At 45.3% G+C, this 57,671-nt stretch carries 55 protein-coding genes, 1 tRNA gene and 1 pseudogene (2 of these 57 cut by a window edge); 25 read left to right on the top strand and 32 right to left on the bottom strand.

Translation table 11 applies throughout. The features are described from left to right. On the bottom strand, nt 1-2,071 hold the 5' portion of the coding sequence (gene glyS, locus KFK88_RS01100; RefSeq protein WP_223576809.1) for a glycine--tRNA ligase subunit beta. 5 nt of this gene lie to the left of the window's left edge; the window shows 2,071 of its 2,076 coding nt (coding positions 1-2,071); the start codon lies at nt 2,069-2,071; the stop codon falls past the left edge of the window. Continuing rightward, nucleotides 2,071-2,997, bottom strand: a complete 927-nt coding sequence (glyQ, locus tag KFK88_RS01095; protein WP_223576808.1) for a glycine--tRNA ligase subunit alpha — start codon at nt 2,995-2,997, stop codon at nt 2,071-2,073. Before glyQ ends, glyS begins: the two co-directional genes overlap by 1 nt. Nucleotides 2,998-3,122: 125 nt before the next feature. On the opposite strand from glyQ, the gene KFK88_RS01090 reads away from it, so the two are divergent. The 3 genes from KFK88_RS01090 (at nt 3,123) to KFK88_RS01080 (ending at nt 5,118) form a co-directional block, all read left to right on the top strand. Next, nucleotides 3,123-3,914 carry a tryptophan-rich sensory protein gene (locus KFK88_RS01090; protein ID WP_223576807.1) on the top strand — a complete coding sequence of 264 codons (792 nt, stop codon included), beginning with the start codon at nt 3,123-3,125 and terminating at the stop codon, nt 3,912-3,914. A gap of 32 nt (nt 3,915-3,946) precedes the next feature. After that, nucleotides 3,947-4,504, top strand: a complete 558-nt coding sequence (locus KFK88_RS01085; RefSeq protein ID WP_223576806.1) for a DNA-3-methyladenine glycosylase I — start codon at nt 3,947-3,949, stop codon at nt 4,502-4,504. 221 nt (nt 4,505-4,725) lie between these two features. Then, nucleotides 4,726-5,118: a hypothetical protein gene (locus tag KFK88_RS01080; RefSeq protein ID WP_223576805.1), complete on the top strand. Its 393-nt coding sequence runs from the start codon at nt 4,726-4,728 to the stop codon at nt 5,116-5,118. Between the two features lie 158 nt (nt 5,119-5,276). On the opposite strand, the gene KFK88_RS01075 is transcribed toward KFK88_RS01080, so the two are convergent. The 4 genes from KFK88_RS01075 to tusA form a co-directional block, all read right to left on the bottom strand. Then, a complete protein-coding gene (locus KFK88_RS01075) occupies nt 5,277-5,954 on the bottom strand; it encodes a type 1 glutamine amidotransferase domain-containing protein (protein WP_223576804.1) in 678 nt (225 codons plus the stop codon). Between the two features lie 76 nt (nt 5,955-6,030). Then, nucleotides 6,031-6,249, bottom strand: coding sequence for a hypothetical protein (locus KFK88_RS01070; protein WP_223576803.1), 219 nt, complete (start codon nt 6,247-6,249; stop codon nt 6,031-6,033). 38 nt (nt 6,250-6,287) lie between these two features. Continuing rightward, nucleotides 6,288-6,866 (bottom strand): DUF1285 domain-containing protein, encoded by a 579-nt coding sequence (locus KFK88_RS01065; protein WP_223576802.1) that lies wholly within the window; start codon nt 6,864-6,866, stop codon nt 6,288-6,290. Between the two features lie 26 nt (nt 6,867-6,892). After that, nucleotides 6,893-7,144 (bottom strand): sulfurtransferase TusA, encoded by a 252-nt coding sequence (gene tusA, locus KFK88_RS01060; RefSeq protein WP_223576801.1) that lies wholly within the window; start codon nt 7,142-7,144, stop codon nt 6,893-6,895. Nucleotides 7,145-7,328: 184 nt separating this feature from the next. Here tusA and KFK88_RS01055 point away from each other — a divergent pair, with 184 nt between their 5' ends. Next, nucleotides 7,329-7,805: a Dps family protein gene (locus tag KFK88_RS01055; RefSeq protein ID WP_223576800.1), complete on the top strand. Its 477-nt coding sequence runs from the start codon at nt 7,329-7,331 to the stop codon at nt 7,803-7,805. A 25-nt stretch (nt 7,806-7,830) separates the two neighbouring features. On the opposite strand, the gene KFK88_RS01050 is transcribed toward KFK88_RS01055, so the two are convergent. Both KFK88_RS01050 and KFK88_RS01045 read right to left on the bottom strand, forming a co-directional pair. Beyond that, nucleotides 7,831-9,753, bottom strand: a complete 1,923-nt coding sequence (locus tag KFK88_RS01050; RefSeq protein ID WP_223576799.1) for a tetratricopeptide repeat-containing diguanylate cyclase — start codon at nt 9,751-9,753, stop codon at nt 7,831-7,833. Between the two features lie 196 nt (nt 9,754-9,949). Next, complete coding sequence (locus KFK88_RS01045) at nt 9,950-13,144, bottom strand: amidohydrolase family protein (RefSeq protein ID WP_223576798.1); 3,195 nt, start codon at nt 13,142-13,144, stop codon at nt 9,950-9,952. 305 nt (nt 13,145-13,449) lie between these two features. Here KFK88_RS01045 and KFK88_RS01040 point away from each other — a divergent pair, with 305 nt between their 5' ends. From KFK88_RS01040 to KFK88_RS01025, 4 genes are all read left to right on the top strand, one after another. Further along, nucleotides 13,450-15,273, top strand: coding sequence for a hypothetical protein (locus KFK88_RS01040; RefSeq protein ID WP_223576797.1), 1,824 nt, complete (start codon nt 13,450-13,452; stop codon nt 15,271-15,273). Between the two features lie 137 nt (nt 15,274-15,410). Further along, a complete protein-coding gene (locus tag KFK88_RS01035) occupies nt 15,411-16,796 on the top strand; it encodes a DEAD/DEAH box helicase (protein ID WP_223576796.1) in 1,386 nt (461 codons plus the stop codon). 629 nt (nt 16,797-17,425) lie between these two features. Continuing rightward, nucleotides 17,426-18,109, top strand: coding sequence for a hypothetical protein (locus KFK88_RS01030; RefSeq protein ID WP_223576795.1), 684 nt, complete (start codon nt 17,426-17,428; stop codon nt 18,107-18,109). A 330-nt stretch (nt 18,110-18,439) separates the two neighbouring features. Then, nucleotides 18,440-20,626 carry a PKD domain-containing protein gene (locus KFK88_RS01025; RefSeq protein WP_223576794.1) on the top strand — a complete coding sequence of 729 codons (2,187 nt, stop codon included), beginning with the start codon at nt 18,440-18,442 and terminating at the stop codon, nt 20,624-20,626. A gap of 78 nt (nt 20,627-20,704) precedes the next feature. Here KFK88_RS01025 and KFK88_RS01020 read toward each other — a convergent pair whose 3' ends face one another. Beyond that, complete coding sequence (locus KFK88_RS01020; RefSeq protein WP_223576793.1) at nt 20,705-21,394, bottom strand: DUF899 domain-containing protein; 690 nt, start codon at nt 21,392-21,394, stop codon at nt 20,705-20,707. Between the two features lie 167 nt (nt 21,395-21,561). On the opposite strand from KFK88_RS01020, the gene KFK88_RS01015 reads away from it, so the two are divergent. Together KFK88_RS01015 and KFK88_RS01010 are read left to right on the top strand one after the other, a co-directional pair. Next, a complete protein-coding gene (locus tag KFK88_RS01015; RefSeq protein WP_223576792.1) occupies nt 21,562-22,119 on the top strand; it encodes a carboxymuconolactone decarboxylase family protein in 558 nt (185 codons plus the stop codon). Between the two features lie 152 nt (nt 22,120-22,271). Beyond that, nucleotides 22,272-22,640, top strand: coding sequence for a DoxX family protein (locus tag KFK88_RS01010; protein WP_223576791.1), 369 nt, complete (start codon nt 22,272-22,274; stop codon nt 22,638-22,640). Here KFK88_RS01010 and KFK88_RS01005 read toward each other — a convergent pair. The 3 genes from KFK88_RS01005 to KFK88_RS00995 are packed head-to-tail and all read right to left on the bottom strand — an operon-like array spanning nt 22,621 to nt 23,884. Continuing rightward, nucleotides 22,621-22,941, bottom strand: a complete 321-nt coding sequence (locus KFK88_RS01005; protein WP_223576790.1) for a c-type cytochrome — start codon at nt 22,939-22,941, stop codon at nt 22,621-22,623. The genes KFK88_RS01010 and KFK88_RS01005 overlap by 20 nt on opposite strands. Beyond that, complete coding sequence (locus tag KFK88_RS01000; protein ID WP_223576789.1) at nt 22,934-23,401, bottom strand: GNAT family N-acetyltransferase; 468 nt, start codon at nt 23,399-23,401, stop codon at nt 22,934-22,936. Before KFK88_RS01000 ends, KFK88_RS01005 begins: the two co-directional genes overlap by 8 nt. A 48-nt stretch (nt 23,402-23,449) precedes the next feature. After that, nucleotides 23,450-23,884, bottom strand: a complete 435-nt coding sequence (locus tag KFK88_RS00995) for a c-type cytochrome (RefSeq protein WP_223576788.1) — start codon at nt 23,882-23,884, stop codon at nt 23,450-23,452. 233 nt (nt 23,885-24,117) lie between these two features. On the opposite strand from KFK88_RS00995, the gene KFK88_RS00990 reads away from it, so the two are divergent. Next, nucleotides 24,118-24,579 carry a thioesterase family protein gene (locus KFK88_RS00990; RefSeq protein ID WP_223576787.1) on the top strand — a complete coding sequence of 154 codons (462 nt, stop codon included), beginning with the start codon at nt 24,118-24,120 and terminating at the stop codon, nt 24,577-24,579. A 42-nt stretch (nt 24,580-24,621) separates the two neighbouring features. Continuing rightward, nucleotides 24,622-25,575 (top strand): EamA family transporter RarD, encoded by a 954-nt coding sequence (rarD, locus tag KFK88_RS00985; protein ID WP_223576786.1) that lies wholly within the window; start codon nt 24,622-24,624, stop codon nt 25,573-25,575. Between the two features lie 66 nt (nt 25,576-25,641). On the opposite strand, the gene KFK88_RS00980 is transcribed toward rarD, so the two are convergent. The 3 genes from KFK88_RS00980 to KFK88_RS00970 form a co-directional block, all read right to left on the bottom strand. Further along, entirely contained in the window at nt 25,642-26,127 is a 486-nt protein-coding gene (locus KFK88_RS00980) for a DUF2165 family protein (protein WP_223576785.1), read from the bottom strand. A gap of 99 nt (nt 26,128-26,226) precedes the next feature. Continuing rightward, nucleotides 26,227-26,844 carry a MarC family protein gene (locus KFK88_RS00975; RefSeq protein WP_223577655.1) on the bottom strand — a complete coding sequence of 206 codons (618 nt, stop codon included), beginning with the start codon at nt 26,842-26,844 and terminating at the stop codon, nt 26,227-26,229. Between the two features lie 226 nt (nt 26,845-27,070). Then, a complete protein-coding gene (locus tag KFK88_RS00970; protein WP_223576784.1) occupies nt 27,071-29,464 on the bottom strand; it encodes a TonB-dependent receptor in 2,394 nt (797 codons plus the stop codon). A gap of 607 nt (nt 29,465-30,071) precedes the next feature. Here KFK88_RS00970 and KFK88_RS00965 point away from each other — a divergent pair. The 4 genes from KFK88_RS00965 (at nt 30,072) to KFK88_RS00950 (ending at nt 34,307) form a co-directional block, all read left to right on the top strand. Then, a complete protein-coding gene (locus tag KFK88_RS00965) occupies nt 30,072-31,394 on the top strand; it encodes a threonine/serine exporter family protein (protein ID WP_223576783.1) in 1,323 nt (440 codons plus the stop codon). Nucleotides 31,395-31,398: 4 nt separating this feature from the next. Then, complete coding sequence (locus KFK88_RS00960) at nt 31,399-31,878, top strand: thermonuclease family protein (protein WP_223576782.1); 480 nt, start codon at nt 31,399-31,401, stop codon at nt 31,876-31,878. 17 nt (nt 31,879-31,895) lie between these two features. Next, on the top strand, nt 31,896-32,777 hold the full coding sequence (locus KFK88_RS00955) for an aspartoacylase (RefSeq protein WP_223576781.1): 882 nt from the start codon (nt 31,896-31,898) through the stop codon (nt 32,775-32,777). A 666-nt stretch (nt 32,778-33,443) separates the two neighbouring features. Then, nucleotides 33,444-34,307, top strand: a complete 864-nt coding sequence (locus tag KFK88_RS00950) for a pirin family protein (RefSeq protein ID WP_223576780.1) — start codon at nt 33,444-33,446, stop codon at nt 34,305-34,307. 7 nt (nt 34,308-34,314) lie between these two features. On the opposite strand, the gene KFK88_RS00945 is transcribed toward KFK88_RS00950, so the two are convergent. From KFK88_RS00945 to KFK88_RS00920, 6 genes are all read right to left on the bottom strand, one after another. Then, the gene (locus KFK88_RS00945) at nt 34,315-35,061 is read right to left on the bottom strand and encodes a slipin family protein (protein WP_223576779.1); all 747 of its coding nucleotides are present in this window, start codon (nt 35,059-35,061) and stop codon (nt 34,315-34,317) included. Between the two features lie 21 nt (nt 35,062-35,082). After that, complete coding sequence (locus KFK88_RS00940; protein ID WP_223576778.1) at nt 35,083-36,498, bottom strand: NfeD family protein; 1,416 nt, start codon at nt 36,496-36,498, stop codon at nt 35,083-35,085. Nucleotides 36,499-36,848: 350 nt separating this feature from the next. After that, nucleotides 36,849-36,924: transfer RNA gene (locus KFK88_RS00935), tRNA-Phe, on the bottom strand. A gap of 55 nt (nt 36,925-36,979) precedes the next feature. Continuing rightward, entirely contained in the window at nt 36,980-37,255 is a 276-nt protein-coding gene (locus KFK88_RS00930; protein ID WP_223576777.1) for an oxidative damage protection protein, read from the bottom strand. A 29-nt stretch (nt 37,256-37,284) separates the two neighbouring features. Continuing rightward, nucleotides 37,285-38,307 (bottom strand): A/G-specific adenine glycosylase, encoded by a 1,023-nt coding sequence (gene mutY, locus KFK88_RS00925; protein WP_223576776.1) that lies wholly within the window; start codon nt 38,305-38,307, stop codon nt 37,285-37,287. A 14-nt stretch (nt 38,308-38,321) separates the two neighbouring features. Next, a complete protein-coding gene (locus KFK88_RS00920; RefSeq protein WP_223576775.1) occupies nt 38,322-40,151 on the bottom strand; it encodes an SLC13 family permease in 1,830 nt (609 codons plus the stop codon). Nucleotides 40,152-40,334: 183 nt separating this feature from the next. On the opposite strand from KFK88_RS00920, the gene trmB reads away from it, so the two are divergent. Then, nucleotides 40,335-41,024: a tRNA (guanosine(46)-N7)-methyltransferase TrmB gene (gene trmB / locus KFK88_RS00915; RefSeq protein WP_223576774.1), complete on the top strand. Its 690-nt coding sequence runs from the start codon at nt 40,335-40,337 to the stop codon at nt 41,022-41,024. A gap of 257 nt (nt 41,025-41,281) precedes the next feature. On the opposite strand, the gene KFK88_RS00910 is transcribed toward trmB, so the two are convergent. The 7 genes and pseudogenes from KFK88_RS00910 to KFK88_RS00880 form a co-directional block, all read right to left on the bottom strand. Then, nucleotides 41,282-42,385 carry an META domain-containing protein gene (locus tag KFK88_RS00910; RefSeq protein WP_223576773.1) on the bottom strand — a complete coding sequence of 368 codons (1,104 nt, stop codon included), beginning with the start codon at nt 42,383-42,385 and terminating at the stop codon, nt 41,282-41,284. A 94-nt stretch (nt 42,386-42,479) separates the two neighbouring features. Further along, a complete protein-coding gene (gene hemW, locus KFK88_RS00905) occupies nt 42,480-43,709 on the bottom strand; it encodes a radical SAM family heme chaperone HemW (protein WP_223576772.1) in 1,230 nt (409 codons plus the stop codon). Then, nucleotides 43,709-44,308 carry an RdgB/HAM1 family non-canonical purine NTP pyrophosphatase gene (gene rdgB / locus KFK88_RS00900; RefSeq protein WP_223576771.1) on the bottom strand — a complete coding sequence of 200 codons (600 nt, stop codon included), beginning with the start codon at nt 44,306-44,308 and terminating at the stop codon, nt 43,709-43,711. The genes hemW and rdgB overlap by 1 nt, the downstream gene beginning before the upstream one ends. 97 nt (nt 44,309-44,405) lie before the next feature. Beyond that, the gene (locus KFK88_RS00895; protein WP_223576770.1) at nt 44,406-44,867 is read right to left on the bottom strand and encodes a DUF4426 domain-containing protein; all 462 of its coding nucleotides are present in this window, start codon (nt 44,865-44,867) and stop codon (nt 44,406-44,408) included. A gap of 119 nt (nt 44,868-44,986) precedes the next feature. Then, nucleotides 44,987-45,574, bottom strand: a complete 588-nt coding sequence (locus KFK88_RS00890; protein WP_223576769.1) for a YggT family protein — start codon at nt 45,572-45,574, stop codon at nt 44,987-44,989. A 40-nt stretch (nt 45,575-45,614) separates the two neighbouring features. Continuing rightward, nucleotides 45,615-46,463 carry a pyrroline-5-carboxylate reductase gene (gene proC / locus KFK88_RS00885; RefSeq protein ID WP_223576768.1) on the bottom strand — a complete coding sequence of 283 codons (849 nt, stop codon included), beginning with the start codon at nt 46,461-46,463 and terminating at the stop codon, nt 45,615-45,617. Between the two features lie 133 nt (nt 46,464-46,596). After that, nucleotides 46,597-46,806, bottom strand: a pseudogene (locus KFK88_RS00880) (alanine racemase); the annotation flags it as partial. 27 nt (nt 46,807-46,833) lie between these two features. Between KFK88_RS00880 and KFK88_RS00875 the strand changes: the two are divergent. Both KFK88_RS00875 and KFK88_RS00870 read left to right on the top strand, forming a co-directional pair. Continuing rightward, complete coding sequence (locus KFK88_RS00875) at nt 46,834-47,799, top strand: type IV pilus twitching motility protein PilT (RefSeq protein ID WP_317851534.1); 966 nt, start codon at nt 46,834-46,836, stop codon at nt 47,797-47,799. Nucleotides 47,800-47,815: 16 nt separating this feature from the next. Then, on the top strand, nt 47,816-48,961 hold the full coding sequence (locus tag KFK88_RS00870; protein ID WP_449768880.1) for a PilT/PilU family type 4a pilus ATPase: 1,146 nt from the start codon (nt 47,816-47,818) through the stop codon (nt 48,959-48,961). A gap of 54 nt (nt 48,962-49,015) precedes the next feature. Here KFK88_RS00870 and ruvX read toward each other — a convergent pair whose 3' ends face one another. The 4 genes from ruvX to gshB form a co-directional block, all read right to left on the bottom strand. After that, complete coding sequence (gene ruvX, locus KFK88_RS00865) at nt 49,016-49,471, bottom strand: Holliday junction resolvase RuvX (protein ID WP_223576766.1); 456 nt, start codon at nt 49,469-49,471, stop codon at nt 49,016-49,018. Beyond that, nucleotides 49,464-49,997, bottom strand: a complete 534-nt coding sequence (locus KFK88_RS00860) for a YqgE/AlgH family protein (protein WP_223576765.1) — start codon at nt 49,995-49,997, stop codon at nt 49,464-49,466. Before KFK88_RS00860 ends, ruvX begins: the two co-directional genes overlap by 8 nt. Nucleotides 49,998-50,077: 80 nt before the next feature. Further along, entirely contained in the window at nt 50,078-50,980 is a 903-nt protein-coding gene (locus KFK88_RS00855; protein ID WP_223576764.1) for an energy transducer TonB, read from the bottom strand. A 27-nt stretch (nt 50,981-51,007) separates the two neighbouring features. Next, nucleotides 51,008-51,964, bottom strand: a complete 957-nt coding sequence (gene gshB / locus KFK88_RS00850) for a glutathione synthase (protein ID WP_223576763.1) — start codon at nt 51,962-51,964, stop codon at nt 51,008-51,010. Nucleotides 51,965-52,204: 240 nt separating this feature from the next. On the opposite strand from gshB, the gene pilG reads away from it, so the two are divergent. The 6 genes in view from pilG to KFK88_RS00820 are tightly spaced (at most 42 nt apart) and all read left to right on the top strand, a layout consistent with a single transcriptional unit that may run on beyond the window. Continuing rightward, a complete protein-coding gene (gene pilG, locus KFK88_RS00845) occupies nt 52,205-52,606 on the top strand; it encodes a twitching motility response regulator PilG (protein ID WP_223576762.1) in 402 nt (133 codons plus the stop codon). Between the two features lie 36 nt (nt 52,607-52,642). After that, nucleotides 52,643-53,008, top strand: coding sequence for a response regulator transcription factor (locus tag KFK88_RS00840; protein ID WP_046562043.1), 366 nt, complete (start codon nt 52,643-52,645; stop codon nt 53,006-53,008). A gap of 6 nt (nt 53,009-53,014) precedes the next feature. Continuing rightward, on the top strand, nt 53,015-53,563 hold the full coding sequence (locus KFK88_RS00835) for a chemotaxis protein CheW (RefSeq protein WP_223576761.1): 549 nt from the start codon (nt 53,015-53,017) through the stop codon (nt 53,561-53,563). A gap of 42 nt (nt 53,564-53,605) precedes the next feature. After that, the gene (locus tag KFK88_RS00830; protein ID WP_223576760.1) at nt 53,606-56,023 is read left to right on the top strand and encodes a methyl-accepting chemotaxis protein; all 2,418 of its coding nucleotides are present in this window, start codon (nt 53,606-53,608) and stop codon (nt 56,021-56,023) included. A 14-nt stretch (nt 56,024-56,037) separates the two neighbouring features. After that, entirely contained in the window at nt 56,038-56,913 is an 876-nt protein-coding gene (locus KFK88_RS00825; protein ID WP_223576759.1) for a CheR family methyltransferase, read from the top strand. 19 nt (nt 56,914-56,932) lie between these two features. Further along, a protein-coding gene (locus KFK88_RS00820; protein ID WP_223576758.1) for an Hpt domain-containing protein crosses the window boundary here: on the top strand, nt 56,933-57,671 show its 5' portion. 6,029 nt of this gene lie beyond the right edge of the window; the window shows 739 of its 6,768 coding nt (coding positions 1-739); its start codon is at nt 56,933-56,935; its stop codon lies off the right edge, out of view.

Raw genomic sequence — 57,671 nt, 5'->3', positions numbered from 1 at the left:
TTTGCAACAAGGAGATGTCGGCAACTGAGCCAAACATACTTTCTAGTTTCTTCAACAAAGCTAAACGGTTAGCTTTAATAGCGTTATCATCTGCATTAACCATAACGTTATCAAAGAACGCATCAACGTCATTGCGCAAAGCCGCTAATCGAGATAGACGCTGCTGGTAGTTATCGATGTCAGCCAGTTCTGTTTCAACTTTGTTAATGGTTTCAGCTAGAGCTTTCTCTTCAGAGTCTTGAAGTAGGCTAGTATCGATAGTATCTGGCACAGCAACATCGGCTTTTGCCAGAATGTTTTTCACACGCTTATTGGCGGCAGAGAGGCTTTCCGATTCTGGTAAGGTTTGGAAGTGCTGTACCGCCTTGATGCGCTGATCAAAGTCGAGTGGCTGTGTCGGGCGAATTGCCATGACTGCGTTGACAGTATTGGCGCTAACATTCTGATCAAGATACCAGGCGCGGAAACGCTCAAAGATAAAGTTGAGCAACTCTTCTGCCACGAGATCGTTAGTCAGCTGACCGTCGAACTGTTTAAGCGAATGCTCGATGAGCTCATCAAGATCAAGAGACAATTCATTTTCCACAATCGTCCGAATGATACCAATCGCAGCACGACGAAGCGCGAATGGATCTTTAGCGCCTTTTGGTACTTGTCCAATACCAAAAATACCAACCAAAGTGTCAATGCGGTCAGCGATAGCTAGGCATTGACCAACAGGGTTTTGCGCTAAGGCATCACCAGAATACTTGGGTAAGTATTGCTCTGTCATGGCGATAGCAACGCTGTCGTCTTCACCGTCGTGACGAGCATAATAAGTGCCCATAATACCTTGGAGCTTATCGAACTCACCTACCATTTGCGTGGTCAGGTCACATTTCGATAATAAGCCTGCGCGGTGAGCTAACTTGGGATCTGCGCCAATAGTTGGTGCAATGATGTTTGCCAGCTCCGCAACACGTTCAGCTTTTGCCTGAACCGATCCTAACTGATTCTGGAAAACCACTTTTTTCAAGCGCTCTTGGTGACTCTCTAAAGTGGTTTGCTGATCTTTTTCGTAGAAGAACATAGCATCAGCGAGGCGTGGACGAATAACTTTTTCGTTACCCTCAATGACCACTCGTGGGTTCGAGCTTTCGATGTTACTGATGGTGATAAAGTTAGGCATTAAGTTGCCGTCTTTATCGAGAACGTGGAAGTACTTTTGATGTTCAGCCATTGATGACACCAAACACTCGGCTGGCACTTTTAAAAATTCGTGGTCGAATTCGCCCGTAAGAGCGACTGGCCATTCAACTAACGCGGTTACTTCATCCAGCAAATCTTGTTCAATTTGTGCAGAGCCACCCAGCTTGTCCGCTGCTTCTTTGACTTGAGCTTCAATAATAGTTTGGCGTTCTTCAAAGTCGACAATAACGTGCTCGGCTTTGAGCTTATTAAGGTAGTCGCCAGCATCGTGGAAAGTGACGTCACCTTTCGACATAAAGCGGTGACCGCGGCTCGTATTACCGGTTTTGGTATCGAGGATAGTGGCGTCAATGACTGATGAGCCGTGCATCAATACGGTCCAGTGAACTGGACGAATAAATTGAGCCGAAGAGTCTCCCCAGCGCATCGGTTTAGGAATCGGTAGTTTTTTTAGTGCGCTGTTAAGGATTTGCTCAATAACCTCGCTTAGCGGCTGGCCTTTTTGCGAAAGGGTAAAACCTAGGCGTTCTCCCTTGTCGGTTTCAATTCTTTCGAGCTGATCGACTTCGGTACCACAGGATTTTGCAAAACCAACGGCGGCTGGTTTAGGGTTACCGTCGCCGTCAAACGCTGCTGCAACTGCCGGACCTAAGCGCTCAACCTCTTTATCTGGTTGGGCATCGCTGAGTTGTCTGACAATCAGGGCTAGACGGCGAGGAGATGCATAAGCATCAATCGTATCAAAACTAAAATCATTGGCTTTCAAAGCTTCACCAACGTTAGCTTTGAGCGCGTCACGCAAAGCTTTTAAGCTCATTGGAGGCAATTCTTCAGTGCCTAATTCAAATAATAAGTCTGCAAAATGTTGCTGAGAGGAAGTCATTATTTTTCCTCCTTTTGCGCGTTTTCGTTGAGCATAGGGAATCCAAGTTCTTCGCGAGCAGCGTAATAGGTTTCTGCCACGGCGCGCGCAAGGGTTCTAACGCGTAAGATAAAGCGTTGACGCTCGGTGACTGATATCGCTCCGCGAGCATCCAATAAGTTAAAGGTGTGAGAGGCTTTTAACACCATTTCGTAGGCTGGAAGCGGCAGGCCATTCTCAATCAGGTTATTGGATTCTGATTCGAAGTAATCAAATAAATCGAATAACTTATCCACGTTTGCATGTTCAAAATTGTATTTTGACTGTTCCACTTCGTTCTGGTGGAACACATCGCGGTAATAGACTTTGCCAAGCGGGCCATCGGTCCAAACAAGGTCATAGATACTATCGACTTCTTGCAGATACATGGCGATACGCTCTAAACCATAAGTAATTTCACCCATCACGGGTTTACACTCTAAACCGCCTGCTTGTTGGAAATAGGTGAATTGAGTGACTTCCATACCGTTTAGCCACACTTCCCAGCCGAGTCCCCAAGCGCCGAGCGTTGGTGATTCCCAGTTGTCTTCAACGAAGCGAATATCGTGTTCCAGAGGATCAATGCCAATAGCTTTTAATGAGCCTAAGTACATCTCTTGGATGTCCAAAGGTGAAGGTTTAATCACTACTTGATACTGATAGTAATGCTGGAGTCGGTTCGGGTTTTCGCCATAACGACCGTCAGTAGGTCGACGACAGGGCTGTACATATGCCGCGCTCCATGGCTCAGGGCCAATCGCACGCAGGAATGTCGCAGGGTGGAAAGTACCTGCGCCAACTTCCAGATCAAGTGGTTGTTGAATGACGCAGCCTTGTTCGGCCCAATAATTCTGCAGGGTTAAAATCAGCCCCTGAAATGTTTTTGTACTGTCGTTAGCTTGAGTCACGAGTATGCCTTCGCTAAAGTGAATAGAATAGTGGGATCGACTGACCCCAATTAAAGGTAGGATTATACGGTAATTTGGGTTATTTTCTAACCTAGAAAGCCAACAAATTCAGGAGAATGCAGATAATGATGAAGATTCGCTCGATTACCAATCTGATCTTGGTGGCTGCGGTGATTTTTATTAGCTATTACAGCAGTATTGTGGGGATTAATGGCGAGACTCAAGCGACTGTCAGTAAAGGCCTTTCAACAGACTTTACGCCAGCGCCTTATGCGTTCTCGATCTGGGGGCTGATATTTGTGATGTTGGCCGTGATCGCGATCAAAGACGTACGATTGGCCTTTACTCAAGACAAAGTAGGGCATGAATCATTTAACTGCTGGCTGACCGTTAGTTTGGTGCTGACCATCGGTTGGACCATAGTTTGGTCTTATTTACAGATCGGCTGGTCTTTAGTGGTTATGGCGGGCATATTCTTAAGCTTGCTACTGGCAGTACTCCATAAAAATCCGCGTCCAGTGAGCGCCAACATCACGCTAGCGCTGTATTTTGGTTGGATCAGCGTTGCGTTGGTTGCCAATGAATCGGCTTGGTTGGTGGATTTAGGTTGGGTCAAAGATAACGGCGAAGGTTGGTTGAGCGATCCGAGTTTTAGCGTGATGCAAAGTGCCTTAAGTTTAGTCTTGTTTGCATTTGTTTTGAGTTTCAAATCAATCAGAAAAGGCTTGGATCCTGCAGTGTTTGTCTATCCGCTGGTTGGGGTTTGGGCCTATATCGCTATTATGGTGAAAAATGGTGCTGGTAACCCGAACTTACTGGTGTACGTGTCAGCGTTCTTCGCATTGATTCTTTTGTTGGTGACAGGCTATTTTGGAACGAAATGGAACGCTAGCTATTCAGCAAACTCGAAGGACTAAGATAATTCTAAAAATAGGAAGTAAAAGTCATTATGTCTAAGCAACGCTGTGGCTGGGTCAGCGATGATCCTTTGTACATTGAGTATCACGACAAGGAGTGGGGGCGTCCAGAATACGATAACCAAAAGTTATTCGAAATGCTATGCCTTGAAGGCGCACAGGCTGGATTAAGTTGGATCACGGTACTCAAAAAGAGGGAACACTACCGAAAGGTTTTCGATAACTTTGACCCCGTGAAAATTGCTCAATATGACGACAAAAAGCGTGAAAAGCTGTTAAATGACCCTGGTATTATCAGAAACAAGCTAAAAGTTAACGCCTTTATAGTCAACGCCCAGCGCTATTTAGCAATTACCGAGACACAAAGCTTCAAAGATTATATCTGGCAGTTTATCGGTGGCGAGCCGATCAAGAACCACTGGAAAAGTTTAAAAGAGGTTCCCGTGACCACGCCTGAGTCCGATGCTATGTCAAAGCAGCTTAAAAAAGATGGCTTTAAATTTATCGGCAGTACTATCTGTTACGCCTTTATGCAGGCCACTGGCATGGTTGACGACCATGTTGAGGGGTGCTTTTTAAGACAGCTCTAACGTTTATCGGATTTAGAAAAGTATTGCTTTAACTGGAAATAAAGTTCTTCGGTCCAAACAGGGAGAGTTATTTAGCAGTATTTGTGTGACACATTTCAAAAGATACAGTTCCGTTCAAAAAACAGACAAAGACTCGTCATTAAGCAGTCATATTCCTTCTAGATACTGGTATTGCCTTAAGGGCACACCATATAGCACACAATCATACAAAAGGAATAACGATGAAAACTGTAACACTAAGCATCGCTGTAGCAACAGCTGTTTTAGCAACGTCAGCATCAGCAAACCAAACGCCGGCTGAAATTGAGCAAGCGGATAGTCGTATGACAGCAAGCCAAGACTACCGTTCTTTCTACTATCCAAAGCGCCCAAATCAGTATGGTCAGTTGGACTATATTTTTATCAATGCGACGAATGGTACTCAGTTCTGTGAAGAAGAAGGGTATCGTGATGCCATAGGCGGATCTATCGGTTGTGGTGAAGATGAAAGCTCGTATGTCACTTATGACTGGTATCAACAGCGTTGGGAGTCGCAATCTACGGGCAGTAAGAATCAATGCTACCCAGTTTACCGTACCATCACTTGTGGCAGCTCTATTCCTGAATTGCCTTAATGGTTTTAAGGAAGGTTAGGGAAAGCATAAGGATATGTTTCACGGATTGAGTTCAGGATGAACAGGTAAGGACGAACATTAAGGAAGACGCTGGCAAAGGATTTGCCAAGAATGTTAGGAAAGAAGCCACTGGTGAGATGTGCCAGTGGCTTTTTGATTTATCCTAGTTGTGCCAGAACAGCTTTGGCAGTTTCGGCAGACGAAGCAGGGTTTTGCCCAGTAATTAAATTACCGTCTATTTGCACAAAAGGCTCCCAGTCGTTGCCTTTATGATAGTCGCCGCCGTTTTCTTGTAACATGTCCTCAACTAAGAAGGGAACGACGTCAGTCAGCTCTACAGCGGCTTCTTCTGAGTTGCTGAAGGCGGTGACTTTCTTGCCTTTGACTAAAGACTCGCCGTCGCTGTTATTGGTATGACGGAAAACTGCTGGGGCGTGGCAGACGGCGCCAACAGGCTTATTCGCTTGGAAAATCTGCTCAATAATCGCTTTTGATTCTTGGCTTTCGGCTAAGTCCCATAAAGGACCATGACCACCGGGATAAAATACCGCATCGTAATCATCAGGATTAATGTCCGACAGAATAGTGGTATTTGCGAGGTGTTCCTGAGCATCTTTATCATCTTTAAAGCGCTGTGTGGATTCCGTTTGAGCATCTTCTCCGTCGCTACTTGGATCGAGAGGTGGTTGACCACCTTTGGGGGAAGCTAAGGTGATATCAGCTCCTGCGTCTTTGAAAACGTAGTAGGGTGAGGTGAACTCTTCTAACCAGAAACCTGTTTTGTTACCTGTATCGCCAAGCTTATCGTGAGAAGTAAGAACCATTAAAACTTTCATGAGAAAACCAAGTTTGGTGTGTGTTACTTATTGATGTGGCTTCGAAGTTTTGCTTTTCAACCCTTAGTACCAACTTTCAGTGGTTCTTGCGGAACATGTCTCTTAGTTGCTTGATGATGCTGACCAAGGAGCCTGACAGTCCGATGATGACAGCGGTAACAAGTAACCCTACGCGAAGCTTTACTGGGAGCTCAAGCCAATGCCAGAAATCGTTAGCTAGAATAAATCCAATCAGTAAAATGGCTATCAAATAGCAGCTGATGGTGAATTTAGATAACGGTTGGAATTTAGGCATGGTGATCACTCTTGTTATTGAGGGGTTATCGTTTGACTCTAAATCGTACCCAGGCTGTAAAATTCGCCTGCTGAGATTACGCCGAGATGCTTAGCACCATCAATGACCTGTTCTTCGGCAATCTCCACCAGTTCATAAAACACATTGCGATGGATTAGGGCGTGTAAGTTGCTCCGAACGGTAACATAGGGTGAGGGTTCACCTGTTTTTTGATCTTGTTCTACCCAAAGCGCGTGCTGGCTACTCAGCGGAAAGCTGTTGTCACAGTTGTCATGAAAAACAATCACAGGCCCTTTTTCGGTATCTTCAAGATCCATCCGAGTAACGAGAAAAGGAGCATCCTCAACTTTGATTCCGAGTTTTTCAACGGGAGTAACGAGGAAGTAATTATCCCCTTCTTTTTTAAGGACCGTTGAAAACAGTTTGACTAAACGTTGTCGCCCAATCGGTGAATTCTGATAATGCCAAGTGCCATCACGCTTAATGACTAAGTCCATATCGCCACAAAAATCCGGGTTCCACTTATCAACAGGTGGTAATTGGTTTTTCCCCTGAGCTTTCGTAATCTCGCTCAAGATGTTATTGAAGTCCGGATTGTTTCCGTTTTCGTTGCTCAAGCTTAAAGTCTCGCTCGTTAGCTGATTTATGGCAAACCTTTACGGATCAGGTATTTATAAGGCATTTCGTCGGTGCTGCTGGCGAGCAGCTGGTGATCCATAAAAGTACAAAATTTCGGAATATCACGCGTTGTTGACGGATCATCTGCGATAACGAGTAAGGTTTCGCCTTCGTCCATCTTGCGTACATTTAACCGTACCATCATCACAGGCTCGGGACAACGTAGGCCAAGGGCGTCGAGTTTGCGATCAAAGTTATCGAAGTTGAATTCTGTCATGATGGCTCAATGTATATGGTATATGATTGAAAAACTGTGCGAATTTTAGTCTTTTTGGCTGGGTTTCTAAAGCGAATTGACTTTACATAGTTATAATATATTACATTCTTTTAAAAGATTAATTTTGTTTATTAATAGAGCTTCGTTAAGATAGATGTAGAAATTAACTAAAGGAGATTGTTGAATGAATAAAGCGATTAACATCGGAATTGAAGAAAAGGCGCGTGAAGAAGTGGGCCAAGGTTTGTCACGCTTATTAGCTGACACCTATACCTTGTATCTACAGACGCACAACTTCCATTGGAATGTTACTGGCCCGTTCTTCCAACAGTTACACGTGTTATTTGAAGAACACTACACAGAGCTTGCGGAGGCCGTTGATGAAATCGCTGAGCGAATCAGAGCTCTGGGCATTTTATCGCCAGGCACTTACCAAGAGTTTGCCGAACTTTCGAGTATTAAGGAAGTGAAGGGCGACATCGGTGCGGAAGAGATGATTGAGCGCTTGGTGGATAGCCATGAAACGGTAGTGAGAACCGCGAGAGAAGTGCTGCATACAGCACAAGAGGCGGATGACGAGTCATCTGCAAGTCTAGTGGGCGATCGTTTGGTGGTGCACGAGAAAACAGCTTGGATGTTACGCTCACACCTACAGAAGTAATGCTTCGTGGTACGGATGGTGTAAATTAGTTTTCACCATCCTCGCCATAAGAACTATCGTTAGAGGTCGAGACCACGCGGTTTCGGCCTTCTTTTTTAGCTTTGTATAATAATCTATCGGCACGATTGATGACCATGTCGAGATTCTCATCGTCAGGTGTGTATTCAGTGACACCAAAACTCGCAGTGAGATGTATCCCTTCGGCCAAGTCTTCAAAGTCTGCGTTAGCGAACTGCTCATTTAGCCTGTCTGCGATTTGGATGGCATCATTGATTTGCGTTTCTGGCAGAATGATTAAGAATTCCTCACCACTAATGCGCCCAATCGTATCATTCTCTCGAAGTGTATGCCGTGTAATACTGGCAAGGCGGTTAATAACCTTGTCGCCGACCCTATGACCAAAGCGATCATTAATGGTTTTGAAGTGATCAATATCGAAAATGATTAAGCTGTATATGGTTTTATCAAGCGCAGTTTTTTGGTGCTCACTGTCCAGTTTACGAAAGACCTGACGTCGGTTTGGTAAGTGCGTGAGATTATCTGTTAGCGCCATTTCCTCATTCTTCTGCGCAACGCGGCGGTATTTAGAAATAAGCCAGAAGCAGATAATAAGCAATAGCAACAATAAGCAAACCAAGACGACTAACCAGATGCTGTACTCTTTATATTGCTCAACGAATTCAGAGCTTAGCTGATTTTCTTTTTCTAATAATTTATTTTCGAATGCGAGCCTTTCTTGATCAAGTTGCTCGCGAGATAAGTTCGAGACATAGGTTAAGTTATCATTAAAAGATTCTCTGTAAGTGCTAAAAGAGATATCGAGTTGTTTGTAAGCTTTTTCGAAGTCACCACGATGAGCGCTGATCTCGGCTCGTAACTTATTGAGATAAAAATCATCGAGCTCAGCAACACTTTCTGAACTTTCGATCGCTAAATTTAAATGCTCCTCAGCTTTGTCTATCTGACCTGATTTGAGGTAGGCATAAGCGAAGTCTGTATAAAGCTCATAACCGAAAAGTTTTTCTCCGGACTGTTCCTGTACCTCTTTAGCTAAGGTCAGTTCCTCGAGCGCTTGCAAGTAATTTTCTTGGCTGGTGTGTACTCTTGCTTGAACTTTATGGGCCAGCGCTTGCAAAGGCATGTCACCCTCAGCAGCGGCTAGTTCGTGTGACTTTTGGATTAACTCATTAGCTTTATCGTACTGTTTTACTTGAGCATAAGAGTCGGCCAAATTCGCGTAGAAATAAATGTTGTTAATCAGTGTTGGATGCTTTTCCATGACATCAATCGCTTTTTCAAAATACATGATTGCAGATTGATGATCATTGAGAAAATTATAAAGAATACCAAAAACGTTATAAGTCTCAGAAATTAGATAAGGATCATCAGCTTTTAGTGCATAATCCAGCGCAAGATCTAGCAGTTCGATTGACTTCTTATACTGAGAAGTGAGCGCTGTTATGTAGGCACGCTCTAAAATTAAGTCACCTAGCTTATTAGGGCTCCAGATGTCCTTAACATCCGCGTACAAGCTTTCAGCGTCTTCCATTGCCTGTTCGAGGTGACCTTCACTACGCACGACAAAAATATTAGCGTAAGTGTAGAGGCGATCAAGCGACACCTGTTGCACTGTATCGACTAACGGTTTTGCTACGGACAAATACTCCCGAGCACTGATGATGTCGCCGTTCAGGGTATGGTAGTTAGCCATCAGAATATTAGCTAAAGCTTCTGAATGGTTATCCAGATCGGGCTTATTCAGTAGGTTGTTTATCTTTAAGTAAAACGCTTCCTGCTGACGCTCTGGAACGGATAGATTAGACATGCCATACAGTTGTTGCTGTAGCGCCGTAGCATTGATGGTATTGGAAGCAGAAGATCCTGACGTGTAGTTAGGAGATGCAGCTGTATCGGGGATTATAAAAGCGAACGCACTACAACTAAGCAAGCATAAGAATACAAACTGTATGCATTTCCTATAGATGTACACGAGTTCCCTTTTATTAGATTGATAATTATAGACCGCACTTTACACCAATCCCTGTAAAAAATGAATAACCAGACAATGCGGTTGTGCATTGTCTGGTTAAAAGTTGAACAAACTCAGGTTTGTACTAAATGATACAATTAAAAAGCATCATTTCTTACTCGAAAAAGAGGGCTGGACGTTCTTTTTCTTTCGGTGCAATTTGATTCATGGTTTCGGCATCATAGAGCTTACCGTTTAACATCACCATGGTCACTTTGTCTGAGTTGCGTAGGTTTTCCATTGGATCAGCGTCTAAGACAACTAAGTCCGCCAGTTTCCCCGCTTTAATTGAGCCAAGCTCTTCGCCCATGCCTAGCATTTCAGCACCATCAATAGTGCCAGCACGTAAAGCTTCGAGAGGTGTCATGCCTCCTTGTCCAAACATCCACAGCTCCCAATGTGCAGCCAAGCCTTCGCGTTGACCGTGAGCACCGACAAGAACTTTAACTCCTTGGTCTTGTAGCTCTTTTGCCACGGTCGCGTTGTTAATGTGGTTGTAGTCTTCCATCGGCGCTTTCATGCGACGACGAGACGCAGGCTCTAAGACTTCGCGTGGGACAAATTTGCTTAATAGCGGATGCTTCCAAACGTCGGTTTGATCATACCAGAAGCGCTCGCCCCAAATACCACCGTAAGCGACGCCAAGCGTTGGCACATAAGCGGTTTCAGCTTGGCTCCATAACTGCTTCACATCGTCATAAATATTGGCCACAGGGATTGAGTGTTCAATGGTCGTGTGACCATCGATGATCATGCTCATGTTATGCATGAATAAAGACCCGCCTTCTGGCACCACTAGCATGCCGGTGTTGCGAGCAGCTTCCAGCACTTGTTGGCGCTGGTCGCGACGTGGCTGGTTGTAGCTTTTTACCGAGAAAGCACCAGCGGCTTTCATGCGCTCTAAATGACCATTAGCATCAGATAAGCTGTCGACTTCGGCAGTGATGTAATGGTTTGCACCGTACAAAATCGTACCCGTGGAGAAAATACGTGGCGCAGTGATTAAGCCTGCTTTCTGCATTTCGCTCGCTGAGAATACCGCTTCCGTATCAGCAGAAGGGTTATGCGTGGTAGTGACACCAAAGGCTAACGACGCTAGCGCATTCCAGTTAGTTTCAGGTTGGATTTGATCGTTAGCGTAAGAGCCATGCCAGTGATAATCCACTAAGCCCGGAATAATCGTTTTGCCTGTAACATCAATGGTGTTAGCACCTGATGGAATAGAAACTTGGTCACGCGTACCCACCGCTTTGATGCGATTATTTTCTACAACCACGACACCATTTTCGATAACTTGGTCGCCTTCCATGGTGATAACTTTGGCGCCGACCAAAGCGGTAACGCCGCTTGGCTTATCGGCTTTAACCGAAAGCTCAATCTTAGTTTCGCGTGCAGTCCCTTCGCTCGCTTTGCCACCTTCAGCTAAGAAATCGAACTTCTCTGCAAGTTTTTGTTGGTAAAGCGTTGGGCCTAGTGACCAAGAGAGCTCGGTACCATCTTCTGACCATGCAAGGTTTGAGCCAGCAAATGTCGAGAATTTCTTAACCGGAAGGTTCGCCGCAGAAGGTCCTGTCGTGATGGCGCCACCACTCTTAACAAACGGCGTCACATAGACTTGATAGCGCTGAGTGAAGGCTAACCATTTTTGGTCTGGAGAGACCGCGAAATCAGAAATCCAATTACCTGCATAATGCTCTTGCTTGTTGTTTCCAGTTAGGTCAGTGCTGACTAACTTACCTTGGTAAGTTTCACCGTTCGCCTTAGTTGTTGAGAAGAAGACGCGATCATTGTCGCCTGCGAAGAAAGGATTTGAGCCCGAGTCAGTGACCTTTGTCACTTCTTCTTCTTCAAGATTAACGCTGAAAATACCCGTATCATTGGAGTAAAGCGGGCTGGTAATATAGCCACCACTGATCGCTTGGTAAACAGCAAATTCGCCATCCGGGCTTAAGCTAGGATTGATGTAATGTCCTGGCTTATCGGAAATCACCTCACCGCGACCGCCGCTTGATGATACCACTCGTACTGTGCCGAGCTTCTTGTCGTCCCAAGTGGTGTAGATAATGTCATCACCATCGGCAGAATAGCTTGGGTACAGCTCGAAGTGATCATTCTGGCGGGTTAAACGTTCTGGTTTGCCGTCCGGCAAATCAACGGTATAAATCTTGCCTAAGCTTTGGAAGACCGCTTGATCTCCTTCTGGAGAAACCTGTAGCCAACGAAGCATTTTTGCGTTGAAACGATCGTCACCCACTGGATTCTTCTGCTTCACTGCAGCACGCATTTCGCGCTTATCGTTCACCTCAAAAGGAATCTCGGCAACTTCTTTCGATTCAACGTCGATTTTTTGCAGCTTGCCTTTAGCCCAGAACACGATGTTTTCACTATCTGGGGTCCATGAGAAATTCGGGTACACCCCGTGAATGGCCCATGTTTCTTGCATATCACGTTCTAAGTCTTTGTAAATGGGGAATTCTGCACCCGTTTTACGATCTTGTAAGAACAATGCTGATTTGCCGCTGATACGACGAACGAAAGCAATGTATTTACCGTCTGGTGAAGGCTCTGGGCGCACTGCGCCACCTGGGCCATCGATCCAAGTTTCGGTCTCGCCCGTATCACGATTAATCGCGAATACTTCATAAATTTGTTTAGTCGAGTCTTTGCTGTACTCGAAATAGCCGCCAGGCGTAGAGTCGCGGGAATATAAGACATACTTGCCGTCTGGCGTAAAGGCTGGCTCGCCTAAATCTTTTTGTTCATTCGGGCGTTTATTTAACTGAACGCCGCTACCGCCAGATTTGTGGTACAACCAAATTTCACCGGCACCAAGCGAGCGAGTGCCGGTAAAGTGTTTACGTGCTGCAATATAGTCGCCGTCTGGGCTCCACTTAGGATTGTTTAACAAACGGAAGTTTTCTTTGGTGACTTGATACTGGTCGCTACCATCGACATCCATTACCCAGATATTATCGCCGCCACCTTGGTCGGTGGTAAAAGCAATTTGCGAACCGTCTGGAGAGAAATCCGGCTGCATATCCCACGCCATGCTGTTGGTAATGTTGGTCGCCTTACCACCGGATATTGGCATGGTGTAGATATCGCCCAATAAATCAAAGGCAATGGTTTTGCCGTCCGGGCTCACATCAAGGTTCATCCAAGTACCTTCAGTCACGTTTAACTCGGCAAAGATTGCTTCACCGGGAGGGTTGTTAACGTCCCACTTAGCCTCTTCTTTTTTCTCCTCAGCCTGCGCTGCGAAGCCTAAAGAAGCCACTAAAAGGCCGCTTATCATGGAATATTTATGCATTGTAACATTCTTATAAAATGGTCCGAACCTAGCAATATAAAGGCTTGGCACCGAAAGGGCAAAGGGTGTAGAAGGGAAGTGTTGCGAAAATTGTAAGGAAATTTGAATGTCGTGCTTGTTTGTATCTTCTGGTATAGAGTACAAAACCAATTCCACAGTATTTCGTGTAAAAAAAGATTATACTGAAGTCATAAAGGGCAGGACTTACGGAAGGTGATATGGACATGAATACCTCTACTCAGAAACTTACAATAACAACTTTGTTGCGATTGATTTCGTCAATCCTATTTGTGTCGGCCGGACTCATGTTGTTGATTCCCGCTGCGGAAGCGGTATGTACATCATCAAGTTCTGGAGATACACCTCGCAGTATATTAGAGGCGCATCGAGCTGAAATTACCGCAATGGGGGATTTGCAGGAGGTAGACTTTCAAATTGGACTGCAAAAGATCTACCGGTTACGCAAGCGAGAGGAACAGGGCACCCGTGACCCATGGCTTGAGCGTTTGAGAGCACTCGCGCCTCGTCTTGAAGAATTGCAGCGTTATTTCCCAACGGAAGCTGAGCGAGAGGCGGCTGAAGATGAAGAGGAGGAGTCTGGAAGACGATTACCGTATATGCCCACCCCTCCAGAGCGCACCGTGTTATTGGTTGAAAGTGAACTAAATCTGCTCGGAGACACTTTAGCCTTTACGCAGTGCGCGGGCGAGGCAGAGGCAAACTATTTTATAAGAAACCGCCCAGACTTATTACGAGAACTCCCTCAAGGTTTGTGTCTCTTAGTGGTTAGGCCTCACACTATAGACGGCGAGCGAACAAAGAAATTTGTATTGTCACACGAGTGGATGCATACGATGCAGAATGGTTCTTATGACTTCACCGCTGATTCAGGGTGGTGGGTAGAAGGGTCTGCAGAGTGGGGCGCGCACGAAGTCGTCGAAGGAACTACTGAGCGTAACAACAAGATCGAACAATTTTTTGAACGCCAGCCCGATTGTTCTTTGACAGATCATACCTATGATGCGCAAACTTTCTTTTTCTGGGGCGAGCAATCGTTTGGAATAGATTGGGGCATCTCACTTGGCATGGGTGGGCCTGATTATCTAGATACGCCGCGAAGGGCTGCTGAGATTTTACATCCTGACCAATGGTTGGATTGGGCTATTTCGCAGGCTGACCATAAGATCACGATGCCCGATGGACGTGACTTACCTTCTCAGGCGGAAGTCGAGTTGCTTGATTTAACACACTCCTGCGAAGCGGCTATTGAAGGACCGCCATTATCAGTGCAACTGCGTGAGTTACGATTCCCCGAAGATTCGGCACCTTTATTAACCATTGATCCGCAAGGCGCGCAACTGGCGTATAGAGCGTTTGATGCTGATGATGCAGGTCGCCCAAGTGCGTGGACTCGAGTGACTGAGGCAGTTGAGCTTGAGCCAAGCGAAGGGCCACTGCTGTTAGCCGCAATTATGCCTTCAGGGGAAGCGCTCAGTGTACAGATCAAGCAAGAGAATAGTGATCGCGCCAATTGTGCCTGCCATATAGGTCGTTGGATGGAGCAGTCTACGGCGGACTCGGAAGCCCAAGACAGTTTAAAAGGTGCGCTGGAAGCAATCGAAAAAGCTCGCGCCTTTGTGCCGCCTGAACAGTTGGAAGAGTTGGAAAAAGCCAAGCGTATGATCAGCTCGTCAGACACCAAAGATAGATTCCGCTTTAGAGGAGCCGCTGAGCAGATTTTTGAACTCGGTGGTGAGGGTGATGTGAACTATGTGAACGATGGTCCAATTGTTACTTTTAAAGGCGGTGGCGCTTTTATTATAGAAGACCCTCACACGATTCGAGCCGATAGAACAGAAGTGAATTACACCACTTATATACATTCAGGCCGCTGGGACATTGAAGGAGGGCAGTTAAAAATCGACCTGCAAGAGTTTACCTACGAAGGTACTGTCGAAGGGCCAGTATCAGATGGCCCACAACATATTGAGGGTAGCAATAGAAACTCAACCTATGTGGGTGGCGGCGGAGACTGGATCGTTTCCTGCGAAGGCTCAGGCGTAAGGCTTATTCCAGCCGATAGAAAAGAACGTGGCCCCGGAAAAGATGCGGTTTTGAAGGCGCACTGACTCATACCACATAATACATAACCAAGCCCTTAGTTTGTTTATGAATTAAGGGTCTTGAATGTCTGAGAGCGTTAATCGCTCGTAGTTTGTAGGGATAACCGTTACACTAGTCGTCTATTGCACCTATAAAGCTTTTGATGACCTTTTCCGAACTCAACTTGATCCAACCTCTTCTCGATTCGCTGCATAAAAGCGGCTATAAGACCCCTTCGCCTATTCAGCAAAAAGCGATTCCACTGATCCTCAATGGTGAGGATGTTATGGCTGCGGCACAGACGGGAACGGGTAAAACGGCGGGCTTTTCGGTGCCGATCTTGCAAAAGCTGTCAGAAGGTAAAAAGCCATCGGCGAATTCGGCTCGTTGCTTGATCCTAGCGCCGACCCGAGAGCTGGCGGAGCAAGTGCATCAAAGTGTGCAAAAATACGCATCCGATTTATCCCTAAAGTCACAAGTGGTTTATGGTGGCGTTAAAATCAATCCGCAAATGCTAAAGCTACGAAAAGGGACTGATGTTTTAGTAGCAACGCCAGGGCGTTTATTGGACTTGATGGAAAAGAATGCGGTGAACTTCAACGATCTAGAGTTTCTGGTTCTGGATGAAGCGGATCGCATGCTCGATATGGGCTTTTTACCGAGTATTAAGCGTATTTTGGCAAAGCTCCCTAAAAAGCGTCAGACGCTACTTTTCTCCGCAACTTTTTCAGAGTCGATTAAAAAGCTCAGTAAGCAGTTTTTAAATAATCCAGTATTAATAGAAACAGAAAGAACCAATGCCACAGCGACTTCCGTAAAACAGTGGATTCATCCGGTTGATAAAAAACAAAAAGCCGCGCTGTTGAAATTCCTTATCGAAGAACATCGCTGGCATCAGCTATTGATTTTCGTCAGGACACGCCGTGGCGCGAATCGGCTGAGTATGGCGCTTGAGAAAAATGATATCAAAGCAAGCTCGATTCATGGTGGTAAAAGTCAAAATGCACGTAATCGTGCGCTAGCCGAATTTAAAACAGGCAAGGTGCAAGCCTTAGTCGCCACCGACGTCGCTGCTCGCGGAATCGATATCGATCAGATGCCAGTGGTGGTGAATTACGACCTGCCGAATGTCGCCGAAGATTATGTGCATCGTATCGGACGTACCGGCCGTGCAGGAGAAAAAGGTATCGCAGTGTCATTGGTTAGCGCCGATGAAGTCGATGATTTACGCGCGATTCAAAATTTAATCCAAAAGCAACTCGAACGAATCATCGTAGACGACTTTGAACCTAATCATGTCGTCCCCGAAACCGACTTAAAAGCCGCTAAGAAAAAGAAACCCCATAAAAAGAAACTCGCAAAAGCCAAACTAAAGCAGTCTGGCAAGAAATCGGGCGCTGCTAAAGATACGGGAAGCCAACCGAAAAGAGGCAAGAACGGGTATAGAGGCAAGTCAGCGAATAAAGGAAAAACTACAGCTAAAAGAAAGCTGCGTAAAAAGAAGCCGGCTAATAAAAGTTCGAGTAAAGTCTGGGACAAAAAGGGGTAATGTAGCCTCGATCAGCGTCAGCGTGTTCGAGGTAATAAAACCTCGAAGTCACGCCATTCCTTCGAGGCAACGCTTGCTCACTTAGTGAAAACGTAATCACAAGAAAGTTTACCTGTTAGCCCTCCTTCAAAACAATTCAGAGTAATTTTGTCACCAACTTTGTTATATTTTGTGGGCATGTACACATGCCTACCGTCTTTTAATTTAACATTCATAATATTGTAGTGATGGCTACTACGAACAATAACTTCATTTACAGTGCCTTGAATATTTTTTCTGTCCCTAAAAGCAGTTGTGTACTCAAGAAGAATAAATGCAGTGAGGCACACACATAAAGATAAATAAATGATGGTTCTACCGAACCTAAAGAAGAAAACTTTCATTAACGTAAATGTGCGCTCACTCTGGTGATTGTAATATTTGTATTTTGCGTTATAGCTTTTAGTTATCTGTTCGTAATATAAATCGTTGTAATGCAATCTGCAAATTGTGGAGAAGCGGATCCGGATAGTGGTGCAACAAATATTCCCAAATTGCACAATTTTGCAATCACCTGATGATAAAACTTTATTTGCTTCTTGAGAATTGTTGGTTAGACTTGGATTAATGGAACTGAACAAGGATGTTATATGAGGTATTTAATCGGAGCGCTTTTTGGAGTTGTCTTAGTTTTGCTATTTTTCGGTGCAACCACCTATTACCATTATTATCAATCGCAACGTCTAGAGGATAGTTCGCAAAAACTATTAAATACTAAGGAATCGTCATCAGTTGATTCAAAAAAAGATAGATCTAACGTAACTGGAACAAGAGCTAGTGCAGCAAGTGATTATTCCAATAGTTCGTCACGACACAATAGCCAACGACGGTTGGATGCTTCTAGTTCCGTCTCGTCCGAACAAAAGCCAAATCTTTATACGTGGAAGGATAAAAACGGCAATAAAGTTATTTCATCAAGACCACCTACAACAGGGAGCTATGAAAAATTAACCTTGCCAGAGGAAGGGCTAAGCGTGGTGGAGATGGAGAAAGCAAAACCTATACGATATAAGAAGGTGAAGCGCTATCCTCATTACGCATCAAGCACGCCAAGCCAAGCAGTGATAAAGCAGCAGCTTATTAGTAAGAATAAGGGAAGGTGTCGGTGGCTAGTAGGGCGAGCGTATGAACGTTACACAAAGATCTTAGAACACAGTGGTGCTAATCAAAGCGTTCATTGTGATGAACACTCTAAGAGAGTGCGCGAAATGTATAAGCTGGCGCGTGAGGGAGATGGTTGCTATTACCCTTACAGCACACCAGCAAAATGTTGATTTAGATGCCGCACTTTGCAAATCGCTATTAAAGGTCTAACCAGCTATAGCTCTTGTGAGACAGGAACTATGGCGGGGGTGGGGTTTGTAACTCATTGATTTTACAGTTCTTTAAACACATACCTTTTTAAATCCGTAGAATGTGATAGTCACAAAACAATTAAAAGCTTTGAAACTAAGGTTTCTATCAAGGCCTTTATTGTCTGGATTGACAATCGCTTTGGTTACAACGAAATCTATCCATTACGGGGACTGACGTAGAAAGAATACGGAAACCTGTAGGCCAGACGACGATACTGTTATCTGGTGGAATGAGAACGAGGAGTAACTATGTTTGATATCATGAAACGACTAATAGCAATGAGCTTTTTAGTGTTCGTCATGTCAGCTTGTAGCGATTCTGACTCGAATGACGATAATTCTGGTTCAGAAAACCAAAAGCCAGTAGCGGAAGCTGGCGATGATCAGGATGTAGCTGTAGGCGCCGAAGTTACACTTAACGGTGAAGCTAGCTCAGACCCTGATGGTGATACTTTAACGTATCAATGGACCCTTTCTTCAGCGCCTGCGGGCAGTACAGCAGTACTAACTGCAGCAACCTCAGTGAGCCCAACATTCAATGCAGATGTTGAAGGTTCTTATACTGCAGAGTTGGTTGTTAGCGATGGCGTACTATCAAGTGACGTTGACAGTGTGACTATCGTAGCCGCAAGTGCTAATCAAAAACCAGAAGCAAACGCTGGTCCGGACCAAGATGTGAAAACGGGTGCAACCGTGATGCTTGATGGTTCTGCTAGTGTGGATGCTGATGGTGATACATTAACCTATCAGTGGGAAATTACATCAAAGCCTTCGGGTAGCGCAGCTGTCCTAAGCGACTCTGATGTAGAAAGCCCTACGTTTATTGCGGATGTTGACGGTACTTACACTGCGGACTTAGTAGTGAATGATGGTACGATCGATAGTGATGTGGACTCTGTAACGATCATCGCTGCCACAGTCAATTCGGCACCTGTGTCGAATGCAGGCAAAGATCAGAACGTTAAAACAAGTTCAACAGTCATGCTTGACGGTTCTGCAAGTACTGACATTGACGGTGATCAAATCACGTATCAATGGACATTAACGGCGAAGCCTTCAGCAAGTGCTGCTGTGTTAAGTGATAGCACTGCATCGCGTCCAACATTCGATGCCGATGTTGATGGCGAATACACGGCTGAACTGGTTGTGAGCGACGGTAGCATGAGCAGTGAAGTTGATGCGGTGACTGTTGTTTCTGCTTCTGCTAACTCAGATCCTGTGGCTGATGCGGGTGATGACCTGCATGTTAAAGCTGGTACCGTTGTTACATTAGATGGTACAGCGAGCTCAGACGCTGATGGCGACTTAGTCAACTATCAGTGGGCATTAACTTCAACGCCAGCGGGAAGTGTCGCTGCATTAAATAATGTAAGCTTAGCGACACCAACATTTGTCGCTGATGTAGAAGGTACTTATGAAGCTGAATTGATCGTAGATGATGGTTCGGTGAATAGTAGTGCTGATGCAGTAACCATTGTAGCGCTTGAAGCGAATACGGCTCCAATTGCACATGCTGGTTTAGAGCAAAGTGTTAAGACGGGCGCAACTGTTTCATTAGACGGTTCAGCAAGCTTTGATGCCGATGGTGATGCTATCGCGTATGAGTGGGCAATCATTTCTGCTCCTGCGACAAGTGCAGCCTCACTAAGCAGTTCAACTTCGGTTGATCCGAGCTTTACAGCAGATGTTGGAGGTTCTTACACGATTCAGTTAATCGTGAACGATGGCTCAATCAAATCAGAAGCTGATACTGTGACTGTCGTTGCCGCAACAGCAAATTCAAAACCGATTGCAAACGCTGGTTTGGATGCGCGAGTGACGGCTGGAACGTCTGTGACGTTGGATGGTACTGGTAGCTTTGATGCTGACGCCGATGTGCTGACGTATCAATGGACGTTTGTATCGAAACCAAGTGGTAGTGCAGCTGCATTTGCTGATGCTACGGTAGCAACACCTAACTTTACTGCTGATGTAGAAGGTAGTTATGTGATTGCGCTAGTAGTGGATGATGGTACGGAAGCAAGCATCGAAGACTATGTGTATGTTGAAGTGATTCAGCCACAAGTAACGCTAAGTAAGCAGTTTGGTGCTGATGCGAGCGCAACCTTTAACCAGGTGGCTATGCCGTACTCTTCAAGTGCGACAGTAGATGCGTCAGTTAGTGGTTCAGCGGACTTTACGCTAGATACCTTTAGTATTATCGCGGAAGGCCAGAACTACACCATTACAAACATCCAAGTAACGGATGACTCAGGTAATGTTGCACCATACTTCACAGTCATTAACGATGGCTATGTGTTACTGGAAGGTCAGGCAGTTGAGTTTGCATTGTTGTCACCACTTACAGCAGGCGTAGAAACGAACTTAACGTTCAGTTTTGAAATCGCTGAAACGGGACAAACGTTTGAAGCAAACTATACTTTCACAAGTAACTAGTCCTGAAGCGTGATTTAACATCACGATAAAAGGTAAAAAGCCGAGGGTTTCCTCGGCTTTTTTTATAGGTTAAATCGGTCAAGTATTATATTCATCGTGGCGCTTTTGCCACTCGTAGGTTGGTGTTTGTGGCCAGCCCTCTGGAGAGTCTTCCCATTCTTCTTGTCGGCCATAAGGCGTTAAGTCCAAATAAGTCCAATGACTACCTAAATACTCGACGCCACGATCGCCAGTATGGTAGGTCTGGTAAATATCATCACCGTCACGAAGGAAGACGCTAACGCCGTGCTGCTCGCCGTTATCATCGGTTGCACCAAAGTCGTAGTTAAAGTCACTGCCCTGAGAGGAGTACCAAGGGATAGGTTTAGTCCACTGCATGCGTTGTCGATAGTGTTCAAGCTTGTCTAACGGAGCACGTGAAATAAGGACCAATGTGGTGTCACGAGCGTGAAAGTGGGCAGGATGTGTCATTGCATCTGTGACCCATGAACACCCAGGGCAGCCTGCTTGCCAGTCGGGACCGAACATAAAGTGATACACGATCAGTTGTTTACGGCCTTCAAAAAGATCGAGTAAGTTTACTTCACCGCTAGGCGCATGGAAGCTGTACTCTTTATCAATTTTTCGCATTGGCAGTCGGCGACGTTCGGCGTTTAAGGCATCTTGAGCGCGTGTTAATGCTTTTTCTTTTTTGACGAACTCATCGAGAGTATTTTGCCATTCTTTGGATGACACAATCGGTGGAAGAGGGGGCTTGCTAGAAGACATGGTTGCGCTCCTATACAGTGGACATGGTTTTTAAGATTACCATAACTAACGTTAAATTTTTGGAGTGGTCATATCTTGTGAAGCTATTCTTTTAAAAGAATACTGTAATAAATTAAGCTGTTAGTACTCTAAGTAAGACACATTCATGAAACCATAAGAGGTTTATTATGAGTTTATTCGAAAGTCATACCGTAGATTCTGCTCCAGAGGGCTCGAAAGAGATTCTAGAGGGGGCGCAAAAGCAGTTGGGTTTTTTGCCCAACCTATACGCTAATTTAGCGGAAGCTCCACAAACCTTGAAAGCATATATGCAATTAAGTGACTTGATGGAGAATTCAAGTTTTAGCGCAGAAGAGCAAGAGGTCATTTTTCTTACTGCCAGTGTCGAGAATGGCTGTGAGTTTTGTGTCGCCGCACACTCGGTTATCGCTAAGAAGATGGTGGGCGTTGCCGAAGATATTGTTAATGCGATTCGAGATCGTGATGATACTGATAGCGACAAGATAAACGCATTGATTCGATTTACTCAAGGTGTCATTCAGGATCGTGGTTGGGTTGATGAAAAAGCAGTAAAAACATTCTTAGAAGCTGGCTTTACGAAGCAACAAGTACTAGAAGTTGTACTCGGTGTGGCCATGAAGACGATCAGTAATTACACCAATCACATTACAGGAACAGAGACTAACAAAGAATTTCAGGCGGAAGCTTGGAGTAAAGACTCGTAGTTTCATATTTGTGAAGTTGGTTTGTTAAAAGCTGTTGATAGTTAAAGCGTTGGGTAGAAATCCAACGCTTTTTTATTGGTGGTATGAAAAGTTCGGTGTAATGTTTGTCAGTGTTACGAGTCTTTAGATTAATGAAACTATGGAGAAGCAGCATGAAGATTAAGATGATTACTGTTTTATTAGCGCTAATTTTCTTTCTCTCCGGCGGTGCAAAATTGCTGGGTTTAGAGTTTGAGCTTGAGGCTTTTGGACGCTGGGGTTACCCGTTGTGGTTTATGTACTTGACCGGTGTTATTGAAGTTGCGGGCGCTGTAGCACTAATGATTCCGCGACTGTCGTCATTAGCGGCATTGGGGCTGAGTGGTGTGATGGTGGGTGCAGTGGCAACGCACCTGATGCACAGTGAGTGGATGATGTTAGTTATTGCCAGTGTGATTTTGCTGGTAGCAGTTTGGCGTGCTTATGCAGGAAGAAAAGATATTAGACGATTCATCCAGGCCGTTACTGGGCCTTCGGCTTAAGCATAAACTCAAAAGCTTTTTGAAGATCTGCTTCAGTACAGTCGAAGCAACCGCCTTTAGGTGGCATCGTTTTGTAGCCTTCGACCATGCTTTTCATTAAGGCTGCTTCACCTTTATCTAAGCGAGCTTGCCATTGCTCTATATTGCCACGCAGGGGCGCGCCACCATGGCCACGTTCGTGGCAACTAAAACACGATCGGTAATAAATACTCTCTCCATCATTTTTTGGAGGTGCTTGATCACACGCTGCAAGTACTAGTATCGCTGTAAGGAATAAAAGGTATTTTAGAATGCTAGTCACGAGGCTTCACCATGTAAAGGCAGTCAGGGAGCGGCATGATCTCCGGGTACTCGGCAACATCAAAACCAAGTTTAAGGTAAAGGTTTTTTGCTTTGGTGTTAGCTTTGAGAACAAAAAGAGAGTAACCACTACTATCAAAAAGCTCATCACCCAGCAGCATCAAGCGCTGGATCAGTTCTGTGCCAATGCCCTTTCCCTGTGCGGTCGGATCGACCACTAAGCGACCGAGGTGAGTGTGTCCTAGTCGCTGATAAGTTTGTCCAAAAGCGACGACTGTATCACCGTCAATTAAAACACGGCTCTGTAGCTCATCGAGCTTCAGATCGTCTATAAAGGTTTCTGCAGTAAAAGGAAAGCGGACGCCAGGACCTGCCCAAATGTCGAAGACTTTAGGACTTCTGACCCACTCCATCACTTCTAACAGATGGTGTGGTTGCGGCTTGATGAACTGCATGGTCATATATTGCAGGCACAAAAAAGCCGATCAATCGATCGGCTTTGGAAGAGATTACTTGCTTTCTTCAAGCATGTAGTCAACGACGGCTTTGATTTCGTCGTCAGAACAGTCAGCACAAGTACCTTTAGGTGGCATCGCGTTGATACCATTGATGGCGTTGGCATAAACGGTTTCAATGCCTTGAGCCATACGCTCGTCCCAAACCGCGACGTCGCCTAGTACTGGAGCGCCAGCTACGCCAGAAGCGTGACATGCTGTACAGTAGGTGTTGTAAATATCCACTGGCTCACGAGGACCAGAAGCTGCTGTAGTTGGAGCTGTATTCGAGACTTGTGGAACCTCATCACCCTCAACGTATACCTTGTGAACTGGCTCTAAACGATCTTTAACGTTTGAGTCGCTCAAGTGAGTCGCTGCCGCTGCGCCGGCGAATACTGCTGCTGTGAAGCTCACAGCTAATACGAACAATGATTTAACTTTAGTCATGGTCTCTCTCTATCAATACAGATCATCGGCTACTGGCTTATTAGGATTTGAAATAAGCATTGCCAAAACACCCAAAGGTGGAAATTCAGTGCGCAAATTATAACCGTAATCATGGCGCGATCAAATAGCCTAATTAAAATAACCTAAAGTTATTCTGATTATTCGCTTAAGGGCATACTTTTTTAAAGTCGGATCAGGCACAATGGGCATAAATTCGGGGTGGTGCTTTTAGTATGGGTTCACTGCAGCAAGATGCTTTGCGTATGTTGGGCGAAGCATTGGTTAACAATATTCCTTTTAATCGTCACATTGGCCTTAAATATCAAACGGTTAGTGAAGAAGAGTGCGTCATTACTTTCGACATGAAGCCAGAGTTGGTGGGCAACTATATCCAAGGAATCTTGCACGGCGGAGTGATTTCTTCTGCGATGGATATGGTTGGCGGCACTATGGCCGCTGTGGGCATTTTGCATCGTAACCCAGCGACCCATCTTGATGAATTAAAACAAAAAATTGCAAAGCTGAGCACGATCGACTTGCGTGTGGACTTTTTACGTCCTGGCCGTGGCGAAACCTTTTACGCTAAGGCAGAACTGCTACGAGCGGGGAAAAAGGTTGCGGTGGTGCGCGCGGAATTAGTTAATGAAAACAATACCCAGATTGCAGTAGCAACAGGTACCTTTATGGTGGGTTAACGAAACTCTCCTTACACTCTTATATTTCAATGGGTTATCGTCATGAAAGCTGACAACACTTCAAATCAGCCGTTAGCAGACTTGCCACAAAGTCATGAAGAAGAACAGCAGAATACTAAAGCGGGCTACTTGTGTGGGTTGGGCGCGTTTGTTATCTGGGGCTTAGCGCCAATTTACTTTAAAACGGTACAACAAGTTTCCGCATTAGAAATTTTAGCGCATCGGGTGGCTTGGTCGGTGCCTGTGGTGCTTCTGATCATGCTCGTGATCAAGCGTCCTTTCCCTAAGGGGGTGCTAAAGGACAAGAAAATCATGGGGATTTTGGTGATCACTGCGATTCTTATCTCGGGTAACTGGCTTGTGTTTACTTGGGCTGTGACTCACGATCGCGTGCTGGAGACTAGCTTAGGCTACTTTATTAACCCTTTGATTAGTGTGGCTTTAGGCATCATCTTCCTTAAAGAGAAACTGTCTACGTGGAGCAAATGGGCGCTGGGCTTGGCTATCGCTGGCGTTACCTATCGCGTAATTGTGATGGGCGGGTTACCGTGGGTTTCGCTATTCCTAGCTTTTTCTTTTGGCTTTTATGGATTGTTACGGAAGCAAGTTAATATTGGTCCGCTTCAGGGTTTGCTGGTGGAAACTCTCATCGTGTTACCAGTGACTGTCGGCTACATTTATTACCTATGGCATACAGGAACAGGAAGCTTCCTGACTCTATCTCCAACCATCGACTGGTTGCTGGTTGCGGGTGGTGTTATTACCACCGTACCACTGGCGTTATTCTCAGCCGGCGCACGAATCTTACCGTTGAATACGATTGGTTTCCTGCAATATTTGGCGCCGAGTTTAACCTTTATTCTGGCGGTGTTCGTCTTCAAAGAACCGTTTAACCTCGATCTTCTGATGACCTTCGGTTTGATATGGGCTGGACTGGTGGTTTATACCATCGGCGTGGTTAAAGCCAACCGTCGTAAGAAAGTGGTCGTTGGGTAGCTGTGTGGTCGAAAGAGGTTTCTTCTGTAAAAAGAAACCTCTAGCTATCAATTTTCCAAGTGGGTATTAATCGCTACTCTTTACGATCAACCAAATAAAAGCACAGCTGGCGAAATACTGAAAAGCACCGCCGAGCGATTGTGCGCCTACAGATGTTTGCCACATTTGGAACCAAGCGCCACCAAGGACACCGAAAAATCCAAACCAGACAATGATGCCGATTCCGGCACCCAGTAGTGCCAGTGTTTTTGCTTGATTAAAAGTGTCGCTGTCAGCAGTACGAGCTTTGATTAAGGCAAAAGCTCCGAGAAAAAGTAGGAGCCCTGCGGATAGCTCTGCAGCAATGATGATAAAGACGCAAAGCCAGACTAAACCGCTGCTGGTAAAAGCAGGAAACCAAGAGTTTGCGTAATAGGTATGTTCTGACATCCCTAAAACATAAGAAACTGATTGAAAGCAGGCCTCTAAGTTGGCAATGTTTTGTAAGCCATAAATTAAGCAAAGCAGACCTAAAAACACCACAAGAATAATTTTTAAGTATCGGATCCCCATTCTCCCTCCAAATGATTGTATAAAAAACAACCACATTACTATAGCAGAAGCTAAGGGACTGGGTGAGCCCTTTATAAACGTGAGTTTAAAGGCAAGTCGCTAGGAGGTCTGATTAAAAGTCTCGAGCCACTCAAATATTTTGAATGCTTCCAAAATAAACTCTAACGACATAGCTGCAAGAATCAGGCCCATCACGCGGATCAGGATAGCAGCACCATTTTGTCCGATGACTTTAAGAATTGGACTAGCGGCTAACATAAAAAGGAAAGCGACAGCCAACACACCTAACATGATCAAGCTGGTACCCACTTGGGTTTGAATGTCGTAGACATGATTATCAGTTAATAAAATCGCTGCCATGATCGCGCCGGGCGTTGCGATTGAGGGAACGGCTAACGGAAATACAGCAATATCATGACCTTTTTCTTTTTCTCCGCCCGAGCTAAAGGCAAGAGCATCTCCGAATATCATCTGTAAGGAGAATATAAAAAGGATCATGCCACCAGCAACTTGCAGTGATACTAAGCTAATGCCCATAGCGGAAAGCAAAATCTGCCCGATCACAACAGCACCCACCAAAATAATAGCTGAGTAGGTAATGGCTTTTACGGCGGTTTTGAAACGCTCTTTTGGTGTCAGCGTAGCGGTTAATGAGGCGAAAATTGCTAAAGTGCCAATCGGGTCAATAGTGGCCCAAAGGATTAATGCGTCTTTAATAAACTTTTCGATGATTGCTCTCCTTAACCTTAGATGCCATTACTTGATAATTATACCTACTTTAGATGTTGAGTAGGTAAAGGATCTTTGTCGCAAGAGATATGGGGATAAAAGTTATAATTTCAAGGGGTTAAAGCGGAATGTATCCCTAGAAGGTCGGCCTAGCGAGAAGGAGCAGCTAAGCCAACCTGGGGGTAACAATAAGAAAATTTACAACTGATCTCGATTAGAACGTTAATCGGAATCCTGCCGAGAAAGTTCTACCGGCACGTGTCGTGCGGTCTTTCAGGAAAGAAGCGTGGTCACGAATTTCTTCATCGCCCATGTTCTCGCCTTTTAAGAACAGTAGTAAGTCAGCATTATCGAAGTAGACGTTATAGCCAACACTCATATTAACTAACGTATAACCTTCCGTAGGCAACTCGTCTTCTGCTAGTTGGTTTTGGTCATCGGCTTTAATCACTGTGAAGTCAGCGCTTAAGTCACCTTGAACAAATCCAATATTGCCGCCGAAGCGCTTAGCAGGTGTGCGTGGTAAATAACCACCTTTGTCGAGTGTTGCACGTGTGTAGTCACCAAATAACCCGGCTTTCCAGTAAGAGTCGCCTTGGTATCCAAAGGTCCAATCGATTTCAGCTTCGAGGCCTGTAAACGTTGCGTCGTCTTGAGTGAACTCAAAGATTGGAAATTCACTATGTTCTTCGTGCTCATCATGACCACCGCCAGTATCATGCTCTTCTTCATGCTCATGGTGCTCAAGGTAAATGTAATCAGAGACTTTGTTATGGAACAATGATACGGAGGCATGTACTTCATCGGTGTGATAGCGTAGTCCAATATCAATATTCTGCGCCGTTTCTTTGTCTAGATTTTCGTTGCCTACTTCAATGCTTAATGTTGCCAAGTGAGGAACGTACGAGTCTTCATCACGTCCAGCATTGGAATACAACTCTTCCACAGAGGGTAAACGTTGAGCCAGCGCGAAGTTAATCGGTAGTGACCAAGAATCATCAATGTGCCATACGGTCCCTGCCGCAAAGCTATAAGCTTTATCGTCACGTTGAGCGCCACCGAAATTTGCAGTGCTAGAAACATCGATTTTTTGTTGATCCAGGCGTAGACCGAGTTCTGTATGCCAGTCGCCTTTATCGACTTCTTCCAGCCAGAAAATACCGTAGTTTTTGGTATTTGAAGCCGGGATGAACGTTTCGGCACCTACGGCAGCGAAATCACTATCGCTCAGCTGTAAGCCGAATGCGCCTTGCCAGCCGTTCCATGAGTTGTGAACCGCCTCAACGCGAAGCTCTTGAGCATCATTAGTAAAGCGAGTGCTTACTTCATCGCCTTCAATTTCTTGATGTTCGTAATCTGTTTTTGAGTAGTTAAACTTAAGATTTTGAAAGCCCGAAAAAGGGTCGCTTAATTGCCCTTTTAGGTTATAACGCTTCTGCTCTAAATCTAAAAAGACAGCTTCTTCATGCTCGCCATGCTCTTCCTCTTCATGAGCATGCTCATCCTCATGACCATGTTCTTCTTCGTGCCCATGAGCGTGCCCAGGTAAGCCATAAGAACGTTCGAACTCAGTATAAGACATACCGATAAAGCCACGGTCACCAATATAAGAAACACCGAAGCTTCCGCCTTTGGTATCCGTGCGGGTGTTATTCAATGTACCGCCGAACTCTTCCTCATGCTCAGCATGCTCTTCTTCGGTTTCCCCTTCATGCTCGTGTGCTTCTTCTGCTCTTAAGAAAGAGGATTCAGCGTAAGCAGGGATCTCGTAATCATCAGTTTCAGATTTGAAACCATCAATGTTGAAGGCGAAGTTACCAGCGGATGCCGTTACAGTACCAACCGTACTGCGCTCACCGGTGGCTGAATCTGCGGCTCTGGCTTCAAAACCACCCTCAATACCATCAGTTAAGTGCATAGGAATTCGATTGTCGACAACATTGACCGCGCCACCAACTGCACCGCCACCATAGAGTAATGTTGCTGGCCCTTTTAAGACTTCAACACGCTCAGCCAATAATGGCTCTGCTGCGATCCAATGGTCAGGGCTAGAGTTTGAGGCATCTTGAGTCGAGCTGTTATTACTCAAAACTGTCACACGGTTACCTTGTTGACCACGAATAACGGGGCGGCCAGCGCCAGCACCAAAGCTTGATAGGTTGATGCCTGGAGTTTGTGCTAGAGTTTCGCCGATGTTAGCACCACGATTTTTTACCAGCTCTTCACCGCTGATGATGACGGCAGGCGATGCCATCTCAAGGCTGGAATGTTCAAGAGGGTTACCCGTAATAACCAACACTTCTGCATTTTCAGGTGTCAGGCTGATTGATTTGTCCGTACCGTCATGGCGAACCGAACGGTTAATGTGGCCTTCGCTACCACCTTTGATGTCGAGTACGTATCGGCCTTCTTCTAAATCTTCGAAAGTGAACTTGCCGCTAGCATCGGTAGTTGTGGATAAATTTTGTGCTCGAAGGTGAACTTCAACACCTTCAAGTGGTTGGTTGTCATCACCTGTAATGACGCCTGTAAGATTCTTTTCAGCCGCTAATGCGCTTTGGGAAGCCAATATTCCCGTGATTAATAGACTTAGTGTTCTAAGTTTCATTGTGGTGTTACCTCAAATTTTTAGCATATGCTACAGCCCAAAAACTTGCCGTAGGAGAGTTGCTCTCGGCTAAGTATGGGATCGTTAATAGTGTTTAGAGTTGTTGAGTTATGCTAATTGAGGTGGGGCGCGTCCGAAGAATGGGCGGATGCTTCGCACAAAGACCGTGCTAGAGTTAAGGGTGATCATTTCTGCGCTCATCTCGAGTGGTTGTGGAACAGTTATCTGATGCGGTGCTGTATGCAGTTGATTGCCAGCATGGTGCAAGCAAAAAGTACACTCGGGAAGATCGGTTGCATCCTGGTGAATAGGTGAAAATGCATGCGACACGCTAAGCAAAGCCATGCTTAGCAAGGCAGCTGTAACAATAATGTGACGTAACATTCTATTCATAGTGTATTCACGCAGCTCTATTTAAAGAGTTTAATGCATATTCCGTAAAGGATTTGTGGTGAAGCACTTTGAAAAAGTCAAAATACTTCAAGTTTGCAATGCTATTCTATTAAAAAGTAAGATGCAATCAGTAGCCTGTAGATATTTGTAACAGAGTTTCTCTAGAATATATAAAAACAGCGCCAAATAATTAATTCATAAGGAAAAAGTTGCTATGGCCGACGATTTGCCGATTTCGATAGCCGAACGACGTTTGGATAATGTACCGAATTATCCTGACCGGCATGAACCTGTGGGATTTATGCTGCGGTTGGTGAAAGCGTTGCACACCTATGGTGTACCGAGCTATGAATTAGAGCGACTGATGACGAACGTGGCGGATCAGCTGGGCTATGGTTTGCAAGCGACCGTAGTGCCGACCAGCATTACCATGACCTTCATTCAGGATGAAGACAAACCGCGTACCTATGTGATTCGTTCGAATTCGGGTGAGGTCAACGTGGATAAATTAAGCCGAACGATTGATGTGGCTTATGCGGTGATTAATGGTGAGATAACTACTGAGAAAGGGGCCAAGGAGCTGACTGACATTACGAATTCGGCACCGCTACACAGCAAGTGGTGGATGATTTTGTGCTTCATGTTGGTGTCTACGGCAATTTGTCGAATTTTCGGTGGTGGTATTCCTGAAATTATTACGGCTTCTGTCACAGGCCTAATTGTTGGTGTCTTTGTTAATATTGGCGGGTTACGTTCTGAAACGGTTTCCAATCTAATGCCGGCTCTGTCTGCATTTCTGGCGACGTTAATTTCTTTTGCCTTTAATTATTGGATAGGACTAAGTTCGACCTACATCCCAGTAGTATCCGGCATTATTGTATTAGTGCCCGGTATGATGCTCACCATTGCCATGGCGGAGTTAGCGACGCAGAACTTGGTGTCGGGTACGGCAAGACTGCTTGGTTCGGTGGTGATTTTTATTCAGATGATTTTTGGCGTGGCCATTGGCTCACAAGTGGCCGCTATTTTTTTTGGACAGGCGTCGATTACGACGTCGATTGATCATCAACTACCTCAATGGACAGTGTGGATTGCGATCGTTGTAAGCTCATGGTCTTTGATGATGCTGTTTCAAACTCGAAGTCGTCACTTGTTATGGGTTATAGCGACTACCGCATCGTCATTTTTTGTGTCACGTTGGGCAGGCGCTGAACTGGGTGCCGCGACAGGTGCATTCTTTGGTGCTTTGACCGTGGGAGTTTTCGCAAACTTAGCCTATCGAATTAAGCAAGTGCCCACTGCGGCGGTGATGATGCCAGGTTTCATTATTTTAGTTCCGGGCAGTGTTGGCTTCAGGAGTTTAACCGAAATTCTTGATCACAATATCATTGGCGGTTTAGAAACGGCGTTTAATATGATTATTGTCGGTATTTCTTTGATTACAGGTCTGTTGGTGTCGTCGATTGCGACCTTGCCTAAACCAAAAATCAAAACAGAACCAGCGGATGTCGAAGTAATCGATAACGCGAAGGAATAAACTGATGATGCGAGCATTTGTGTTATGTACATTATTGTTTCTCGTATTGGCCTGTTCTCAGGCTGAGCAAGAGGGGTATCGTCTGGTGTATGTTCAGGATGGTGACAGCGCGGTTTTGTGTTGTGATGCCGGTAAAAAATTTACGGTAAGATTGTTAGATATTGATGCTCCTGAAAAGCACCAGCCTTACGCTGAAGAGTCGAAAGCTTTGTTAGATGATCTGCTTGATGGTGAGCCTTTAAGTTTACTAGGTGAGAAGCGCGATCGTTACGGCCGCCGTTTAGCTGTGATTCAAGTTAATGGTAAGAGTATTAATGATATGATGGTAATGTCAGGCGCTGCGTGGGCCTGGAAGTACAGTAAAAGTAAGCGCATGCGAGCGCTACAGCAAGAGGCGAAAGATGCAGGCCGTGGCTTGTGGGCTTTACCAGAGGCTCAACGGCAAAACCCTTGGGATTGGCGTCAGTCCCATCAAAGGAAATAAGCGTTAAGGTGAGCATTATGTCGAGTGAAATGATTAAGCAAGTGGCGTTGGTCGGTGGGACTCATGGCAATGAGTTGACGGGGATCTACTTGCTCAACAAGTATCGCCAATTTCCCAAGAAGTTAGGACAGCATAGCTTTAAAGTCGAACTGTTTAAAGCCAATCATGAAGCACACCTTGCCAATAAGCGTTACCTTGAACGTGACTTGAATCGTAGCTTTAAACTAGCAGATTTAAATGACGACTCTTTATTTGGTCATGAAAATGAGCTAGCGAAAAAGATCAATCAAAAGCTAGGGCCTAAAGGCGATAGTCGCACGGATATGATTATCGATTTACACACATCAACTGCCCCGATGGGTGTGAATTTAGTACTAACCAAAACGGATACGTTTCACCTCATGCTGGTGGACTACGTTCAACAACGGATGGATAATGTTTCCGTAACTTTAGAGTCGATGCCGGATCATCATTTCTTGATGTCGGTCGCACCGCAGCATGTCTTAGTGGAAATCGGTGCAACCGCTCAGGGCCAATTGCGGCAAGATGTTTTCGATAAAACTGAAGAAACGACCCAGCTTATCTTCAAGTTTCTCAACGAATACAACAATCATCAATTACCACAGCCTTCAGAGTCGATAGAAGTATTTGAGTACTTTGATGTGATGTTTTTGCCCACCGATGTGAACGGTGAAATCTCTGGCATGGTGCATCATGGCATCCAAGACCGTGACTTTTCCCTACTACGCTCTGGCGAGCCGATTTTCACGTTATTTAATGGCGACGAAGTGATTTATGACGGTGAAGATTGTTATATGAGCTTTATTAATGAAGCGGCTTATTACGATGAAAAGAAAGCCTTTGCTATGTCGAGGAAGAAGGTTTTTCATATCGGATAGAAATACTTTCAAGCTAATGCTTGAGGTTCAACACATCTGAAGCTGGATAATTAGCACCAGTCACCCCGTTAAAAGTTAGCCTCAAGGTTAAAAATTATAGTGCAAATTGGGCAGGGATAGCCCAATTTAGCAAAAACGAAACATGGAGGTTTCGTTTTGCGGCACGTGAAGAAATTTTTAATGATGAGGGAAGCGCGGTAGCGCCTAACTTTTGGGGCGAGTTTTTTGGTTCGTTTTTTGCTCGTCAAAAAATGAACGTTAAAACACTTTATAACTCTGTCTCACAAGAGACATATCATGGTGGAACCATAGAAAATAGATAGCAAAAAAAACCGCCCAAAGGGCGGTATAGCGTGAAGAGACCTATGATAGCAGTTTTATTATTGTTGGAATTGGGTTCGCTGGATCAAGCTCGTAGGAGAGGTGGGGCTTTCCGATAAACACCACTGTCATGACCTCAGCGAATTGTGTTGGTGAGCAGCGCTACCTCGTTCTGCCCTGACCTTGAAACGAATCATACCGATAACATTTCTTAAATGCAAACGATTCTCATTTAAATTTGTCGAGAAGTTGAAAAAAGTGAGACTTGCATCAATATATAGCTCTATAACTTAATGAAGAGTGGCCTTGTTAATAATGAATAGGGTTGCTTGGAAGGAGCTCGATATGGCGCAAAAAACGATTCAAGGCATTTATAAAGCACCACAAGGCCACTGGGTTGGCGATGGCTTTCCGGTGCGCTCTTTATTTGCATATAACAGCAAAGGGCAGCAAATCAGCCCATTTTTGTTGCTTGATCATGCGGGGCCAGCCAATTTTGAGCCGAGCTCTCAGCCGAGAGGTGTTGGTGAGCACCCGCACCGTGGCTTTGAAACGGTTACCATTGTTTATCAAGGTGAAGTGTCGCACCGGGACTCAACTGGTAAAGGTGGGACGATTTATCCCGGCGATGTGCAGTGGATGACAGCGGGTAACGGTATTTTGCATGACGAGTTCCACTCAGAAGCCTTTACTGAGCGCGGGGGCATCATGGAAATGGCTCAGCTTTGGGTGAATTTACCCAAAGAGCATAAAATGGCACAGCCGGGTTATCAGGCCATTAAGTCAGACGATATTCCGAATCTCACCCTAGAAGGCGGTAGCTTGAGAGTGATTGCCGGTGAGTATCAAGGTAAACAAGGCCCAGCGCATACCTATTCCCCTTTAAATGTGTGGGATTTATCAATGCAAAGTGGTCAGAGCCAGCGAGTGGACATCAACGAACAATGGAACGCCATTGTTGTGGTGTTAAAAGGCTCAATCAGTATTAATGAACATCAGGCCGGAGCCGATGACACAATAATATTCAACAATAGCGGTAGCGAAATACAGATAACCGCTGAAGAAGATAGCACCCTGTTGCTGCTGAGCGGTCAGCCGTTGAATGAGCCCATAGTCGGCGCGGGCCCATTCGTTATGAACAGTGAAGAAGAAATCATGCAAGCCTTTGATGATTTCAAAAGCGGTAAGTTTGGTCAGAGCCTCAGCTAACCCAGTCCTATTGATCTTTCTTCATGAAGTTCTTCATAAAGTCGATCGGCAGCGGGAAGACGATGGTATTGCTGTTCTCACCAGCCAAACTCGACAGGGTTTGCAGATAACGCAGCTGGATCGCTTCTTCCTGTTGCGATAGGACTTTGGCGGCTTCGAGAAGTTTTTCCGAGGCCTCCATTTCGCCGCGCGCATGGATCACTTTAGCCCGACGCGCACGCTCTGCTTCGGCTTGTTGCGCAATCGCACGGATCATGCTTTCGTTCAGATCCACATGCTTAATTTCGACGTTAGCCACCTTGATACCCCAAGCATCTGTTTGGTTGTCCAAGATGGCTTGGATATCGGTATTTAGTTGCTCGCGAGAAGCCAGCATTTCGTCTAACTCATGTTGACCAAGGACAGAACGTAGCGTGGTTTGTGCCAATTGGCTGGTTGCATCATAGTAGTGCTCAACATTAATGATGGCTTTCTGAGGATCAATTACTCGGAAGTAGACCACAGCGTTGACCTCAACCGACACGTTATCTAGCGAGATAACGTCTTGAGTTGGAACATCCATCACCACGGTACGCAAATCGACACGAACCATTTGTTGGACAAATGGGATCAGAATAATGAGGCCAGGGCCTTTAACTTTCCAAAAGCGACCCAGCATAAAAATAACGCCACGCTCATATTCGCGAAGAATCTTAAACATGCTAGCCACTAGCAAAACGACAATGGCTAGAATGACTGGATACAAAATATTCATAATAAATCCTTCTATGATTGGTTAAGAATGATGATCGGGTGGTAACGCGCCATCTAGTGGCACGACTGTTAACTCGAGATCATTAACCGCCACCACTTTGACCTGCTGGCCAGCTTTTAGGGAGTGCTCAGAGCGACACTTCCAAGTTTCGCCACAAATATGTACCCAGCCTTCGCCAGAAAAGTCTTGTTTTACGATACCCACTTCACTGAGCAATTCCTCGCGGCCACTGACAACGGGCTGTTGCTTGGCGCGAATCGCTAAGCTCAATACAAAGCTCAATAAAATCACGCTAATAATCGTGACGCCGAGTAAAATAGGCATAGCAACTGCCACGCCAGTTTCGGGTTCGTTAAATAGCATGAAGGAGCCGAAGAGGAAGGCGATAATGCCGCCAACCCCTAAGATGCCAAAGCTTGGTGCAAATGCTTCGACAACTAGTAGGGCGATACCGAGAACTAATAGCCCTGCAGCAACGTAGTTAATGGGTAAAATTTGAAGCGCATAAAAAGCCAATAATAAACAAATCGCACCAATAACGCCCGGAACCATGGTGCCCGGGTTATAGCCTTCGAAGATCAGCCCGTAAATTCCAATCAATAATAAAATATAGGCGATGTTGGGGTCGCTAATGATACTGAGCAACATCATTTGCCATGTTGGTTCGACTTCAACAATACTCATGTCAGTAGTATCAAGAGTCATGGAACCTGAAGGCAGTCGAACACTGCGGTTATGAATGTGAAGCAGCAACTGCTGTGGGCTTTCGGCGATCAAATCAATCACGCCAATCTCTAACGCTTCTTTCGAGGTTAAACTTTCGCCTTCACGAACCGCGTTTTTAACCCAGTCAATATTGCGACCATGATAAGCTGCCAGTCCTCTTAAATAAGCTTCTGCATCGTTGATGATTTTTTTGTGCATCGCATTTTGATTGCTATCAGATGGGGCGGGTGATTTTTTAGCTTGTTCTTTTTCTTCTTTATCACCTTCTTTCCCTTTATCGTCTGAAGCAGGCTTCGGCATGCCACCGATTGAAACCGGTGTTGCTGCACCAAGATTCGTTGCAGGAGCCATTGATGAAATATGGCTGGCATAAAGAATGTAAGTGCCCGCGCTCGCCGCACGAGAGCCTGGGGGATAAACGTAAGTAGCGACGGGGATTTCTGACGAAAGAATAGATCGAATAATATCCCGCATGGCTAAATCCAAACCGCCGGGTGTATTCATCTGAATAACCACTAAATCATAGTTCTCTTCGGGAGCTGATTGGATGTTCGAGACGAGGTAATGAGCCGTACCGGGGTTAACCGAACCATCTAACACTAGTAATTTTGCTTGCTTAGGAGGACTTGAAGAGACTTCTGATGCACTAAAGAGTGGCCACGCCATCGACAGTAGCGCGATTACGAGACAAAATCTGACGAAATGCTGCATAGAAAATCCCTCTACTCAGCTAGGCTCTAATTGAGCCAAAACCATCACCCTTAATGTAGCGCGAATGGAGTGGAATTACAAAGAAGCCAGCTTGTGGATATACAGGATTTTCAAAGGTTGATGACGCTTCAGACACAAAAAAGCCCGACTATTTCTAGTCAGGCTTTCAGAATGATGGTGGCCCGGGCAGACTAACTTGTCTGGAACAAATTTGAACATTGCAGTTTACTGCAATGGCCGTGAGGCAAACTACAGGGATGTAGTTTGTCATTGAACGTAGTTCAATTCGATAATCTTTATATGTTGGACACAAAAAAGCCCGACTATTTCTAGTCAGGCTTTCAGAATGATGGTGGCCCGGGGCAGAATTGAACTGCCGACACAAGGATTTTCAATCCTCCGCTCTACCAACTGAGCTACCAGGCCAACGGACGCGTATTAAACCGATTCTAAGGTTTTAAGTCAAGCCTAAATTTGAAATTTATTGCTTGTCTTCGGGGACGTAGCCTTCGGCTTCGTCGTAGTCGCCACCAAACAAGAATTTTTCCATCTGTTCAGCGAGGTATTTTTGAGTATCTTCATCGACCAAGCTTAGCCGTTTTTCATTGATTAGCATGGTTTGATGTTCTAGCCACATCTGCCATGCTTCCTGTGAAATATTATCGTAAATGCGATCGCCTAGTTCGCCAGGGAATGGCTTAAAACCGATTCCTTCGGCATCTTTTTGTAGTTTCTTACAAAAAATAGTACGTGACATTCAATTCTCCGCGTTGGGTTTTGGCTTTGCTAATTGAGGCTGTCGAGCACCTTGGTAACAGGCGTCGGCAGTCCTATTTCAGCTGTTTTTTGCTGTAAGAAGTTAAGCGCAAAGCTCTCAAGTTCGATGGGCTCCATGATACCTGTGTTATCGAGCTTTTTCACTAGCAGAGGCTGAACTTCTAAGTCGTAATGACTGAATTTATGAATAAAGCTGTCTAGTTTTTGCTCATGTGGTGGTGCTTGCTCTGTTTGCTCTAACTCTGGGAAGCACCAAAGCCCACCCCAGATACCTGAAGGTGGCCGCTTTTGGAGTAATACTTGCTCATTTTCTAGGCAGATTAACCAGTAGACCGAACGTTTGGGGCGTGCTTTTTTTGGCTTCTTGCCCGGTAGTTGAGCAATGGCATCCTGCTTTAGTGCATAGCAGTTTTCCGACAAAGGGCATTGATCACACCTAGGTTTACTACGTGTACAAACAACGGCACCCAGATCCATCATGGCCTGATTATACTGCGCAGTATCTTGTGCTGGAGTATTTTTCTCCGCTCGTTGCCATAAAGCCTTAAGCACGGATGCTTTGCCAGCCCAACCTTCGATGCCATAGCAACGGGCTAATACACGTTTAACGTTACCATCAAGAATTGCGGTGGGTTGGTCAAAGGCGAAGGCAGCGATGGCGCCAGCAGTCGAGCGACCGACTCCGGGTAGTGATTCGATGGCTTCTTGGGTTTGGGGGAAGTCGCCGTTAAATTCTTCGGCCACCATTTTTGCGGCTTTATGCAGGTTTCTGGCGCGACTGTAATAACCGAGGCCACTCCATAAGTGCATGACTTCATCACTACTGGCTTCGGCTAAATCAGTCACGGTTGGGAATTTATCGAGAAAGTTTTGGTAGTAAGGAATCACTGTTGCGACTTGCGTTTGCTGCAACATAATTTCCGACAGCCAAATGCGATAGGCATCTTTTGTACCCTGCCAAGGCAAGTGTTTACGGCCATGCTGGCGATAGTAATTAATTACTTTTTGTTGGAAGTCTTTGGCTTGCCACATCGGATGTTCGAATCTTAGAAGTCGTAAAGGATCGGCAGAATAATCGACAATGAGATCCACATCAAGATAACCAGAGGTACGCCGACCTTAACGAAGTCAGAAAACTTGTATCCACCAGCATTCATGACCAATAAGTTGGTCTTATAAGCCATTGGCGTGGCGAAACTCATGTTGGCGCCGAATAATACCGCGATGACGAATGGCTCAGGCGGTAAATTCAATTGGGTGGCGACGCTGACGGCAATCGGCGTGCCGATAACAGCTGCAGCATTGTTCGAGACTACATTAGTCAATATCGCGAGCAATAACATCAAGCCGCTAAGAAGTACTGTTGGCGGCGCACCATGGAGAACAGAAACGAAGGCTTGTGCTAGGTATTCTGCTGCGCCGGTTTCGGTCATACCGATACCCAAAGCCAAACTCGCAGCGACAATCAAGACCACGGGCGCGCTCAGCGCATTCATAGCATCTCGCCAGGTAATACAGTGAGTCAGAATCATGAGCAAGGCACCGCCGAGGGCACTGACGGCGATGGGCAATAATCCCACCGCTGCAAACAAAATCACTAGCCCCATGATAATCAAGGCTCTCGGTGCTCGATGTGAGCGCGGAAGGTCGGTGGTGGCGTCGAGAACTAAAATATCGCCACGCTTTTTGAACTCGGAAATTTCATTTTGACCACCCTGTACCAGTAAAACGTCACCCACATGCAGCGTAACCTTGCCTAGACCCTTGTTGTGCATATCCACCACGCGATCAGCACGGTGCAAAGCAATGGCGACAAGGCCATATTGGTTCATGAAACTGACGTCTTTTAGCGAACGCCCAGCGAGTGGCGAGCCCGGCGTCACCACTAATTCTGATAACTGCTGGTTTTCAGCAGTTAGAGGGTGGTCATCGTTAACTTCTTGGCCGGATTTATAGAGACGAGCACCTAACACCTGTTCATACTCTTTTAGCCGATCCGGCGAGTCTGTTACGCGCAATTTATCACCAGCACGAATAATGGCGTCTGGCATTGGCATAATGGTAGCGTCTGAGCCGCGATGTATTCGAGTCACCTTCATCATGCCATCGGTTTTACCGATAACTTCTGACAGTGGCTTACCGTCAGCAAACGAGTCTTCATTGATATGCAACTGTGCCGTGAAAATGCGTGGGGACGTATTTTTCATTAAGGCTTGGCGTTGCGGTGTAATTTTGGGTGCAACTAACCATAAATAAACCACTGCAATAGCGCCAGCGATGGCTGCGGGCAACATAAAATCAAACATGCCGAAACGCTCTAGACCCAGATCGGCAGCTACAGAAACAACGAGCAGGTTGGTTGAGGTACCAATCGTCGTCGCCATGCCGCCAACGATGGTGGCAAAACCCATAGGCAGTAAAAGGCCAGATGGGCTACGGTTAGAGCGTACAGCAACGCTAATTAAAATCGGTAAAAGAAGAACAACGATCGGCGTATTATTGACAAATGCGCTTAAAATCCCAGCAATTAAAAGGGTTAACAATAGTGAAAAAAGTGGTGCAGTTTTCCAAATGCGAGCGAGAAAGCGACCAATAGGTTCTAAAGCGCCAGTACGAACTAAACCTTGTCCGGCAACCATTAAAGCACAGACAGCGACCAAGGCTTCGTGACCAAAGCCACTGAAGAACTCCATCGGTTCAAGGTGTCCATTGAAGTTATGGAATGGTGCGAAGGTAAACCCCATGGTTAAGACCAACAATACAACCACGCAGGAAGTTTCCAGCGGTATGTCGTCGCGTCGGAATAAATATAGGGCAAACACCGTCAGCAACAGCACAAATAGCGCATGTCCATTCGGCAAATCCGGAAATGGCATTCCTCTCCTAACTCCTGAACTTTCTTATAAATTTTTCACAAACCCGAATGAACAACCTTACTGATTTGAGGGTATTTTCGCAACGTCTTTATGGTTCTAAGCACATAATTTACCTCAAACTTTTACAATATGGTAAAATCGCATTCAATTACCGTAGCCTTAACCATAAAGAGAGCTATCCTTTTGAATTCTGAAGAAAAAAACCAACGTAAGATTCGCAGCTTTGTGCTTCGAAAAGGTCGCCTAACCAAAGGACAGCAGCGTGCCATGGAGCTGCATTTTCCGCGTTTAGGTCTTGAGTTCAAAAAAGAGCTGTATGACTTCAAAGCGATCTTTGAGCGCGAAGCACCGGTAGTACTGGAAATTGGTTTTGGTATGGGGAAGTCTTTCGCCGAGCAGGCGAGAGATCAGCGTGATCACGACTTTATCGGTATTGAAGTCCACAACCCTGGTGTGGGCGCTTGTCTGGTGTTGGCGGAAGAGTACGAGTTAGAGAATATTCGGGTCATTAATCATGATGCGGTTGAAGTGATTGAGCATTGCATTCCAGATCACAGCCTTGACCGTATACAAATCTTTTTCCCTGATCCTTGGCACAAAAAACGTCACCATAAACGTCGTATTGTCCAAACTGAGTTTTGCCAGAAGTTACATAAGAAACTCAAACCGGGTGGTGTTCTTCACTTAGCTACTGACTGGGAAAACTACGCTGAACATATGCTAGAAGTGTTGCAGCCGATGCCGGAATTTAAGAATTTATCGGAAACAGATGATTACGTACCACGTCCTGAATCACGGCCTTTGACTAAGTTCGAGGTGAGAGGGCAGAATCTTGGGCATGGGGTGTGGGATTTGATGTTTTCAGCCAAATAATAGTCTATTTTTCCAATAACTTTGTTATTTTAAATTTTCTGATGCTCATTATCTGGACGATAACTGCGCGTCATAAAATTCAAAATGCCGCGTTCTCACAAAAATATTCTCATTATCTGTGGTCTTAGTATTTCTAAACGGAAAGCCTTGAGCTTCAAAGAATCTCTCGGCTGAAAAAGTAGTAAGCATATATAGGGTAATATAACGTCATTCCGCGGTTAAACCGCGGAATCCAGAGGCTTTATTTTAAGACTTAATTATTGCTGCCTTGCAGTAATCGTTTTCCCATCACTTGTGGTTAGAATCAAAGCGCCGTAGCCGTCGATGTCATATCGTGTGACTTTGCTTAAAGTATCTAAGAACTTTTGCTCTTGGTTCATTAAAGCTGGGGCGCAGGCTTTTAAGGTCCCTACAGGATTTTTGATGGTTAACGTCTCGCCCGTCATTTCAAAGGCGGCGCTGTAACTATTACAGGAGGAAATACCATGCACTCTTCCTTCTGGATCAAAGTTGAGGGTGACGCGAGAGTTATCGATTATGCCGCTCTGAGCAATATCTTCAACGACCCACTCTGCTTCAGTCAGCAGAGCCAACGGATCACCGCCGCAACCCTCATAAGTTTTTCCATTTAGTGTGAGTGTCACGCGAGCAGGATAAGGTCTTCCCGACATGTCGTCATAGCAAAGCTTGCGACGGATATCGATAATTGCAATATGACCGTCAGCCTCTGCATTGTATTTATAGCCCCCTTTATAAGGCTGTGGGATTGGCCGCGGAGCTGTAATGGTGTTTTGGCCGTAATTGGTCTGAATTTCAATTTGGTTTTGTTGAACTTCGACCAACCAACCCGGTTCATTGCCGCGAGCTGTGAAGGGGATCGGATATTTTGAATCGACCTTTGCATCGACCGTTCCTGATTGCACGCGCTCCAACATAACGGAGCCCATATCGTGTGTCATGCCCTCAGTATTGATAGTGTGTCTTGTCGTAGAAATCCACATCAGCTGTCCATTGGGCCCTTCAAGTCGTGCGTGTAAAGCATAAATATGGCGTGGCTTTAGTCTTTTCTTAGGAACTTCAAGAACAGCTTTAAGCGGTAATTGAACACCGTTACCCAAGCCGATAATTTCTTCACTTAACACTTCCGCGGCCTTATCGGCGATAGACACATCTCGGAATGTAACCGCCAATGTACTGCCATTTGGGACAAGCATTTTTTCTCGATACATGATTTCAGCAGTCACGGTGAACGTTGACTGCTGATTTTGCTGTGCACTATGGTCAGCTGGGACCGTTTCTTTTTTACAGGCGGCTAGGCCAAGGGTTAGAGCTGCAATAAATAAAGTCAGTGTGTATTTCATAGTTGTTTCCTACAGTTTGAAATAGGGACTGTGTGTTAGCTTATAGTGCCATATTAACGCTCAAAGAAGCTAACAGGGTTAACGGTTTGTGACATTATAACTGCGTGATCTGTATATTGGCTGAACCAGAAGAGCTTTGAACATCAGTTTCTATTGGGATAAAACGCTCCAAAAGTTCGTTAAGAAAAAGAGCGCCTTTTACCGTTGGTTGTAACTGGATTTTTGAGTCTTCTAGTAAGCCATCTTCGATAGCTTGGTGCAAGATGTCTTGAACACTGGCAAGTGATTGCCCTGTGTATTGGCTGAACAAGGATAATGGTACGCCTTCGAGTAAACGTAGTGCATTGAGCATAAATTCGAACGGTAGCTCGTGGGCAGGGATCGGAGTGTCTGTGCTGATTGAGTTGATAGAGCCGCTCAAATAATCTTTAGGATGGCGCTTCTTGGTGGTGCGGTGTATTTGCCCCAAATCCAATCGGGTAATTTTGCCATGAGCACCAGCGCCAATGCCTAAGTAATCACCAAATTGCCAATAGTTAAGATTATGCTTGGCTCTAAACTTGTGGCTTTTGGCATAAGCAGATGTTTCGTATTGCCCATAACCATGTTTTGCGAGAAGCTTTTGTCCCGCTTCTTGGATATCCCACAAGACTTCGTCATGCGGCAATTGTGGCGGCTGTTGATAGAACAAAGTGTTTGGCTCAAGCGTAAGTTGATACCAAGAAATATGGTGAGGCTTAAGGTCGATAGCCGTTTGTAGGTCGCTTAGTGCCTGTTCTAAGGTTTGGTCGGGTAGGCCGTGCATCAAATCAAGGTTAAAGGAGTCAAATCCTGCTTCGTGCGCAAACTCGGCGGCAGCTTGTGCCTGCTCTGGATTGTGGATGCGTCCTAGTTTTTGTAGGTGACTAGGATTAAAGCTCTGTACGCCGATTGAAAGGCGGTTTATGCCTGCCTCACGGAATCCTCTGAATTTTTCAGCTTCAAACGTGCCAGGATTCGCTTCCATGGTGATTTCGATATCATTCTCGAAGGGTAAGCGGGCTCGAATGGCACTTATCAATCGATCGAAGGACTTAGGACTTAATAAACTCGGTGTACCGCCGCCAATAAAAATACTGTGTAGACGCCGTCCCCAAACCTTGGGCAGTTCATGTTCAAGATCCTCGATCAACCGATCGACATACTCGGTCTCAGGTAAGTCGAATTCTGTTTGCTGATTTGACTCAACGTTTTTAACGGCGTGCGAGTTGAAGTCACAATAGGGACACTTACGCACACACCAAGGGACGTGGATGTATAATGATAGTGGCGGATTGGTTAGCATTAAGCGATAGACTCACGAAGTTTGTGCATCAATTCGTTCAAAGCCTTGCCACGGTGGCTAATCGCGGCTTTTTGTTCAGGTTTCAGTTGCGCTGCTGAGCATTGATGTTCTTCGCACCAAAACAGCGGATCATAACCAAAACCACCGTCACCAAATTCTTCCGTCATGATCTGACCTTCCCATGCGCCTTGGCAAATCAGCGGCGTTGGATCTTTGGCATGTTGCATAAAAACCAGCACGCATTGGTATCTTGCGGTTCTTTGTTCGGTGGGTACGCCTTGAAGTTTTTCTAGCAGGAGATCATTGTTAGCTTGGTCATCACCATGCTTGCCCGAGAAGCGAGCAGAGTAGATCCCCGGTTGGCCATCAAGATAGTCCACTTCGATACCTGAATCGTCTGCAATTGCAGGTAGTCCTGTAACTTCAGCCGCATGGCGCGCTTTAATAATGGCGTTCTCAACAAAAGTGGTGCCGGTTTCAGGTACATCCTCAACGTTTAAATCCGTTTGCGGTATCACTTGTAGCTGGAATTGAGCTAATAACTGAGTGAGCTCAGCCACTTTTTTACGGTTGCCTGAGGCTAGAACAATTTTTTGCATGGTCTTTTTACACGGGCTGTTGAGTGATTGAAGCGTTGGCTGATTATAGCGCAAACCACCGCAAAGGTGATCGTTTGCGGTGGTTTAAAAGAAATGATTAATCGGCGTAAAACTTTTGACTAAGGTTAATCGTTACTGGCTGTTTGTAACCCGGTATATTGATGGTGAAATCCAGATCCATATTTTCTTCGTCGCGGAACTGAAAGTCTGCGAGGTAATAAACGGCATCACCTTCGACCACTTCTTTGAAACCCAACTCTTGAAATTGTGACAAGTTATTGGTCGCTTTACCTTGCATCGCAACTTTCAACGCTTTGTCTTTGCCGTTTTCTACAACTTTGTGCACAGATACGTTCAATAATCCTGTGTATTTACTGCGTTGGATTTTATATTGGACCGCAGTTTCAGGTTGAATAAATGAGCTGCTAAAGGCGTTGTAGTGAATAATATAATCGCCAACACGCTTCTCATTTGCTTCGCTTGTGGGGCTTACCAGTAGCGTCAACAAGGCGAAAGTGCTTATAACCAGTAGATTTGTTGCTTTAAACATACTTTTCATGATGATCTCCTATCCCCGGCACCTTTTGTAAAGGGTATAACTATAAGATAACAAAAAGGCGCCTAGGTTTCAGGGATTATGGCAGGGTTGCGGTATTTTCTGATGTCTCTTCTAGGAGCTCAGCCAGTGATTAGACTAACACCTAAACGGTATAAGCCATCCTGCAAAAACCATAAACCGAATAAAATAATCATAGGCGATAAATCAATCGAGCCAGCGATTGGTGGAATAATTTTCTGTACTGGGCGCAAAATAGGGCGCGTCACTTGATATAAGAATGCAACACCTGGGTGATAACGACCACCGCTCATGAAGCTCGCAATCATCAGACCTAAGAATAGAATCAGTAGCATGTTAGTGACGATCATGACTAAGCCGCCCATCGCCGGAGCGCCTTGCATCATTAAGCCGACAAGAATGCCAAGTGTCATGGCTTCGGTAGGCAATGTGACGTAGACCGTCGAAATAATGAAGAACTTGATCGTGATAATGACCATCGCAACAATGAAGCTGGCAGTACTAAAGCGGCCGAGATCAGGAATGATACTACGGATTGGATTAATCACTGGTGCAGTAAAGCGATGGATAAATTGAGAAATCGGGTTATGGAAGTCCGCCTGTCCGAGTTGTAGCAATAAGCGAAGCAAGAACATCATCACCAACAAGTTGGAGAGATGTTCAAGTAATGTGAAGGTGAAATTATTCATGGATGTATTGGCTCAAATATTATTAGTCAGGGTTTTACCACTATTGATTCGCAATTTCAGCTAATTCTTTGGCGCGCTTAACTGATGCCTGTAGAGCCTTTTTCACGATTTCAGGGAGTTTGTGATCATTCAGGGTGTCGAGAGCCGCCGCTGTCGTACCGCCAGGTGAGGTCACGTTGCGACGTAGCTGCCCAATTTCCATGTCATCATTCTGCTGCACCATCGCCGCTGCGCCAAGCGCTGTTTGCGCGGCTAATTCGCGTGCTGTTGCTTCAGGCAAGCCTAATTCAATCCCCGTTTGAACCACTGATTCCATAAATAAAAAATAGTGAGCAGGGCCACTGCCTGATACTGCAGTGACTGAGTCGATTAAGTGCTCTTGCTCAACCCAAACGCTGATACCCACGGCGTCGAAAATGGCGCTAGTGGCTTCGCGCTGCTGCTCAGTGACTTTGTCATTAGCATACAGTCCTGTCGCGCCATAACCAATCAGACTTGGAGTGTTCGGCATGCTCCGAACCACTGGAGTGTCTGTACCTAAGATGTTATTTAAAGTCTCGCAAGTGACGCCTGCCGCGACTGAGATAGCGCATTTTTGGCTTAAATCCATATCTTTAAAGTCTTCACAGGCGCTCGACATAATGTGCGGTTTTACAGACAGCAGTAGATATTCCACATTACTCGCAACTTCGGCGTTATCGTGGGTAATGTTTAAGTTGGGGTACTTTTCCTTTAACGCTTCGAGTTTGCCTGCGCTAGGGTTGCTGACGTAAATACTGTCGGCTGGAAGGCCAGACTGGATCAGTCCGCCTAAAATACTAGCGGCCATGTTGCCCGCGCCAATGAAACCTACTTTTGCCTTACTTAATAATTCGATGGAGTCAGTCATAAATGCCTGTTTTATGGTTGGCGCTCGTCTTCTACGAACGCAGTGAATGTGAATACCTCATATAATCCTATAGTCATGAGGGTTAATGCTTGGAATTCAACGCTTTCATTGAAGTTAGTTTAGCCACAAAGACTTAGTCGCGCTGCCCAAAAATTGCCGTACCGATTCGAACCATGTTACTACCAGCGGCGATTGCGGCATCAAAATCACCGGACATCCCCATAGATAATGTGTCTATCTGTGGGTATTTTTCCTTTAATTGTCGGTAAAGTGTTGCGATTGCTTCAAACTGTACTAGTTGTTGCTTGTATTCGGTTTGTTTTGGGGGCAGTGCCATAATACCGCTTCGGACTTACACATCTCCGCCGGTATGCCGCCACTGATTCGAGTTGATGGCGATATTCGCCGAATCAACGTGCCGCCGCTAGAAGACAAAGAAGTCCACTCGCTGATTTATGACATTATGAATGATAAGCAGCGAAAAGACTATGAAGAGTTTTTAGAGGCTGACTTCTCATTCGAACTTCAAGATTTAGCACGTTTCCGTGTTAACGCTTTTGTTCAAAACCGTGGTCGAGCAGCCGTTTTTCGTACCATTCCTTCGCGCGTATTAACACTTGAAGATCTTAATGCGCCAAAAGTATTTCAAGATATCTCGCTACAACCGCGTGGTTTGGTTTTGGTAACAGGCCCGACGGGTTCGGGTAAGTCGACCACTTTGGCGGGTATGATTGATTATGTGAACGATAATAAACACGATCACATCCTGACCATTGAGGACCCGATCGAGTTTGTTCACGAAAGTAAGAAGTGTTTGGTTAACCAGCGCGAGGTTCACCGCGATACTCACAGCTTCTCTAACGCATTGCGTTCAGCGTTGCGTGAAGACCCTGATATTATTCTCGTAGGTGAGATGCGTGACCTTGAGACCATCCGCCTTGCGCTTACAGCAGCGGAAACAGGTCACTTGGTATTCGGTACGCTACACACCACATCAGCAGCTAAAACGATTGACCGTGTGATTGACGTATTCCCAGAGGGCGAAAAGTCGATGGTGCGTTCGATGCTATCGGAGTCATTGCAAGCGGTTATTGCACAGACACTATTAAAACGTAACGGTGGTGGACGTGTTGCAGCGCATGAGATCTTAATCGGTACACCAGCGATTCGAAACTTGATTCGTGAGGCGAAAGTCGCGCAAATGTACTCTGCAATGCAAACAGGTATGTCGTTAGGTATGCAGACGCTGGATCACAGCTTAAAACAGTTAGTTAGCAAAGGCATCGTGTCACGCACCGATGCTCGCTTAAAAGCAGCAAACAAAGAAGAATTCTAGAGAGGCACACGATCCTATGGCTATGGATATTACTCCATTATTAAAAGCTTTGATGGAAAATAAAGGCTCAGACTTGTTCATTACCGTTCACCGTCCTCCGTGTATCAAAATGCACGGCAAAATTCGTCCGGTGACCAAAACCATGTTGACGCCAGCACAGGTCGAAGAGCTGATTCATTCGTCTATGGATGAGCGCCAAAAGCAAGAGTTTGAAGAAAAGAAAGAGTGTCAGTACGCAATCAGCGTTGAAAATGTGGGCCGTTTCCGTGCTAGTGCTTTCTATCAGCGCAACCAACCAGGTTTAGTTGTTCGTCGTATTGAAACCAAAATCCCAACGACGGATGAACTCAGAATTCCAAGTATTTTGAATGACCTCGTGATGAAAAAACGCGGCATCATTATTTTTGTTGGTGCAACGGGTACTGGTAAGTCAACCTCGCTAGCAGCGATGATTGGCTATCGAAACCGTAACTCATATGGTCACATTATTAGTATTGAGGACCCGATTGAGTATGTGCACCGCCATGATAAATGTATCATTACCCAGCGTGAAGTAGGCATTGATACAGAATCATTTGAAGTTGCTTTGAAAAATACACTCCGTCAAGCGCCCGATGTGATTCTGATTGGTGAGGTTCGTTCTCAGGAAACCATGTCGCAGGCGATCACTTTCGCTGAAACAGGTCACTTGTGTTTATGTACTTTGCACGCCAATAATGCGAACCAAGCGCTAGACCGCATTTTGCACTTCTTCCCGAAAGAAGAACACACACGCGTATTAATGGACTTATCGATGAACCTACGTGCTGTGATTGCACAGCAGCTGGTGCCAACAGTTGATGGCAAAGGGCGTCGAGCGGCGATTGAAATTATGATTAACTCACCATTGATTTCAGATCATATTCGTAAAGGCGAAGTTCACTTGATTAAAGAACTGATGGCTCGCTCGACAGAGCTTGGCATGCAAACCTTTGACCAAGCACTATTCGAGCTTTATGTTCAAGGTGAAATCACTTATGACGATGCACTGGTACATGCTGATTCAGCGAACGACTTGCGTTTACGTATCAAGTTGCACGAAAAAGACGCGGATTCATTAACTGATGGAACCGAAGGCTTACAGGTTGAGATGGATGATGATCGATCAAACAACATGTTCTAAGCATTGCTTGGTTTAGACGTCAAAAAGCTCAGCATCCGCTGGGCTTTTTTGCTTTTAACCTTGTGCTGAGGCACCGGATTCGAAATAGCTTTTAAGGATGAGCTCAGCGGCGTAAGCGTCGAAATCCGAGTCTTTAATCTTTTTATAACCACCCATCTCGAACAGGTATTCACGCACTTCAGCAGTGCTCAAACGTTCGTCGTGAGTAAAGGTCGGTAAGCCAAAACGGCCGTGAAGTCGTTTCGCAAACTTCTTTGCCATTAAGGTCACCGGTTGCTCTGTTCCGTCCATGTTTAAAGGCAAACCGACCACAAAGGCATCGACTTGCCATTCTTTGATTAGCGCCTCGACAGACTGCCAGTTGGGCTGGTTATTTTCCGCCTTGAGAACACACAATGCTTGGGTTGTACCGAGTGTTTGTTGACCTGTCGCAACGCCAATTCGCTTTTCCCCGAAATCGAAGCCAAGGTAACGTACTAAGGTCTTCTTCTCTTTCGGGTAATCAGGCATGGCCACTTTGTTCAGTTAGCTGCGTCCAGTCAATGCCCAGTAGCTTGGTTGCTTTCTGCCAACGGTGCTGTGGTGCTGTGTGGAAAATAATGTCTTTATTGGCTGGCGCGATAAGCCACGAGTTTTCTTTAATCTCTTGCTCAAGTTGGCCTTTGTCCCATCCTGAGTAACCGAGAGCAATCACAGCCTCTTCGGGACCTTCTCGATTCGCAATGGCGGCTAAAATATCCTCAGACGTGGATAAAGCGATGTCATCGCTGATGGTCATGCTTGAATCCCAGTTGCCGAGAGGGCTATGAAGAATAAAGCCTCGCTCCTTATCGACTGGGCCTCCCGCAAGTAACGCATTATCTAACACTTCTTGGTTAGTGCTGGAGATTTTTAGATGATCGAATAACTCATGATAGGTCGCTTCAAGCGGTAGGCTCAACATAATACCTAGCGCACCTTCTTCCGAATGTTCACAGATGTAGGTCACGCTTCGAGAGAAGAATGAGTCTTCGAGTGAAGGCATTGCGATCAACATGTGATCGGCCAAAGAATGAATAGATTCCATGATCAAATTATATCAGTTTTACAGTGAGTGTCTTAGTCTTGTTATCGATATTAGGGCTTTTTCTCGAAATTCCAGAGACGGACGATTTCTAAGATATCCGTAGTCTCACGAATGGAGTCGGGTAGTGGTTCAAAAGGTGCTGACAGCCGAACAATTTGCAAGGCCGCCTGATCCAAAACGTCTTTACCTGAGGACTCTAGGATTTCTACGCTAACCAGCTCTCCTGTTTTGTTAATGGCGACCTTAAGCTTTAGATTGCCATAAATCCCCAAGCGATTGGCTTGTTCAGGGTAGTGAAGATTACCTACTTGTTCGATCTTACGACGCCAAGTTTCTAAATAAGCCGCATCAGCTGGCGACTGTTTAATCGCTGCAGAAATTTGACGGGTGCGCGTCCCGCGAGTTTGAAGTTTGTCTGTTGCATCTTGCTCAAGGTTGCGTTTTTTCAAATCCTCTGGAGGAGGGCTGACAATCGTCGGTAGATCCAGATCGGTCAGTGATTTTTCTGCATCGTCGCTGGTGGAAGCGCTCCAGTCAGCATTGATGCTTGCCACAAAGTCTAACTTCTGCTGCTTTTGAGTGGGCTTTGGTAAAACTTCAAGCGATGGTGTAGTTGTCTCGCCTTCGGTGTTCTTGAAGTGCTCCAGTTGCGTGGTTGGGCGGTTCGCTTCAGTAGCATCACCAGCGCCTTCCTGGTTTTTCTGGCCAATAAAATCAGCTTCTTCAGGTGCTTTGAGACTTTCGCGTTGGGCTAAAGTGACGTCAAGCGACAAAGGGATTTGGCTCGGCTTAGTTTCTGGTAGGGTGAAACGAATACCGAGTAGGACGATTAGGTGGAAACAAACCGCCATGAATAAGGTGAACTTTAAGCGATCCCCAGACTTGATCGGGGATACTTTTAATGTCACGGCGTCTTTAGAACGCGTCTGAGGTTGAGTTGCAACTTGATTCATGGAGTAATGTTATCGCTAAGCCTTAAGTTATACCGCGAGTTGTTGTTCTAATGCGATAAACAGTTTCTCGCCAATATTAATATGATATTCGTTTTCTAATTCTCGCATACAAGTTGGGCTAGTAACGTTAATTTCTGTCACATAACGGCCAATGACATCCAGTCCGACAAATAACAAGCCACGTTTAACGAGTTCAGGCGCAATAGCTTCGGCAATGGTTTTTTCCTCATCGGTGATAGGCATAGGAACGCCACTGCCGCCAGCAGCTAAATTACCCCGAGTTTCACCTTTGGAAGGAATGCGTGCCAAAGTATAAGGAATGACTTCACCATTGACGATCAACACGCGCTTATCGCCCGCAGTAATCTCAGGGATAAACTGTTGCGCCATGGCTAAGTTTTGCCCATGTTCGGTCAGAGTTTCGATAATAACGGACAAATTAGGGTCATCAGCTTTTGCTCTAAAGATGGAGGCCCCGCCCATGCCGTCGAGAGGTTTCAGGATGACATCACCAATCTCTTTAGCAAAAGCTTTGAGTTTTTCTGAGTTAGCACTGACTAACGTTCTCGGCGTATGTTCAGGGAACCACGCGGTAAACAGTTTTTCGTTGCAGTCGCGTAGGCTTGCAGGATCATTGACGACCAAAGCGCCTTGTTTCTGAGCCAGCTCAAGCAAGTAGGTGCTGTAGATATAGTTCATATTGAACGGCGGGTCTTTGCGCATCAAAATAGCTGAAAAGTCGCCACAATCGACTTCGACTGGTTCAGCATCAAGGTAGCGGAACCAATCTTTTGGGTTATCCTCAAGCGCCACACGCTGACACGAAGCAAAGACTTTGCCCTTGGCTAGATAAAGATCTTGCGGTTGGCAATAGTGAACGTGCCAGTCACGACGCTGGGCTTCTAACATTAATGCAAAAGTGGTGTCTTTTTTGGTTTTGATGGAGACGATGGGATCCATCACCACAAGCACGGAATGAGGCATATCGATAAATATTCGTTATTTTGTATTAAATTACCATGATATTGTCATAAGCTAAATACATAATATTCAGAGAAAAAGCTTGCAAGCAAATGGCAAGCGCTTTAGTCTGGATTTGTGATCTACTTTGCGACTTTACTACTTTTGTGGTAAAAGGTAGCTATAAAGTTAAAAAACAGTTGAAGAAAGGTCGCTAACTTATTATTAAATAGTGGATTTTCACTATTCATAGGTAACCAGTAGATGAGTGATTTATTTAATGGATTGAAAGTGATGGTGGTGGACGATAGTAAAACCATCCGACGCACCGCGGAGACACTTTTAAAGAAGCAAGGCTGTGACGTAATGACAGGGGTTGATGGTTATGATGCCCTCTCAAAAATTGCAGATTACAAGCCAGATATCATTTTTATTGATATAATGATGCCAAGGCTCGATGGGTATCAAACCTGCGCCTTGGTCAAGAGTAACCAAGCTTTCAAGAAAACCCCAATAATAATGCTTTCCAGTAAAGATGGGGTGTTCGATAAGGCGAAAGGCCGAGTTGTAGGTTCGGATAATTATTTAACTAAACCTTTCAGCCGTGACGAATTATTAAATGCTATTTCCACGCAACTCGACGGTAATGCTGCAACCGCCGTTTAGTTGATCGTGTATTGTTATTAAAGAGAGGTAGAAAAAATGGCGCGTGTACTGATAGTTGACGATTCTCCAGCAGAAGCGCACAGTCTGACCAAAATTCTAGAGAAGAATGGTCATCAGGTAATTACAGCCCCAGATGGTGAGTCTGGTATCGCATCAGCGAAAGCAAATACACCAGATTTAATTTTGATGGACGTCGTAATGCCAGGCCTTAATGGCTTCCAAGCGACTCGTCAGCTGAAGAAAGATTCTAGCACTTCAGCCATTCCAATCATCATTGTCTCCACTAAGTCGCAAGCGACTGACCGCGTATGGGGAATGCGCCAAGGAGCCAATGATTATATTACTAAACCAGTGGATGAGTCGGCCTTAGTCGAATCGATTAATAACGTATTGGGATCATAATCACTTATGCCTGAAACACACATGAGCAGTGTTGTCCAACTACTCGACGATATTCGTCAACGTGGACAGGATCATAAGGACTCATTGCCTCAGCGTGATGTTCGAGGCGAAGCCTTTTGGAGTGGGATTGGTTTTAGCCTGAACGGAATCAATTACATCGTACCTATTGATGAAATTGTCGAACTGATTCCCGTTCCACAAACAACGAAAGTGCCAGGCACCAAGTCTTGGCATAAAGGCGTCGCGAATCTTCGCGGTGTCTTACTTTCGTTAGTTGATTTACAAGAATATCTCGGGCGTTCAAGCTCACGAAGCATCCTTAAACAACGTGTTTTAGTTATTGACCAAGATGGATCTTACTTAGGACTCGTTGTAGATGAAATTCGTGGCCTGCATCATTTTGATGAAGATGAGCAGGTTGAAAAAGGTTTGACCGCTGACGCTGTATTAGCGCCTTACATTATTGGTGCTTTTGAGCGGGAAGGAGAGTTATGGCGTATCTTTGGTATAAAAGAGCTATTCGAAAGCCCTGAATTCCATCAAGTCGCCGTTTAATTTTTACAACAATATGAAGTCAAGAAGTCTCGGGAGCAACCTATGAGTGAGACCACAAAAAACAGGAAAAAAGCAGGCCGTTCTGGTATCGGTATCTATGCGTTTCTTTTGGTCGTAATTTTGATTGCGCTAGCGGCGAACGCTGGTTATGGCTTTTTACAAGGTCAGAACCAAAGTAAGCGTATCGAGTTAGCATCGGATATGAAGGTATTGTCGCAGCAGATCGCGACCAACGCCTCAGAGGCCGCACAGGGTACGCAAAGTGCCTTCGGCGATCTGGAGGCTGCGGCGAGGCAGTTTGGGGGTAACCTGCGTGATCTGATCGATGGTGAAACGGTAAGTAACTTACCGCCAGCACCAGCCAATATCTTAAACAATGAACTCGCTGCTCTCGAAGAAAACTGGAATAAAGTTCAACCTCAGACTCAAACGATTCTAGCTAACCGTGAAGTTGTTAACCGCATGTTCACCGCGGCTGATGAGCTTTCTGAGCAGATTCCTACGATGCAACGTAAATACGATAGTGTGATCGATATTCTGCTGGATAACCGAGCGAATGCAGAAGAGGTTCACCAAGCGACTCGCCAAAAGTGGTTGGCGGAGCGTATCTCATCAGGCATGCAGAAAGTACTGCGTGGCGGTGAAGAAGCTGAAATCGCTGCTGAGGACTTTGGGCAAGACGTGGGAACCTTCGGTGTATACCTTGAAGGTCAGTTGAACGGCGATGAGCTACTAGAAATTCGTCGAGTCACTAACTCAGAAGCCCGTGCGGCGTTAGAATCTATCGTTGATGACTATCAGAGCGTTAATGAAAAAGTAGATTACATTGTATTTAGTACACCGAAACTTTTCGAGGTACAGAACTCGTCAGATAACGTATTTGCAAACGCACAAGCACTACTTGCAACGACAAGTGCTGTAGAAGAAGCGTTTGCAGGCTTATCAACCAGTTTTACTGAGTTTGGTAGCGTATACATTTCTGCGGCGTTGTTCGGTTTAATTATTCTGTTATTGATTGCGATGTACTTGTCGCAACGTAAAGCTGAGAAGAAACGTCTGCAAGAGTCAGAAATTGCTGCAGAGCGCGAAAAAGAAGAAAACGCACAGAACCAGGAAGCGATTATTCGACTGCTTGATGAGATTGACAGTCTGGCAGATGGTGACTTGACGGTAAAAGCAACAGTAACCGAGGACTTCACGGGTGCGATTGCTGACTCCTTCAACTTAACCATTGACCAACTCCGTGGTGTGGTAAGTGCGATTAACGAAGCGGTAGACCAAGTATCGAAATCTGCCGAAGAAACGCAGCAAACCTCGACAGCACTAGCTGATGCATCGCGTCAGCAAGCGCAAGAAATTACAGGTGCTTCTGCGGCGATTAACGAAATGGCGGTATCGATTGAGCAGGTATCTGCAAACGCTTCTGAGTCTTCTCAGGTTGCGGAAAAATCGGTGGAAATCGCTAAGAAAGGTGGTGAAGTTGTACGTAACACCATTCGAGGCATGGACACGATTCGTGAGCAGATTCAAGAAACATCGAAACGTATTAAACGTCTAGGTGAGTCGTCACAAGAGATTGGTAACATCGTATCCTTGATTAACGATATTGCTGACCAAACGAACATTCTGGCATTGAACGCGGCGATTCAGGCATCGGCGGCAGGTGAAGCCGGTCGTGGTTTCGCGGTTGTTGCGGATGAGGTACAGCGACTGGCGGAACGTTCTGGTAACGCGACTAAGCAGATTGAAGCACTGGTTAAAACGATTCAGACGGATACCAACGAAGCGGTAATCTCGATGGAAGATACAACCTCAGAGGTTGTTCGTGGTGCTCGCCTAGCGCAAGATGCGGGTGTTGCACTGGAAGAAATTGAGTCAGTATCAACCAACCTGGCGGACTTGATTCAGTCAATTTCGAATGCTGCGAGACAACAGGCAGCGTCAGCTGGTCACGTATCGAATACGATGACGGTTATTCAGGAGATTACGACTCAGACATCTGAAGGTACTCAAGAAACTGCCAAGTCGATTGGTCAGTTGACCTTGTTGTCTGATGAGTTGCGTCGTTCGGTAGCTGGTTTCAAACTGGACTCAACTAACGATGATATCTTCAGTGGTGACGACTCAGGCTTTGAAGAGTTTGGTGAAGAGTTTGATTCTACTGATGACGCTGAAGATCTTGCTGCTACTGGTGAAGAGTCTATTGAAGATAGTGACGATACGTCATTAGAAGACTTCTTAGAGCAAGGCGAAGAATCTAATGATGACTTCGACACTGATGAAGAATTAAAAGATCTATCCGACACAGACAGTGATGACATAGATGACATCTTTAGCGAAGATGAGCTAAAAGACTTCAATGATGACGAAGAAGACTTCTTAAAAGAAATTGATGAGACTTTGGACGGTCTTGATGAGAAAGAGGATGATTCTACTGACGGTGAAAAACCTCGTACATAATAAGGTAGACTCACTTGAGGCAGAACTCACTCACTCATGTTCCTGAGATGAAGTCTGGCAGCTTTAAGCGCTGGCAGACTTTGATCAGACAGTATTCAGGAATTTGGATCCCGACAAATCGCGCACTGTTCTTAAAAACCAGTTTGTTAAGAAGAATTCGTGCGCTAGATTTGTCTGATTATGAAGAGTATTACCAAAAGCTACAGGATAAAAACTGGGCTTCTCTTGAATGGTTTCAGCTAATTGATGCGTTAACCATACATGAAACCAGTTTTTTTCGGCATAAGGAATCCTTCGACTTAGTTCAACATGTTTGCCAACAAAAAATAATACAATCAGCAAATGCTAATAGCGATTGTAATATTCAAATTTGGAGTGTTGGATGTTCGACAGGCGAAGAGCCTTACAGTTTAGCCATAGCATTGGAAGAGTTAGCCTTAGGAAGCTTAAATGAAAAAGGCTTACGGTTCTTTTACGGCATCACAGGCGTTGATATCAGTTATCCAGCCTTAACTGCCGCAAGAAAAGCAATTTATGGAGAGCGAAAAATCCATATGATTGCTCCAGAGATTCGTGAGCGTTATTTTAACCGTCACGACTCGAACCATTGGCGTATAAAAGAAAAACTGCGTAATAGAGTGCTTTATTTGCAGAGTAATTTAAATCAGCTAACGAAAGCACCAAAAAGAAATTACGACGTTATCTATTGCCAGAATGTGCTGATTTACTTCAGACCCGAAGACCGAATCGAGATTTTAAATGAGTTGGTCGAAAGACTGATACCGGGGGGTGTTCTGGTATTGGGGTTGGGCGAAATAATCAACTGGCAACATTCGGAATTGGTTCGAATCGACGAAAAGAATTGTTTGGCATTTCAGCGACAATTATAGCTACAAAAACGGTGTAGGCATGAAAGATAATCAAACAAAAGTAGCTTTTAACTGGGTTAAAGAAGAAGTTGAAACGACTTTGGAACAAGCTCAGCAAGCAATCAATGCATTTGCTGATGACGAGTCAGATAAGACTCAACTTCATTTTTGTGCAAACTGCATGCATCAGATTAGTGGAACGATGCAGATACTGGAGTTTGCAGGAGCCTCGTTACTAGCCCAGGAAATGGAAGCGCTAGCAGAAGCCATCGGCGAAGGAAATGTCGAATCGAATGAAGCTGCCTATGAAGAGTTTCTCTCGGCTGTCATGCGACTTCGTGGTTATCTTGCCCGATATAGCGAAGGAAAGGCTGATCTACCCGTTTTGTTACTTCCGACAATAAACGCAATCAGAACTTGTCGAAAATCAGAGCCTTTAGGCGCTGGTGACTTAATTAAAATTGATGTTGAGGGCGTGGAAGCTCCTCAAGCCCCTGAAGCAACTAAGCTTGGTGGGGATATTGTTGCAGAAGTTAAAACTATGCGCATGAAGTTCCAACAGTCATTGTTGGGCGTGATGCGTGAAGTTGATACGGCTACCAATTTAAAACAAATGGAAGTTGTGACAGGTAAGCTTTGGGGGCTTGGAGAGAGAGTCCCTTATAACACCTTATGGTGGGTAGCAACTGTATTCTTAAGTCATGTAGAGCCTCTACTGGGTGAACAGAAAAACTCAATCAAAGGATTATTTGGTCAGCTAGACCGTAGGATTCGTGAAT

It is taken from the genome of Kangiella taiwanensis (assembly GCF_020005165.1).
Lineage (GTDB): Bacteria > Pseudomonadota > Gammaproteobacteria > Enterobacterales > Kangiellaceae > Kangiella > Kangiella taiwanensis.
The sequence above is the reverse complement of the archived record's forward strand: the minus strand, read 5'-3'. Positions and strand labels throughout refer to the sequence as shown.

Coding starts and splice junctions, on each gene's coding strand:
- KFK88_RS01055 (WP_223576800.1), top strand. CDS start 7,329: ATGAATAAAGCGATTAACATCGGAATTGAAGAAAAGGCGCGTGAAGAA.
- KFK88_RS00955 (WP_223576781.1), top strand. CDS start 31,896: ATGTCGAGTGAAATGATTAAGCAAGTGGCGTTGGTCGGTGGGACTCAT.
- KFK88_RS00910 (WP_223576773.1), bottom strand. CDS start 42,385: ATGAAATACACACTGACTTTATTTATTGCAGCTCTAACCCTTGGCCTA.
- KFK88_RS01085 (WP_223576806.1), top strand. CDS start 3,947: ATGTCTAAGCAACGCTGTGGCTGGGTCAGCGATGATCCTTTGTACATT.
- KFK88_RS01000 (WP_223576789.1), bottom strand. CDS start 23,401: ATGACCATGCAGTTCATCAAGCCGCAACCACACCATCTGTTAGAAGTG.
- KFK88_RS00920 (WP_223576775.1), bottom strand. CDS start 40,151: ATGCCATTTCCGGATTTGCCGAATGGACATGCGCTATTTGTGCTGTTG.
- KFK88_RS01090 (WP_223576807.1), top strand. CDS start 3,123: ATGATGAAGATTCGCTCGATTACCAATCTGATCTTGGTGGCTGCGGTG.
- KFK88_RS00965 (WP_223576783.1), top strand. CDS start 30,072: ATGGCCGACGATTTGCCGATTTCGATAGCCGAACGACGTTTGGATAAT.
- KFK88_RS00930 (WP_223576777.1), bottom strand. CDS start 37,255: ATGTCACGTACTATTTTTTGTAAGAAACTACAAAAAGATGCCGAAGGA.
- KFK88_RS00990 (WP_223576787.1), top strand. CDS start 24,118: ATGGGTTCACTGCAGCAAGATGCTTTGCGTATGTTGGGCGAAGCATTG.
- KFK88_RS00890 (WP_223576769.1), bottom strand. CDS start 45,574: ATGAATAATTTCACCTTCACATTACTTGAACATCTCTCCAACTTGTTG.
- KFK88_RS00950 (WP_223576780.1), top strand. CDS start 33,444: ATGGCGCAAAAAACGATTCAAGGCATTTATAAAGCACCACAAGGCCAC.
- KFK88_RS00870 (WP_449768880.1), top strand. CDS start 47,816: ATGGCTATGGATATTACTCCATTATTAAAAGCTTTGATGGAAAATAAA.
- KFK88_RS01080 (WP_223576805.1), top strand. CDS start 4,726: ATGAAAACTGTAACACTAAGCATCGCTGTAGCAACAGCTGTTTTAGCA.
- hemW (WP_223576772.1), bottom strand. CDS start 43,709: ATGCTAACCAATCCGCCACTATCATTATACATCCACGTCCCTTGGTGT.
- KFK88_RS00970 (WP_223576784.1), bottom strand. CDS start 29,464: ATGAAACTTAGAACACTAAGTCTATTAATCACGGGAATATTGGCTTCC.
- KFK88_RS01035 (WP_223576796.1), top strand. CDS start 15,411: ATGACCTTTTCCGAACTCAACTTGATCCAACCTCTTCTCGATTCGCTG.
- gshB (WP_223576763.1), bottom strand. CDS start 51,964: ATGCCTCATTCCGTGCTTGTGGTGATGGATCCCATCGTCTCCATCAAA.
- proC (WP_223576768.1), bottom strand. CDS start 46,463: ATGACTGACTCCATCGAATTATTAAGTAAGGCAAAAGTAGGTTTCATT.
- mutY (WP_223576776.1), bottom strand. CDS start 38,307: ATGTGGCAAGCCAAAGACTTCCAACAAAAAGTAATTAATTACTATCGC.
- KFK88_RS00830 (WP_223576760.1), top strand. CDS start 53,606: ATGAGTGAGACCACAAAAAACAGGAAAAAAGCAGGCCGTTCTGGTATC.
- tusA (WP_223576801.1), bottom strand. CDS start 7,144: ATGACAGAATTCAACTTCGATAACTTTGATCGCAAACTCGACGCCCTT.
- KFK88_RS01070 (WP_223576803.1), bottom strand. CDS start 6,249: ATGCCTAAATTCCAACCGTTATCTAAATTCACCATCAGCTGCTATTTG.
- KFK88_RS00960 (WP_223576782.1), top strand. CDS start 31,399: ATGATGCGAGCATTTGTGTTATGTACATTATTGTTTCTCGTATTGGCC.
- KFK88_RS00875 (WP_317851534.1), top strand. CDS start 46,834: ATGCCGCCACTGATTCGAGTTGATGGCGATATTCGCCGAATCAACGTG.
- KFK88_RS00995 (WP_223576788.1), bottom strand. CDS start 23,884: ATGACTAAAGTTAAATCATTGTTCGTATTAGCTGTGAGCTTCACAGCA.
- KFK88_RS00835 (WP_223576761.1), top strand. CDS start 53,015: ATGCCTGAAACACACATGAGCAGTGTTGTCCAACTACTCGACGATATT.
- KFK88_RS01075 (WP_223576804.1), bottom strand. CDS start 5,954: ATGAAAGTTTTAATGGTTCTTACTTCTCACGATAAGCTTGGCGATACA.
- ruvX (WP_223576766.1), bottom strand. CDS start 49,471: ATGCCTGATTACCCGAAAGAGAAGAAGACCTTAGTACGTTACCTTGGC.
- KFK88_RS00860 (WP_223576765.1), bottom strand. CDS start 49,997: ATGTTGATCGCAATGCCTTCACTCGAAGACTCATTCTTCTCTCGAAGC.
- KFK88_RS01030 (WP_223576795.1), top strand. CDS start 17,426: ATGAGGTATTTAATCGGAGCGCTTTTTGGAGTTGTCTTAGTTTTGCTA.
- rarD (WP_223576786.1), top strand. CDS start 24,622: ATGAAAGCTGACAACACTTCAAATCAGCCGTTAGCAGACTTGCCACAA.
- KFK88_RS00855 (WP_223576764.1), bottom strand. CDS start 50,980: ATGAATCAAGTTGCAACTCAACCTCAGACGCGTTCTAAAGACGCCGTG.
- KFK88_RS01045 (WP_223576798.1), bottom strand. CDS start 13,144: ATGCATAAATATTCCATGATAAGCGGCCTTTTAGTGGCTTCTTTAGGC.
- KFK88_RS00895 (WP_223576770.1), bottom strand. CDS start 44,867: ATGAAAAGTATGTTTAAAGCAACAAATCTACTGGTTATAAGCACTTTC.
- KFK88_RS01025 (WP_223576794.1), top strand. CDS start 18,440: ATGTTTGATATCATGAAACGACTAATAGCAATGAGCTTTTTAGTGTTC.
- KFK88_RS01010 (WP_223576791.1), top strand. CDS start 22,272: ATGAAGATTAAGATGATTACTGTTTTATTAGCGCTAATTTTCTTTCTC.
- KFK88_RS01015 (WP_223576792.1), top strand. CDS start 21,562: ATGAGTTTATTCGAAAGTCATACCGTAGATTCTGCTCCAGAGGGCTCG.
- KFK88_RS00980 (WP_223576785.1), bottom strand. CDS start 26,127: ATGGGGATCCGATACTTAAAAATTATTCTTGTGGTGTTTTTAGGTCTG.
- KFK88_RS01020 (WP_223576793.1), bottom strand. CDS start 21,394: ATGTCTTCTAGCAAGCCCCCTCTTCCACCGATTGTGTCATCCAAAGAA.
- KFK88_RS00945 (WP_223576779.1), bottom strand. CDS start 35,061: ATGAATATTTTGTATCCAGTCATTCTAGCCATTGTCGTTTTGCTAGTG.
- KFK88_RS01040 (WP_223576797.1), top strand. CDS start 13,450: ATGTTGTTGATTCCCGCTGCGGAAGCGGTATGTACATCATCAAGTTCT.
- KFK88_RS00840 (WP_046562043.1), top strand. CDS start 52,643: ATGGCGCGTGTACTGATAGTTGACGATTCTCCAGCAGAAGCGCACAGT.
- rdgB (WP_223576771.1), bottom strand. CDS start 44,308: ATGCAAAAAATTGTTCTAGCCTCAGGCAACCGTAAAAAAGTGGCTGAG.
- KFK88_RS00940 (WP_223576778.1), bottom strand. CDS start 36,498: ATGCAGCATTTCGTCAGATTTTGTCTCGTAATCGCGCTACTGTCGATG.
- pilG (WP_223576762.1), top strand. CDS start 52,205: ATGAGTGATTTATTTAATGGATTGAAAGTGATGGTGGTGGACGATAGT.